Origin of the sequence: Actinophytocola xinjiangensis (assembly GCF_001921215.1) — a bacterium.
GTDB classification, from domain to species: Bacteria; Actinomycetota; Actinomycetes; order Mycobacteriales; family Pseudonocardiaceae; genus Actinophytocola; species Actinophytocola xinjiangensis.
This window is the reverse complement of sequence record NZ_MSIF01000022.1, coordinates 113,778-156,648: the sequence shown is the minus strand read 5'-3', so window position 1 is coordinate 156,648 and position 42,871 is coordinate 113,778. Positions and strand designations below refer to the sequence as shown.

Below are 42,871 nucleotides of genomic sequence, written 5' to 3'. Positions count from 1 at the left end.
GGCGATCAGCTCGGCGGCCGAGGTGAGCAGGGTGAGGCTGCCGGTGGCCAGCGTCCGGCGGCCCCGCGCCATGGCCGCGCCGGCGCGGCGGTCCAGCGCGAGCGCGACGGCCGGTGCACCCAGTCCGGCCGCCGCGGCCGCGATGACGAGCGTGATCGCCGCCGCCGGCAGGATCGCCAGCTGGACGAGCACGGCCGCCACGATCACCAGCCCCGCCGTCAGCGGCGGGGTGAGCACGCGGGGGGTGAGGTCGCGCACGGTGTCCACGTCGTGGGCCAGGCCGTCGGCGCGCTGGGCCGGACGCAGCCGGCGCCACAGCCGCACCCGGTGCTCACCGGCCGCGCGGAACGCGGCGTCATGGGTGACCAGGCGTTCGGCGTAGCGCAGGACCGCCCGGCCGAGGCCGAACGCGCGGACGCCGACGACCGCGACCGACAGCGTGAGGATCGGCGGCTGCTGGGAGGCCTTGGCGATCAGCCAGGCCGAGGTGACGGTCAGCGCCACCCCGGCGATCAGCGCCGCCGCGCCCAGTGCCGCGCCGGCCAGCAGCCGGGGCGTGAGCAGGGTCCGCAGGCGGGCCCGGCCGGTGCCGGCGGGAACCTCGACCGTCTCCCTGACCGCCCGCCCCACGACGTCCACCGCGGGCTCCGCGGTGTGGTGGCTGGCGACCACCACCGCCGCGCCGGCCCGCGCCGCGCGCTCCACGGCGGCCATCACCCGGCCGGCGGTCACCGGATCCAGGTGCGCGGTCGGCTCGTCGAGCAGCAGTAGCGTCGCGCCACGGCGAACCCGCAGCAGCGCGCGGGCCACCGCGACCCGCTGCCGCTCGCCCGCCGACAGGCCGCCCGCCGGGCGGTCCGCCAGATGCTCGGCGGCCACCTCGGCCAGCACCGCCCGCGCCTGCCCGGGATCGGCGTCGGCGGCCTGGCGCAGCTCGGCCAGCACCGTCGGCGCGGTGAGCGTCGGATGCTGCGGGACCCAGGCGACGGTCGCCAGCCAGGCCCGAGGGTCGAGGGTGTGCAGCGGGACACCGGCGACCTCGACCGTGCCGGCCGTGGGCGTCACATAGCCCAGCAGGACCGCCAGCGCCGTCGACTTCCCCGTGCCGCTGGGCGAGCGCAGGTACGTGACCTGCCCTGGGCGGGCGGTGAACGACAGCCCGGCCGGCGCGTCGACCTCGCGGCGGCGCACCCGCAGGCCGCTGACCACGACCTCGCCCCGGGGCGGCGGCGTGGTCGGCACCGGGGCGGGCACCGGAAGTTCGGCGACCCGGCGGGCCGCCTCCAGCCCGTCCTGCGCGGCGTGGTGCGCGGCGCCCGCGGCCCGCAGCGGCGCATAGCACTCCGGGGCGAGCAGCAGCACGAACAGGCCGACCCACAGCCCGAGATCCCCGGACACCAGACGCACGCCGATGATCACGGCGACCAGCGCCACCGACAGCGTCGCGATCAGCTCCAGCACCAGCGCCGAGGCGAACGCCACCCGCAGGGTGTCCATCGTGGACCGCCGGTGGGCGTCGGAGACCGCGCGGACCACCCCCGCCTGCGCGGGCGCCCGACCGAACGCGGTGAGCACCGGCAGCGCCCTGACCAGCTCCAGGAACCGGCCGGACAGCCGCGCCGTCGAGTCGGCGGCCGCCGCCACCCGGTCGCGGGTGTGCAGACCGACCAGCGCGGCGAACACCGGCACCAGCGGCAACGTCAACGCCACGACCACCGCCGATGGCCAGTCGGCCACCAGCAGCGCCGCGCCCACCCCCAACGGCAGCACCGCCACGTTGACCAGCGCCGGCAGATAGCCGGTGAAGTACTCGTCCAGCGCGTCCAGGCCCCGGGTCGCCACGGTCGTCAACCGCGCCGGACCGGCCGCGACGATCCACTCCGGACCGGCGGCCAACGCCCGGTCGGTCAGCGTGGACCGCAGCTCCTCCTTCGCGCCGGCCGCCGCGCGGGCCGCCACCACCTGGGTCGCCCAGCCCAGCACCGCCCGGGCAACCACCGCGCCGGCCAGCAGCGCCAGCCGACCGGCGACCGGCTCCCCCGTGCCGCCCACCACCCCCGCCAGCAGCGTCGCCACCGCGAAGGCCTGCACGACCAGGGCCACCGCGTGCCCGGCCGCCAGCACCGCGCAGCCGGCCAGCGCCCGGCGGGTCACCCCCGACACCACCAGCCTCACGGCGCGTGCACCTCCGGGATGTGCCGGGTGCCGATGCGGCGGCGGAACACCCAGTACGTCCAGCCCTGGTAGACCAGCACCGCCGGCGTGCCGAACGCGGCCACCCAGGTCATCACCGTCAGCGTGTACGGGCTCGACGCGGTGTCGGCGATCGTCAGCGAGAACGCCGGGTCCACTGTGGAGGGAAGGACGTTCGGGTACAGCGCGCCGAACCAGGTCGCGACGGTGCCCGCGATCACCACCCCCAGCGCGGCGAACGCCTGCCCCTCCCGGCCGGCGGCCAACCGCAGCCAGCCCAGGACCGCGGCCAGCGCCGCCAACCCCAGCGGCACCAGCGTCCAGCCAGACCCCTCGCGCACCTGCACCACCGCCAGCGTCGCCGCCAGCGGGGCCAGCGCCACCGGCGCGACCCGCAGCGCCAGCCGCCGCGCCCGCTCCCGCACCTCGCCCTCGGTCTTGAGCGCGAGGAACACCGCGCCGTGCAGCAACGCGAACCCGGCCACGCCCAGCGCCCCGACCAGCGTCTCCCACCGCAGCGCGGCGAACGCCGAGCCGACCCGGTCGCCCCGGGCGTCCAGCGGCAGCCCCAGCACGTTCCACGACAGCAGCAGCCCCACACCCAGCGCCGCCACCGCCGAGCCGCCGGTGATCACCGTGTCCCACAGCGCCCGCCAGCGCGCCGAGTCGATCTTCCCCCGGTACTCGAAGGCCACGCCGCGCCCGATCAACGCCAGCAGCACCAGCAACAGCGGCAGGTAGGCGGCGCTGAACAGGCCCGCGTACCAGCCGGGGAACGCCGCGAACGTCGCCCCGGCGGCGACGATCAGCCACACCTCGTTGCCGTCCCACACCGGGCCGATGGTGTTCACCAGCACCCGCCTGGTCCGCTCGTCGCGGCCGAGCACACGCAGCAGCATGCCGACCCCGAAGTCGAACCCCTCCAGGAACAGGTAACCCAGCCACAGCACGGCGATCAGCACGAACCACAGCGTCGCGAGATCCATCACGAACTCCCGGCTCAGTAGGCGAACGACAGCACGTCGTCGTCCTTGTCGTCCTTTGTGGATTCATCCTCGGGCGGCAGCACGGCGTCGACCCCGCCGCGCACGTAACGCCGGATCAGCACCACCTCGACCACCGCCAGCAGCCCGTAGACCAGCGTCAACGCGATCAGCGAACCGAGGACCTCGCCGACGGTCAGCCCCGACACCGCCTGCGCGGTGAACATCCACACACCGTCCACACCGGTCGGATTGGGTGCCACCACGAACGGCTGGCGGCCCATCTCGGTGAAGATCCAGCCGAAGCTGTTGCCCAGGAACGGGGTGGCGATCGCGGCCAGCGCCAGCCGGGGGAACCACCGCGTTCGCGGCACCCGCCCGCGTCGGGTCACCCACCACGCCAGCACCCCCACGGCGGCCCCGATCGCCCCGAAGCCGATCATCAGCCGGAAACCCCAGTAGGTGACCGGCAGGTTCGGCACGTAGTCGATCGGCTGGCCCGACAGCTCACCGAGCCGCTCGTCGACCGGGTAGAACTCGCCGTAGCGCTCGCGGTACTGCTCGACCAGGTCGTTGACGCCGAGCACCTCCGAGTCGAGATCCCCGTTGGCCAGGAACGACAACAGCGCCGGCACGGTGATCGACTTGACGTTCTCGCAGTCCGGGCTGGACACGTCACCCACGGCGAACACCGAGAACCCGGCCGGCTGCTCGGTGTGGCACAACGCCTCCGCCGACGCCATCTTCATCGGCTGCTGCTCGAACATCAACCGCGACTGCAGATCCCCGCTGACCGCCAGCCCCGCGAAGGCCACCACCCCGACCAGCGTCCCCAGCCGCAGCGAGGCGCGCCACACGTCACTGTCTTTCGTGGAGCCGTCCTTCGCGGAGCCGTCCTTCGTTGACCTCCACAGGTGCCAGGCGGCGATACCCACCAGGAACGCGCCGGCCACCGCGAACGCCCCCGCGACGGCGTGCGGGAACGCGGCCAGCACCGTCGAGTTCCCCAACACCTCCCAGATCGAGGTCAGCCGGGGCCGCCCGTCCACCATCTCCACCCCGACCGGGTGCTGCATCCACGAGTTCGCCGCCAGGATGAAGTACGCCGACACCACGGTGGCCAGCGAGAACGCCCACACACAGGCCAGATGAACCCGCTTCGACAACCGATCCCACCCGAAGATCCACAACCCGAGGAAGGTCGACTCGACGAAGAACGCGATCAGCCCCTCCATCGCCAGCGGCGCCCCGAACACGTCCCCGACGAAGCGGGAGTACTCACTCCACGCCATCCCGAACTGGAACTCCTGGACGATCCCGGTGACCACCCCCATCGCGAAGTTGATCAGCAGCAGCTTGCCCCAGAACTTCGTCATCGCCAGATAACGCCGGTTGCCGGTGCGCACCCAGGCCGTCTGCATGCAGGCGACCAACACCGACAGGCCGATCGTCAACGGCACCATCAGGAAGTGGTAGACGGTCGTGATGCCGAACTGCCACCGCGCGAGGTCGAGTACGTCCACAACCACCACCCTGGTGCGCCCCCGGCAGGGCCGCCAGCGCTGGCGGTCCCGGTAACGGCGGGACCAAGGTCCCGCCGAACCTGGCAGCCCGGGCACCGCCGGGAGGACACTGGAGTGGTGAGCACGCTGACCGAGACCCGTCGGCCGATCCAGCCCGGCACCCGGCTGTGGGAGGAAACCGGCCTGATCACGTTCTCGCTGACCACCGGCGCCGCGTTCGCCCTGCAGGTCATGCACCCGTCGGTCGGCGCCGTCGTCGGCGAACACTCGGTGTTCCGCACCGACGCCGTCGGCCGCGCCCGACGCAGCATCGCCTCCGTCATGACCTGGGTGTACGGCGGCCAGGACGCACTGAGCGAGGCCGACCGGTTACGCACCATGCACGCCCCCCTGACCACCACCGCCCCCGACGGCGTCCGGCACCGGGCGCTCGCGTCCGGCCCGTGGGCGTGGATCCTGCTGACCGCGCCCTACGCGTACAGCACCGGCGCGCGCTACTTCTCCCGCCACCCCCTGACCCCGGCCGACGCCGAGGCGTTCTACGCCGAACTACGCCAACTCATGCGCAACCTGCACGTGGCGGAGAAGGAGATCCCGCCGACCTACACCGCCTACCAGGCAAAATTCGACGACATGCTGGCCAACACGCTGGTCGCCCACCCCACGGTCTACGAGTTCCTCCACGCCAGCCGCCGAATCCCACCGCCGCCGGCCCTGCCGGCAGCGCTGCGCCCACTGTGGCGAGCGGCCACGGCCCTGCCCGGGCGGGTCCAGCACTTCGTCACCGTCGGCACCCTGCCCGAACCGGCCCGACAGATCCTGGGCCTGACCTGGACCGACCGGGACGAGCGACGCCTGCGGCGGCTGGGCAGGGTGGTCGCGACCGTGGTCCCGCTGCTGCCCGAACGCCTGCGCTACTTCCCGATCGCCTACGAGGCCCGGCGGGTGGAACGCGCCAAGGGCGCCCTACGCCGCGCCCTCGACCGCCGCCCCCGCTGACACCCGCCCCTTCCACTCGCTCCCCCAGTTGTCCACAGCCCCACCGACAACCGCCGTACCCGCCCCTCCCCCGAATAGAATGGCCTTGAGGGGTGCCCCCGGGAGGGTGGGGGTTTGTGTACGGGGTCTGTCGACGGCGGTTTGATGGCGGGGTTGATGGCGGGGTTGATGGCGGGGTTGATGGCGTGTCCGGCCTCTGTGCTGGGCGAACTGTGGTGCCGGGTCAGCGGGCCGCGCCGCACGGACCGGCGACGCCCGCCCCAGCACGCCAGGGCTGTGTCGCGGGCGCGGCCGCTTCGGTCACCATGACGCCTTCTTGGCTTCTGCTGCCAGTGGTATCCGACCGTCCGGAAGTCCGGGCACCGTTCGTTCGACGACCGTGCTGACGAAGCCGGGCCTCGTCAGCCGTTGACGGTGGCGAGGTCCCAGAACAGGAGGCGGCCGGTGTGGTCGCCGGCGGCGACCGTGGTGCCGTCGGGGCTGATGGCGAGGCTGGTGATCTCGCCGTCGGCGAAGCCGGTGAGGTGGGCGAGGAGTTCGACGCCGGAGTCGGTGACCCGCAGGAGGTTGACCCGCTGGCGTTCTGGCACGGCGACCAGGTCGCCGTCCTCGTGGATCACCGGGGAGACGTAGCTGGCGGCGGGGGTGTCCAGGGACATCGTGGCCAGGCGTTCGCGGCGGGGCAGGTTCCAGAACTCCAGTTCGCGGGGGATGCCGGCGCTGTCGCGGGCGGCGCCGCCGACCAGCAGGGTCGCGTCGGCGCTCAACGCCACCGGGGTGTTGAGCTCGTCGAACCGGTCGACGGCGCGGACGGTCGTGGCGTTCCAGACGATCACGTGGCTGTCGCCGTCGAGGCCCACCTGCAGGACGGCGGCGACCAGGTCGCCCGCGGCGTTGCTGCCGATGGCCTCGATCGGGCCGGGCGCGCGGACGGAGCGGCGCAGGCTCGGGGTGGTGGAATTCCATTGCTGGAGCCGCCCGGAACTGCTTCCGCCGACCGCCGCGTCCGTTCCCGGGCGCCAGAACATCGAGGTCAGGTCACCGGCGAAGAACGTGCCGAACTCGTGATAGTCGGTCATGTTCCAGAACCGGACCTCGGAATCGTAGGTGCCGGTGACGAGAGTTTTCCCGTCGGGGCTGAACATTGCCGGGTAGCCGGCATCCGGCAATACCTTGATCGACGCCAGACTGTTCGCGTCCCAGATTCTGGTGGTGGAGTCGAACACCTCGTTCCCGGAGGTCACCACAAACCGTCCGTCGGGGCTGTAATCTATTTCTGCCACCCCAAGGGAACCGAAGTGACCGGTATCGAGAACGACCGGTTCGCCCAGTACCGGGGTTTTCGTCACGGATTCCACGGCGGGGACCTCGGTGATTCCGGCGAGCGGCGCCGACGCCGGGGTGAACACCGCCACGCAGGCCGCGACGACCGCCGCCCGCAGCACCGTCTTGCGCCACCGGGCCGGCCCGGCGCCGACCACATCGTGGCGTCGGCGGGGACGCGCGGGGCGCGCGGCGATGTCGGTGCGGCGCAACTGGTTGAGCAGTTCGAAGGCGAACGCCGCCGCGTGCGCGGCGGCCACCGGCTGCCAGTACCGGTCGGCATCGGCGTTCTTGTCGGTGAGCAGGTCGGAGATCCCCCGGACGATCAGCGGCTCGACCCCGGCATTGACATACGCGCCGTACAGAAAACCGTGCCCCTCCATCTCCACGGCGACCGCGTCGTCGCAAAACCGGTCGACGAGTTCGGCCACCGGGGAACCCTCGTGCGCGATGACCTTGGCCCCGGCCACCACCGGTTTGACGATCGCCACCGGCGTGACATCGCCGCGGTGGCGAATACGCCGCGACCACTCCCCCTGCCGGACAATCGCGTTCGACCGCTGCACCAGCCGGTGCGACGACGCGTAGGACCTCGTCCGGGGAATGTAGCCGTATTCGGTGTCCTTCCCGGACTCGTAGTCGTACACCCAGTTCGCGATGACGACATCACCGAGGCCGACGTCCTTGCGGCCACCGGCCACCCCGACGAAGAACACCACCTGCGGCGCGAACACCGAAATGGCCCGTTCCAGCTCGACACCGGCCGAGGTGTTTCCGGCGCCGGTCTCCACCAGCACGATTTTCCAGGTGTCCAGTTCGCCGACAAACGTGCCGGCCTCGTACAGCGTGCCGCGTTCTTCGTGTTCGACCAGCGTGCCGTCGAGATGTTCGCGAACGGCCCGGTATTCCATCGGAAGAGCAGTGCAGATCACCACGACAGGGTTATCACGCCGGAACCCGCGGGACACGACACAAAGATACCGGAATGCCTCCGCGACACCACCGGCGGGGAAATTCAGCGCAGCGCGTCGGCCACCGAGGCGGCCGCGGCGACCACCTTCGGACCCACCGTCGGCCCGTCCAACTCGTGGAAGGTGATCACCCCGACGCTGGCCCGCAGCCCCGGGATCCCGCGCACCGGCGCCGCGATCCCGGACGCGCCCGACTGCAGCTCACCGGCGGTGGCGATCCAGCCGGGGTCCTCGTCGCGCAGCCCGATGGCCTTGCCGGCAGCGCCCCGGCGCAGCGAATGCCGGGTGCCCACCCGGTAGGCCACGTGGTAGGTCGTCCACGACGGCTCGGTCACCGCGATGGCCTGCGCCTCGTCCCCGTCGGCCACCGTCAGGTGGGCGGTGGCGCCGACCGCCTCGGCCAGCTCCCGCAGCGCCGGCATGGCCGCCAGCCGCAGCTGCGGGGTGACCCGCGCGGCCAGCCGCAGCAACCCCAGGCCGAGCCGGACCTTCGACCCGTCCCGGCGCACCAGCCCGCGTTCGGCCAGCGGCACCAGCAGCCGGTACACCGCCGCGCGGCTCGCGCCGATGGCCGTCGCCAGTTCGCTGATCGTCGGCGCCTCCGACTCCGCGTCGGCCACCGCCTGCAGCAGCGCCAGACCCCGGTCCAGGGTCAGCGACGACTCCCGCCCGGCGGCGGCCGGCGGACGCTGGCCGCCGGCGCGCTGGGACGGCGTGATCGGTCGGATCGGTCGGGACACCGTCAGTCCTCGGCCGCCGGGAGGACCGTGCCGGCGACCTCCGCGAGGCCCACGACCGATCCGTCCTCGCCGGGCGCCGACGCGCTGATCACCACCGTGTCACCGTCCTCCAGGAAGGTCCTGGTCACGCCGTCGGCCAGGGTGATCTGGTCACGCCCGCCCCAGGACAGCTCCAGGAAGCAGCCGCGCTGGTCGCGTTCGGCGCCGGAGACCGTGCCGGAGGCGAACAGGTCACCCGGACGCACGGTGGCGCCGTTGACGGTCATGTGGGCCAGCTGCTGGGCGCACGAGTAGGCCATGTCGGCGAACTGCGGGCGGGCGACGACCGTGCCGTTCCAGGACACCGACAGCCGCAGGTCCAGGCCCCACGGGGAGTCCTCGACCAGGTAGGGCAGGCGGGGGTGGCCGGGGTCGGGCACCGCGACCCTGGCGACGGCCAGCGCGTCCAGCGGCGTCACCCAGGCCGAGACCGAGGTGGCGAACGACTTGCCGAGGAACGGGCCGAGCGGCTGGTACTCCCAGCCCTGGATGTCGCGCGCGGACCAGTCGTTGACCAGCACGACACCGAAGATGTGGTCGGCGACGTCGGAGGTCTTCACCCGCCGGGACACCGGGCCGCCGCAGACGAAGCCGACCTCGGCCTCGACGTCGAGCCGCCCGGTCGGCCCGAAGTGCGGCAGCGGGTTGCCGCGCCGCTGCCCGTGCGGGCGGACCACGTCGGTGCCGGAGACCACGACCGTGCCGGAGCGGCCGTGGTAGCCGACCGGCAGGTGGGTCCAGTTCGGCAGCAGCGGCTCGCCGTCGGGGCGCATGATCCGGCCGACGTTCTCCGCGTGGTGGCGCGAGCAGTAGAAGTCGACGTAGTCGCCGACGGTGAACGGCAGCGGGGTGCGCACCTGCGTCAGCGGCACCAGCCGCGCGTTCCCGGGCGTGGCCGACGCGCCGACCAGGTCCATCAGCCGTGACCGCAGCTCGCTCCACTCGGTGCGGGTCGCGGCCAGCAGCGGGTCCAGCGAAGCGCCGGTGACCAGCTCGGCCACGTCCCCGAGGTGGTCGGCGACCGTGTGCAGCGGCAGCGCGTGGTCCCCCACCCGCACCGCGACCCGAGGCCCGGACCCGTCGTCGACGACCCCATAGGGAAGCGTTTGCGGCCCGAAGGGCTGGTCAGCCGCGAAAGCCGGATCGTGAACCCAACTCACAGCAAACCCAACTCCTCGAGGTCGTTGACCGGGTCGGTCAGCGAGCAGGAGCCGTAGGAGGCGAACATGCTGCGCACGGCCAGCTGCTCGTCCTCGCTCAGGTGCTGGGCCTCGGTGGCCAGCGCCTTGCCGTCGGTGGTCTCCAGGGCCTCGTGGACCCCGGGGCCGACGCCGCCGGCGATCAGCCGCGCGGTGGCGATCAGCAGGTTGAGGAAGCCGTGGTGGGTGAACCCGGTCTCCTCGTCGACGTGCCGCACGGCGTTGTGCAGGCCGGCGGTGGCCTTGAACGACGCGTTGCCCTCGTTGATCACCCCGAGGAAGTCGGCCACCTCGGTCACGCTCGGGAAGTTCTGCTGGGAGACGCCGCCGCAGCGGATCTTGGGCCAGCTGCCGTGCTCGATCACCCGGCGCAGGCCGTCCAGCCAGCCGGCACCGCCGCGCCGGGGTTCGATCACCCGGATCACGTCCTCCGGCACGAACTCGGAGACCCGCTCCAGCCACACCTCGTCCACATCGGACGGTGCGGGCATCTCGACCATGCGCAGCGCCAGCAGCTCCGCGCGCGATTCGACGATCGACAGCGCCTTGGGCACACCTCCCAGCCCGGTGTCGATGACCAGCGACAACTCCACCGGTCTGGGCGGTTTCACCTTGATCAGGTCGGTGATCAGCTCCGGCAGCCGGGAAGCTGGGCAGAGGAACAGACCGACCAGATCAGACCGGTTGTTCGTTCTGCCGTCCAGATGCAGGCGGATCGCGTCCGGCATCGGGGCGTTGCCGGGCGGGAACAGTGCGGCGTCGTCGACGAGTCGCGCGAGTAGGGGAGGAACATCGCGTTGACCTTGCGGGGGCACGGGTGCGGCGCTTGACACGGCTGACACGCTAGTAGCGTACCGGCAACTGAACAAAGACGTTCGACATGCGGACACTCCGGAGGGGGCAATGCCTTACTACCGCAGCGTCGGGGAGATCCCCCGAAAGAGGCACACGCAGTTCCGCTCCCCGGCGGGCAGCCTGTACGCGGAGGAGCTGATGGGCGTCGAGGGTTTCTCCTCGGACTCGGCCCTGCTCTACCACCGGTACCTGCCGACGGCGATCGTCAACGCCGAGGCCGTCGCCGACCACCGTGGCCCGCTCACCCCCAACCACCCGCTCAAACCCCGGCACTTCCGCACCCAGGACCTCACGGCGGACCGCCAGCCGGCCGCCGACGCGGTGACCGGCCGGCGGACCCTGTTCGGCAACAGCGACGTGACCATCTGCTTCGCCGTCGCCACCGAGCCCAGCCCGCTCTACCGCAACGCCGTCGGTGACGAACTGATCTACGTCCAACACGGTTCAGCGACCGTCGAAACGGTGTACGGCGCCCTGGACATCGCAGAAGGCGACTACCTCGTCCTGCCGACCTCCACCACCTACCGCGTCCTGCCCCAGGGCGAGGCGCGGCTCTACATCCTGGAGGCCAGCGGCCACATCGGCCCGCCCAAGCGCTACCTGTCGGCCAAGGGCCAGTTCCTCGAACACGCCCCCTACTGCGAACGCGACCTGCGCGGCCCGGCGGAGCCGCTGACCACCGAGGGCACCGACGTGCCCGTCCTGGTCCGCCACCGCGCCGGCCTGACCAGGCTGACCTACGCCAACCACCCGTTCGACGTCGTCGGCTGGGACGGCTGCCTCTACCCGTGGGTGTTCAACATCCGCGACTTCGAGCCGATCACCGGCCGGGTCCACCAGCCACCGCCGGTGCACCAGACCTTCGAGGGCCCGAACTTCGTCGTGTGCTCGTTCTGCCCCCGCAAGGTCGACTACCACCCGCTGGCCGTCCCGGTGCCCTACAACCACGCCAACGTCGACTCCGACGAGCTGATGTTCTACGTCGGCGGCGACTACGAGGCCCGCAAGGGCTCGGGCATCGGACTGGGCTCGCTGTCGCTGCACCCCTCCGGCTTCACCCACGGCCCGCAGCCGGGCGCGGCCGAGGCCTCGCTGGGCGCCGACCGGTTCGACGAGACCGCGGTCATGGTCGACACCTTCCGCCCGCTGGAGATGGGCGAGGGCGCCGTCGACTGCGAGGACCCGGGCTACGCGTGGTCCTGGTCGGGACGAGGTCCAGGCTCCTGACCTCTGGATATCACCTCCGCCGGTGAAACGGGGCGCTGCCGGTCGCCGATGAGCCTGACATGCTGTCCCCCTGAATGGGACGGTGTCGCGTCAGGATGGGGGAGCTCCGTTGCACACGAAGCCAGAGTCGGTGCGCCCGAGAACCGCCAGGACGGCCGGCCTGCTGGCGGTCTGTCTGGTCGCCGGGCTGGTCACCACGACGGTGTCCTCCACGCCCAGCGCGGCGGCCGCGCTGCCGTCGGGGTTCACCGACTCGCTGGTCGTCGGCGGCCTGGACAGCCCCACCAACGTGGCGTTCGCGCCCGACGGGCGGGTGTTCATCACCGAGAAGCGCGGGCTGCTCAAGACCTACGACACGCTCACCGACACCTCCCCCACGGTCACCGCCGACCTCCAGCCGCAGGTCCAGGACTTCTGGGACCGGGGTCTGCTGGGCGTGACCGTCGACCCGGCCTACCCCACCCGGCCCTACGTGTACGTCGCCTACACCCACGACGCCGAGCCCGGCGGTGCCGCGCCGCGCTGGGGTGACGAGTGCCCGACCCCGCCCGGCGCGACCGAGGACGGCTGTGTGGTCACCGGGCGGCTGTCGCGGCTGACGGTCAACCCGGCGACCGGGGTGGCCACCGGGTCCGAGCACGTACTGGTGACCGACTGGTGCCAGCAGTTCCCGTCGCACTCGATCGGCACGATCACCTTCGGCCCGGACGGCGCGCTGTACGCCGGGGCCGGGGACGGCGCGAACTTCAACTCCGCCGACTGGGGCCAGCAGGGCAACCCGTGCGCCGACCCGCCGTCGGCGGCCGGCGTGAACCTCAGCCCGCCCAACGCCCGGGGCGGCGCGCTGCGCACCCAGTCGCCGCGCCGGCCGGCCGGCGAGCCGGTCTCGCTGGACGGCACGATCATCCGGATCAACCCGGACACCGGCGCCGGGATGGCCGGCAACCCGTTCGCCGGCAGCGCCGACGCCAACGCCAAGCGGGTCATCGCCTACGGCATGCGCAACCCGTTCCGGTTCGCCTTCCGGCCCGGCACGAACGAGATCTGGGCCGGTGACGTCGGCTGGGTGCGCTGGGAGGAGATCAACCGGATCCCCAACGCCACCGACGCGGTCGCGGAGAACTTCGGCTGGCCCTGCTACGAGGGCACACCCACGGTGTCGGCCTACGACGACGCCAACCTGACCGCGTGCGAGTCGCTCTACACCGGCGGCGGGCACGCCGTGCCGTACCACTCGTACTTCCACCCCGACCCGGTCGCGCCGAACGACGGCTGCCCGACCGGCGGCTCGTCGATCAGCGGCGTGGCGTTCGAGTCGGGCAGCGGCTACCCGGACACCTACCGGCGGGCGCTGTTCTTCGCCGACAGCTCGCGGGGCTGTGTGTGGGTGATGCGCGCGGGCGCGAACGGCCTGCCGGACCCGACGCGGATCGAGCCGTTCGTGACCGGCGTGAACGTGCCGGTGCAGCTGCTCACCGGCCCCGGCGGCGACCTGTTCTACCTGGCGCTCGGCTCGGGCCAGCTGCGTCGGGTCAGCTACCCCGGTGGGCGCAACCTGGAGCCGACGGCGGTGGCCACGGCCAATCCGACCGGTGGCCCGGTGCCGCTGACCGTCGAGTTCAGCGGCCTCGGCTCGTCGGACCCGAACCCGGACACCACGCTGACCTACGCCTGGGACCTCGACGGCGACGGCCAGTACGACGACTCCACCGCCGACCGCCCCCAGTGGACGTACACCACGCCGCAGGCGGTCGACGTCGGCCTGAAGGTCACCGACGACGGCGGGCTGACCGGGACGACGACCGTGCGGGTGACCGCCGGTGTGCCCGGCGAGAACCCGGTCGTCACCATCGCCGACCCGACGGCCGCGCTGCGCTGGTCGGTCGGCCAGACCGTGCCCTTCGCCGGCACCGCCACCGACGCCCAGGACGGCCCGCTGCCCGCCTCGGCCATGGACTGGCAGCTGACCCTGCAGCACTGCACCAGCTCCACCAGCTGCCACGCCCACAACCTGCAGTCCTTCCGCGGCGTGGAGTCCGGCAGCTTCGTGGCCCCCGACCACGAGTACCCGTCGTTCCTCGACCTGAGGCTGACCGCCACCGACTCCGACGGCAACACCGGGACGACCACCATCCGGCTCGACCCCGCGACGGTGAACCTCGAGTTCACCTCGTACCCGCCAGGAGCCCAGCTGACCGTCGGCACGGTCACCCAGGCCGCGCCGTTCACCAGGACGTTCATCGCCGGCTCGAACAACACGATCAGCGCGCCCAGCCCGCAGACCCTGGCCCAGGGGCTGCGTCACCAGTTCACCGGCTGGTCCGACGGCGGCGAGCAGAGCCACAACTTCATCGCCCCGGCGGCCCCCGCGACCTACCGCGCGAACTACCAGTTGTGCCTGTACAACTGCTGACGCGCCGGCCACGGACTACCGAACTCCGACCAGGTTAGGTTAGCCTTACCCCGTGACGGACCGACCGCCGATCCCGGGACCGGGCGAGCGCGCCAGGACGATCGCCGCGCGTGGCCCGGCGACCCTGCTGCCGCCGCTGCCCAGCGCGGTGCCGGCCGGGCCGGACCGTCAGCTCGACCGGGTCACGCCCACGCTGCACCACGTGCACCCGGACGCCTCGGTCACCGTGCTGCTGCCCGAGGACCACACGCTGGTCGCCGACGCCCCGGTGACCACGATGATCGAGCTGGTCGACGTGTCCCCGGTGTCGCTGCGCGAGCCGGTGCGCGGCCTGCTGTGGATCACCGGCCGGCTCTGCCCGCTGCCGACCGACCAGGCCCGCGAGGCCGCCGTCGCCCTGGCCGGGCAGCGGCCGGACCCGCGCCTGCTCGACCTCGGCCACGGCGCGGTCATGCTGACCCTCGAACCCGTGTCGATGGTGGTCGCCGACGCCGACGGCACCCACCCGGTCACCCCGGCGGAGTTCGCCGACGCCGAACCCGACCCGTTCTGCCACGAGGAGGCCGGCTGGCTGCGCCACCTCGAACTGTCCCACCACGAGGTGCTGCACACCCTGCGCCGCCACCTGCCCCACCAGCTGCGCGGCGGTCACCTGCGCCCGCTGGGCCTGGACCGGTTCGGCCTGCGGCTGCGGGTCGAGGCGGTCGAGGTCGACCACGACGTGCGGCTGGCGTTCGACCGGCCGATCACCACCCTGACCGACCTGTCGACCGAGCTGCGGCGGCTGGTCGGCTGCCCCTTCCTGGCCTCCCAGACCGGCGGTTAGGCCAGCTCCGGCGGGAAACCCCCGGTGGCGATCGGCCCCCACCGGGTGATGGTGACCCGGATCAGGCACTTGCCCTGGCGGCGCATCGCCTCGCGGTACTCGTCCCAGTCGGGGTGTTCGCCGGAGATCACCCGGAAGTACTCGACCAGCGGCTCGACCGCGTCGGGCAGGTCGAGGACCTCGGCGGTGCCGTCGAGCTGGACCCAGGCGCCGTCGAAGTCGTCGGACAGCACCAGGGCCGACACCGACGGGTTCCGGCGGGCGTTGACCGCCTTGGCGCGCCGGGGATAGCTGGCGATGACCAGCCGGCCGGCGGTGTCCAGCCCGCAGGTCACCGGCGAGAGCTGCTGGCCGCCGCCAGCCCGGTGGGTGGTGAGTACGGCGTGGTGGCGCGGGCGGACGAAGTCCTCGAGGGCGGCCCGGTCGACCCGCTCGGTGGTTGCGATTCGTGGCACCCGGCCACTGTACGACTGGCGGTAGCGTGCGGCCGTGATCTCCTTGCGCGGCTGGCTGACGCCCCCACGGCCGACCCGGCCGGTGACCGACCCGGGCGAACGGCGGGCGATCGTCGTCGAGCTGGTGATCGTGTTCACCGTGACGCTGGGCCTGTCCGGTGTGCGCAGCCTGCTCTCGCTGCTCGACGCGCTGCTGCGGCCAGAGCGCCTGTCCGACCAGCAGGTCGCGCTGAACGTGCGGCAGGCCCAGGTCGAGCTGATCGACCTGCTGCGCCAGCTGCTCAGCGCCACCCAGCTGTTCGCCTGGGGCGCGCTGGGCCTGTACCTGTTGTGGCGCGCCGGGATCCGGCTGCGGGAGGTCGGGCTGGACCGCGACCGGCCCGGCCGCGACGCCCTCGGCGGCGCCGGGCTGGCCGCGCTGATCGGCCTGCCGGGCCTGGCGCTGTACTTCGTCGCCCGCGCGCTGGGGATGAACCTGACCGTGCTGCCCTCGACCCTGGACGACACCTGGTGGCGCCCGATCGTGCTGACGATCGCGGCGGCGGCCAACGCGTGGGCCGAGGAGGTCCTGGTCGTCGGGTACCTGATCACCCGGTTGCGTCAGCTCGGGCTCGGCGAGAACGGTTCGCTGGTCGTCTCGTCGGTGCTGCGCGGCTCGTACCACCTGTACCAGGGCTTCGGCGGGTTCGTCGGGAACGTGGTGATGGGCCTGGTGTTCGGCCGGGTGTGGCAGCGCACGAACCGGCTGTGGCCGCTGGTGGTGGCGCACACCCTGCTGGACGTGGTGGCGTTCGTCGGCTACGCGTTACTGCGCGGAAAGGTGTCGTGGCTGCCCTGACGGGTGAGAATGGAGCGCGATGGGTGACCTTGAGGAGTACCGCAACAAGCGCGACCCCGGCCGTACGCCCGAGCCGGTGCCCGCGCCCGGCGCGCTGCCGACCGGGGACGACGACACCTTCGTCATCCAGGAACACCACGCCTCCAGCCTGCACTGGGACGTCCGCCTGGAGCGCGGCGGCGTCCTGGTGTCCTGGGCGGTGCCCAAGGGCCTGCCGGACGTGCCGGGTGACATCCGCCTCGCGGTACACACCGAAGATCACCCGATGGAGTACGCGACCTTCTCCGGGGTGATTCCGAAGGGTGAGTACGGCGCCGGCCGGATGGTCCTCTGGGACCGCGGCCGCTACGAGACGCTGAAGTGGTCGGACCGCGAGGTCGCGGTGGTGTTCGACGGCGAGCGGACCAAGGGTCACTACACGTTCTTCCGCAGCGGCCGGGACGGCAAGAACTGGATGGTCCGCCGGTCGCAGCCGCCCACCGACCCCGACTTCGTGCGCCTGCCGGAGCTGGTGGAGCCGATGCTGGCCCAGCCGGGCACCCTGCCCACCGGCGGCGACCCCGACGAGTGGGCCTACGAGTTCAAGTGGGACGGGGTGCGCGCGCTGGCGCGGGTCGAGGGTGGCCGCCTGGAGCTGCGTTCCCGCAAGGGCAACGACATCAGCGTCACCTACCCGGAGCTGCGGGCGCTGGGCGAGGAGCTTGGCTCGACCCAGGTGTGGCTCGACGGGGAGATCGTCGCGCTGGTCGACGGGCGGCCGAGCTTCGCCGCGCTCGGCCAGCGGATGCACGTGCACAACGACCGGCAGGCGCGGAGCCTGGCGAACTCGGTGCCGGTGACCTACCTGGTGTTCGACGTGCTGCACCTGGACGGGCGGTCGTGCCTTGACCTGCCCTACGCCCAGCGGCGCGAGCTGCTGGAGGGCCTTGAGCTGCGCGGGCCGTCGTGGAACACGTCCCCGAGCTTCGTCGGCGACGGCCAGGCGGTGGTGGGGACCGCGCACGAGCAGCGGCTGGAGGGCGTCATCGCCAAGCGCCGGTCCTCCCGCTACTACCCCGGTCGAAGGACAGCCGACTGGGTGAAGATCACCGAAGTGCTGACGCTGGAGGTCCTGGTCGGCGGCTGGCGCCCCGGCGAGGGCAGACGCACCGGCATGATCGGCTCCCTGATGGTCGGCATCCCCACCGACGACGGCGTGCGCTACGTCGGCCAGGTCGGCACCGGCTTCACCGACGAGGCCCTCGCGCTGTTGCGGGAGAAGCTGACCCCGTTGGTGGACAAGGACTCCCCGTTCGTCGACGAGGTGCCAAGAGAGCGGGCCAAGGGCGCGACGTGGGTGCGCCCCGAGGTCGTCGGCGAGGTCGTGTTCCGCAACTGGACGCCCGACGGGCGGCTGCGCGCCCCGTCCTGGCGGGGCCTGCGCGCCGACAAGGACGCCGCCGACCTGGAACCCGAGGCCAACACCGCCGCGCCCACCCCACCGGCCATCGACGACGACGACGAGCCGCGTCCACAGAACGTGATGGTGGAGGTGGCGGGCAGGCGCCTGCGACTGTCCAACCTGGACAAGGTGCTCTACCCCGACGCGGCGTTCACCAAGGCCCAGGTGATCGACTACTACAGCCGGGTCGCGCCGGTGCTGCTGCCCCACCTGCGGGACCGTCCGGTGACCCTGCGCCGCTGGCCCGACGGCGTGACCGCACAACCGTTCTACGAGAAGAACGCCGCCCGCGGCGCGCCGGACTGGCTGCGGACCGTGCGCCTGGAAACCCCCGGCAGCACCAAGGGCAACGACACCCTGGACTTCGTGCTGCTCAACGACCTGCCGTCCCTGGTCTGGTCGGCCAACATGGCCGCCCTGGAACTCCACGTTCCACAGTGGACAGTGGATGGCGCCGGCTCGCGCAATACTCCCGACCTGCTGGTCTTCGACCTCGACCCCGGCCCACCCGCCACCATCGTCGAATGCTGCCAGGTGGCCCTGCTCCTGCGCGACGCCCTGGCCACCCACGGCCTCACCGCCCTGGCGAAAACCAGCGGCTCCAAAGGGATGCAGCTCTACGCCGCCATCACCACCACCGCCGTGGAACGCACCTCCGAGTACGCGAAGGCCGTCGCCGAACACCTCGCCCGCGAACACCCCGACCTGATCGTCGCCCGCATGGCCAAGGACCTGCGCCCCCGCAAGGTCTTCATCGACTGGAGCCAGAACAACCGCTACAAAACCACCATCGCCCCCTACTCGCTGCGCGGCCGCCCGTCCCCCACCGTCTCCACCCCCCTCACCTGGACCGAGGTGCAACGCTGCCGCCACCCCAACGACCTCGTCTTCACCGCCCCCCAGGTCCTCACCCGCCTCGACCACCACGGCGACCTGCTCACCGGCCTGCTCACCCCCGACCGCCCCGCCCTCCCCGAACTCCCCTGACGTTGTCCCCCGGCCAGAACGACCCCTGACGATCACCAGGTCTTGCTACCGTCAGCGTGATGACCCGATCACGGTCAGCACCTGGGGGTGTGACATGGCAGAGGGTTTCACCGTCGGACTCACCGCGTTCAGCGGCGCGACGGCCGCCGTCGAGCAGGCCGTTGGCCACTACCGTTCCCTGGCCGACGCACTGGAGGGCGACCTCACGTCGGTGCGCGACACGACATCACTCACCGGCGGCTTCGGGGCCACCGGCCATTTCCAGGGCCTGCTCGCGGAGTTCTCCCACGAATGGCTCGCCACGATGGCGGAGTTCGTCAAGGAGGAACGCGCCTTCGTGACGTTTCTCGAAGGGTTCGCCAAACGCCTGGAACAGACCCGCGGCGAGTACCAGTCGACCGAGGCGCGGCACGCGGAGGTCTTCGAGAACATCTCACGATCCATCGGCGAGCGGTGAGCACCATGGCCTCGTCGAACGAGCCACAGCCAGACCACGCCCTGGTGACGAACCTGGACCCGGCCTTCGCCGGCCCCGGCGGCAACGCGCCGGCACTGGCGGGATGGCTGGAGTACCTCGCCCATCCCGAGGAGAACACCGGCCCCCGGGTGCTGGAGTTCTCGGACGGTTCGGGAATCGAGTCGAACGGCAAACCGGATCCGGACGTCGCCGGCCACCTACTGGAACGGACCGTGCTGCGCGACCTCACCGTCGACCGGTTCTTCGCCCACGCGGACGTGCTGTCCGGCCAACGCGTGGGGACCCTGTCCCCGGACGGCGAGATCTCCAACACGGTCGAACTCGGCCGAACCTACGACCTCATCGAGGAGACCTTCCGCAAGAAGGCCACCGACTCCACCCGACCGGAACACAGCGTCGACATGTGGATGCGACTCACCTCCAACGTCGATGCCGTGGTGTCCCGGGAGAACTGGGACAGCGGCGCGGCCGACCGCGCCCGGGATCGCTTCATCCAACTGAAGCAGTGGTACGAGAATCATCGCAATCCCGGGCTGAACTCCATGAACGAGTACCTGGTGAAGTACGCCGCCATCATTCTCAAGGCACGACAGGACGTCAACGAACTGATGGGAAAGCTGGTCGCGACCCTCGACAGCGTGACCGCGAGATCCGCTCAGGAGGGGCTCTCCTTCGCCGTCTCCACGCTGGACAGGATCCTCAATTTCGCGCTCAATCCGCCGGATACGGCCAAGGATGCCGTCCTCTTCGTTTCCGACGCCATCAGTTCGGCGATGGAACCCGCGACCAAATCGACAGAGGACTCCGGTTTCGGATTCGACACCACGGACATCCACCTCGGTTACTACCGAATGTTCGAGTCGTTCATCAGGGCCGGCGACCTGGTCTGCTGGGAGGCCGCCGATGCCGTGGCGAAGCTGATCACCGATGCCGAGCACGGCATGCTGTTCGTCCGGCGGAACTGGATGTCCGCGCCGGCCTGGCCGGCGCGATGAACCGGGAGTCGCTCGGCGCGGTTCTGCTGACCGTGGCCATCGTCGGATCCGCGTGCACCGACGAACCGCCGCCACCACCACCGCGACGTCCGTCGGTCGCGCCGCTCACCGCGACGGCGGAGGCGCTGTGGCGGGGCAGCACCGGACGACGCAACACCCCACCGGACATCGAGATCCGGGGGGACTCGGTGCTGGTGTTCGGGAACACCGCCGACGAACTCGAGCGCCAACTGCTCGTCGCGGACGCCGAAACCGGGCGGACCCGCTGGCGGGTGGACCGACTGCGGGCCATGTCCGGCCGGGAGGACCGCCGCCTGGGCCATACGCCGGGCACCATTCCCATCGTGGGCACCGAGGACGACTGGACGGCCTTCCTTCCCTATGTCGCGCCGGACGACACGTCCGGTGTCGCGGCGGTCTCCGGGGCCGATGGAGAGTTCTTGTGGGAGACGCCGGTCGCCGTCAGGACACCTCACAGCCCCATCCAGCTCCAGTCGGTGGCCGCCGGTGACCGGGTCGTCGCCAACGGCGTCCGGCAGTCGGGCGGCGCGACACCCACCCAGGTCGTGGCGCACGACTCGGCGACGGGGCGACGCCTGTGGGAGGCCACGGGGATCTGGCCGCAGTTCGTCGTGGGCGACACCCTGCTGGCGCAGGCGGGCGAGGTCGGTGAGGTCGGCGCGGAGCCACGGGAAATCGAGCCGAGGCGGGGCGCGACCGTCGTCGGAATCGACGCGCTGACCGGGAAACGGACGTGGGATCTCGGGCAGCGGTATCCCGACTCCAAGGTGTTCCTGACACTGGCGGGCTTCGCCGTCCTCGCCCAGGTGTCGCCGCGGGAGTACCCGTCCCTGGTCGTGATCGACGCGGGGACCGGGGCCACGGTCGCCGAACTCGGCGCGGGTCGGCAGTGCGTCAGCGACCAGGAACGGCTGATCGTCTGCGCCGGCGCCACGACGGGCCAGTTCGCCGTGTTCGACGTCGAGGAGCGGAGTGTGCGCCGTTTCACCGTGTCCGGCGCGCCCCAGCTGGACACGGCCTGGCACGGCTATGTCACCTTCCGGGACGGCCGGGTGGTCGACGGGTCGGGCACGCTGGTGACCGACGACCTGCCGGGAGCGGTGATCGCCCTGTCCGACCGCTACCTCGTCCTCTACGACGTGGAGACCAACCAGTGGAACGTGCACCGCCGGTGACTCGACCGGACCCCGGCTCGACAAGCCGGAACAGCCGCTGGCCGGCGTCGGAATCACCGGTCGAACCGACCATCCCTGATCGCGCGGGTCAGGGCGCGAACATTTCCCCGGAGGATGGGACCGGCCGCGTTCTTGGAGTCACGCAGCTGGTCGAGGGTGCTGCGCAGCTCAACACAGTTGGCGTCATTCTGACTGCGACGGGACTTGCGCCACTCATTGTTCAGGTTCACTGTGCATTCTCCATTCTGTTTCGCAGGGAATCAAGATATTTGAAGGATTCATCGCACGACAATGCGACCTTGACAATTTTCTCCACTGCCCGCGCATAGGCACCTACATCGTCATCCTGATGCAGCATGAGCACCGACCGGCGCGTCCCAACAAATACAATCGATGCCCGATCAGCCTGGTTTCGCCGCACAGCGGTGGTCGTCGAACTTGACTCGATCAGCGCAAACGCGCCCTCCAAGCCCGGATGCCAACCACGATGATCAGGAACGATGCGCAACTCGACATTGGGTCGCGCAGCCATCTCAATGAGATGTCGCACCTGACCGAGGGCAACCGAGGCCCCACCGACCCCTTGGTTCAAGGCGCCACACCCGAGCAGCACCACCAGGTCGGCCGGGGCCGGCTTCATGATCACCTCCCGACGCCCGATCCGTGATGTGATTCGGGAGGCGATTTCACCGGTCGGAACGCCGCCAGCTGTCATGATGGCCCGAATATAGTCGCTCGTCTGCAACAGTCCAGGAACGAGAAGGGGCGCGACCTCGACGATACGGTCGGCGTTCTGCTCCCAGTCGATGTAAGCAGACATTTGCTGACGCTGTTCCGGCAGCGTGGTGGCCACCCATTGCGGTTCGCCGGTGCCGTAGGCCAACGTCATGATCTCGTCGTAGCGGTCACCATCCACGTCCAGCTTGGCTGATGAACTGTTGAAAGACACCCCGTCCGAGTCGACACCCCAGGCTGACGCCGCCTCCTGAGGCGGTTGCCAACGCCGGAGGCCAGCGGCGGAAGTACGACCCATGCCGGGCGGCTTCCACCGCTGGCCTCGGGCAGGGACCGGCGGCTGGCTCGGTGACGGTGAAGGTCGTAGCCGGGCGTCGACTCGGCGAGGCACGGGACTCGGGAGTTGATTACGCTCGGTCGGGTGACTGCTCAACCAGCACCTGACCTGGCCGTGCACGACCTGCCGGCCCCGAGGGTGGACAGCGAGGTCGGGCCGCTGCGTGCGGTCCTGCTGCACCGCCCCGGTGACGAGCTTCGGCGGCTCACCCCGCGCAACAACGACCAGTTGCTGTTCGACAGCATCCCGTGGGTCGACCGCGCGCAGGAGGAGCATGACGCGTTCGCGCGGATCCTGGAGTCGCGGGAGGCCGACGTCCTTCTTCTCGGTGACGCGTTGGTGACCGCGTTGGCCGACGAGCGGGCGCACGCGGCGGCCGCGGACACCGCGGTGGACCGGCGGCGGGTGGGGCACGAGCTCGCCGACGCGCTCAGCTCCCATCTGTCCACACTGGACAACCAGGCGTTGGCCGACGTGCTGATGGCGGGGATGACGTTCGAGGAACTGCCGGCGGCCGAGGGGGCCTCGCTGGTGCGCAAGATGCACCACCCGCACGACTTCGTCGTCGATCCGCTGCCCAACCTGTTGTTCACCCGGGACTCGTCGGTGTGGATCGGGAACCGGGTGGCGATCGCCTCGCTCGCGTTGCCGGCGCGCAAGCGCGAGACCGCGCTGATGGACCTCATCTACGCCTACCACCCCCGGTTCCGGGCGGCCGGGCGCGCGTACGGGGCGCACTCGGCGCCCGTCGAGGGCGGGGACGTGCTTCTCCTGGCCCCCGGGGTGCTGGCCATCGGGGTCGGCGACCGGACCACGCCGGCCGGGGCCGAGTCCCTTGCCCGGTCGGCGTTCGCGGACGGGTTGGTGCACACCGTGCTCGCCGTGCCGATCGCGCAGGACCGGGCCACGATGCACCTGGACACCGTGTGCACGATGGTCGACCAGGACGCCGTGGTCATGTACCCGGCCGTGCGGGACACGCTGGTCGCCTACCCGCTGCGGCCGGACGAGGACAGCGGCGGCGTGCGGGTCAGCGGGCCCGTGCCGTTCCTCGACGCCGCCGCGCAGGCCATGGGCATCGACCGGTTGCGGGTCATCGACACCGGGCTCGACGCGGTCACCGCCGAACGCGAGCAGTGGGACGACGGCAACAACACCCTCGCCGTCGCCCCCGGGGTCGTGGTGGCCTACGAGCGCAACGTGGAGACCAACGCGCGGCTGGAGGAGGCCGGCATCGAGGTGCTGCGCATCGGCGGCTCGGAGCTGGGCACCGGCCGGGGCGGGCCCCGGTGCATGTCCTGCCCGATCACGCGGGATCGGCTCTGACCCAGTTCGGGTTCTGCCGCTGGTAGACCACCAGGTCGTCGAAGTCCGAGTCGCCGATGGTGAACGCCGCCGGCTCCGTCGCCACGTGCGCGTAGCCGGCGCGTTCGGCGCCGCGCCGCGACGCCGTGTTGCTGGCCGCCGTGCGCAGGGACAGCAGGCGCAGGCCGAGGTCGTCGAAGGCGTGGTCGGTGAGGGCGGTGAGGACCTCGGCCAGGTAGCCCTTGCCCCGGGAGTCGGCGTGCAGGGTGTAGCCGAGTTTGCCGGCCGTCTCGTCCAGGCCGTCCAGCTCGAACACCTGGACGTAGCCGATGATCCGGTCGTCGCCGCGTTCGGTGACCGCCCAGTGGTACCGCTTGCCCTCGGCCTCGCCCTCCCTGGCGCGCAGCAGCACCTGCTCGCCGGTGTGCTGCTCGCGGACGCTGCGGGTCCGGCCGCCGTAGTGCCGGGCCCGTTCGTCGTTGAGCATCTCGAACAGCCGTTCGGCGTCCTCGTCGGCCAGCGGGCGCAGCCGCAGCCGCTCGGTCTCCAGCACCGCCGGCGACAGCCAGCGGGTGACCGGTTCGCGGGGCTCGCCGGCGCGCAGCGAGCCGACCCAGGCGTCCTTGCGTTCGCCGCGCTGGCGCAGCAGCCGGGCGACCGTGCCGTCGTGGCTGAAGCCCAGCGCCCACGCCACCCGCCGCGACCGCCAGTTGCCGACCTCGGCGTACCAGACCACCACGTCCAGGCCCAGCTCGGTGAACCCCCAGTCCAGCAGCAGCGACACCGCGCGCCTGGCGATCCCCCGGCCCCGGGCTGCCGGGTGCAGGCCGTAGGCGACCTCGGCGACGTTCTCGCCCATCCACCGCAGGCTCACCGTGCCGCAGAAGCGGTGCACGCCATCCGGGTGCGGGGCCTCGATCGCGAACCCGAACTCGGTGCCGTCGGCCCAGCCGCCGGCCATCACCTTCGTGGCGTAGAAGGTGGCGTCCTGCCTGGTGAACGGGACCGGGACGGTCGTCCACCGGATGTTGAGCGGGTCGGTGCACTGCACCACCATCTCGTCCAGGTCGGTCGGCCGGTGGGCGCGCAGGCTCACCTCCCGGTCGACCAGCACGGGGACGTCGTCGGGGAACACGCGGGGTTCGGCCATCGGCCCATGGTCGACCGGCCGGTCGCGTCGCGCAACGGAGTTGTCACCGCCGATTCGTTAGGAATGCCTTACCTGAATCGTATTTCAGCTAGGCTTGCCTAAATACAACGGAATTGGCGATCACTACTATTTCAGCGTATTCTCACTGACATGGCGAACACCAGCAACCTGTCCAAGTTCCATTCCGCGCTCCAGGAGCAGGTGCGGTACGAGTTCACGGCATCGCAGCAGTACGTGGCCCTGGCGGCGTGGTTCGACGGGCAGGATCTCCCCCAGCTCGCCAAGCACTTCTACCGCCAGTCACTCGAAGAGCGCAACCACGCGATGATGATCGTGCAGTATCTGCTCGACAACGACATCCAGCCGTTGATTTCCGGTGTGGACGCCATCCGAAACGATTTCTCCGAGGTAACCGAACTGATCGAACTCGCGCTGCGTCAGGAGAAGGAGTACACCGAGCACATCATCAACCTGGCCAAGATCGCCCGCGACGAGGACGACTACCGGGGCGAGCAGTTCATGCAGTGGTTCCTCAAGGAGCAGGTCGAGGAGGTCGCGCAGATGACCACCCTGCTCAACGTGGTCGGCCGGGCCAACGGCAACCTGTTCGACATCGAGAACTACCTGGCGCGCGAGACCGTCGGGGACGCCGGCGGCGACCCGCTCGCCCCGCGCGCGGCCGGCGGCGCGCTCTAGTCGGTCCAGCTGTCGGCCAGCGCGCACAGCATCTCCAGCGCCGCGCCGGTGCGTTGCTGGTCGCCGGTGGTCAGCCGGTCGGCCTGGAGGCCGGCGTAGGCGTTGTTGAGCAGCGTGGCCCTGGTCAGCGCGTCGTCGGGGTCCAGGCCCCGGCGTACCAGCGCGTCGGCGACGAACCGTGCCCGGCCGGCGACGAACGCCGGCACGTGCCCGGCGAGCCGGCCGGCGGCGGCCAGGCCCTCGATCTCCTGCACGAGCCGGGTTCTCGCCAGTTCCGCCGGGTCCAGGTGCCGGTCCCACGCGGCCGCCACGATCGAGCCGATGCCCACGGCCGGGTCGTCCCAGCCGGGCGTGGCGGCCAGCGCCTGGTGCTGGCGCTCGTCGAGGCGTTCCAGCACGGCCAGCAGCAGCGCTTCCTTGTCGGCGAAGTGGTGGGTGAGGACCCGGGTCGAGCGGCCGAGGGCGGCGGCCAGCGTACGCAGGGAGAACGACGCCAGGCCTGACTCGGCGAGCCGGTCGATGATCTCGTCGACCAGTTCGACCCTGCGGGCCGGGTCCGCGGTGCGTGCCATACCCGGCACCCTAATAAAGGTAACGACTGTTACCTTTATGGCCATGTGGTTGTTCTCCCTGGTCCTCACCGGCTTCGCCGTCCAGACCGACGACTTCGTGATCATCGGCGTACTGCCGGCCATCGCCGCCGGCCTGGACGTCCCCCAGGCCGCCGCCGGCGCACTGGTCACCGTGTTCACGCTGGTCTACGCGCTCGGCGCGCCCCTCTCGGCGACCCTGTTCGCCCGGCTGCCCCGCAAACGTGTGCTGCTCGCCGCACTGACCCTGTTCGTCGCCGCCAACCTCGCCGTGCCGGCCGTCGACGGCTACCCGGCGCTGATGGCGCTGCGGGTGCTCGCCGCGCTCGGCACCGCCACCGCGCTGCCCGTCGCCCTCGCCGTCGCCGCCCAGCGCGCCCCCGAGCACGCCCGCGGCCGGTCCCTCGCCGCCGTCATGGCCGGGCTCACCGGCGCGTTCGTCCTCGGCGTCCCCGCCGGCACCTGGGTCGGCGCCGCCTGGGGCTGGCCCGCCACGTTCGTCCTCGGCGGGCTGCTCGGGCTCGCCGCGCTGGTCGCCGTCGCGGTGTGGCTGCCCGCCGACGGCGACGAACGCGGCGCGCCCGTGCGGGTGGTGAGCCGGGAACTGCTGACCGGACCGGTCGCCGGCGTGCTCGGCGTGACCGTGCTCGCCGTCGCCGGCAACATCGCCTTCCAGACCTACCTGGCCACCTTCCTCGACGGCCTGGCCGGGGTCGCGCCGACCGCGCTGGGAGTGCTGCTGGCCGCCGCCGGGATCGCCGGCATCGGCGGCACGCACGCCGCCGGCTGGGCCGTCGACCGGTGGGGCGCCGGCCCCACGTTCACCGGCGCCGGCCTGGCCTTCACCGCCGGGATGGCCGGGTTCGCGGTGTGCTGGGCCGCGCGGCCCGCGCCGCTGGCGGTGGTCGTGCCGCTGCTGCTGGTCTGGTCGGCCACCGCGTGGGCGGTGCCGCCGGCCATCCAGTCGCTGATGCTCACCCGGGCCGGCCGGCACGCCGCCGCCCCGGCGATGGCGCTCACCAGCAGCACCGTCTACCTCGGCGCGGCGGCCGGATCGGCCGCCGGTGGCCTGCTGGCCGGCGGGCCGGGCGCGATCCCGCTGCTGGCCGCCGGCTGCGCGCTCGCGGCGGTCGCGCTCGCGCGGCTGGTGCCTGCCCGGTAGCGGGTCAGCCCCGCTCGGCGAGCACGGCCGGCAGGTGGAAGGTGCCGTCCGGCGCCGGCGGGAAGGCGTGCGTGGCGACGACCGCCTCCGGGTTGATCTCGCCGTAGACGTGCGGGAAGCGGATGCCGGCCGGGTCGGGCGGATCACCCTCCTCCCAGCGCAGCGGCGAGGTCAGCTTCTCCGGGTCGATGCACAGCAGCACCAAGTCGGTGCGCCCGGCGAACAGGCGGTTGGCCGGCAGGTGCGCGGTGCCCAGGTCCGAGCAGTGCACGAAACCCTGACTGTCAAGCGACGCCGGCCGGTAGGCGGCACCCGGCCGCCAGTCGCCGTCGACACAGATGTGCAGGATCACCGCAGCGTGACCTGACGGCCGACCAGACCGTCGCGGGCGCGGCGCTCCTCACCGGTGAGTGGCTGGTCCTCCAGCGAGGCCAGCGCGTCCTCCAGACGCTTGCCCAGGTCGGCGGCCTGGTCGGTCCACTCGCGGGCGTGCGACTCGTGGTCGAGGTCCCACACCGGGACCAGCAGGCCGTGCGCGCGGAACGAGCCGGCGTAGCGCGACCCCTCGCCCAGGCCCAGTTCGCCGCGGGCGGCGAGCCTGGCCAGCGCGAGCAGCAGCGCGCCCTCCGGCTCCGGACGCACCCAGCGCAGGTGCGCGCGGTCCCCGGCGTCCACCCAGTACGCGGCCGGGCCGATCCGCTCGGTCGGCATGATCGCCTGGTTGGCGCGCTCCAGCGACAGCGCGACCTCGCCGGTCGGCTCCTCGCCCTCGGGCATCCACCAGCCGAAGTCGGTGTGCAGCGTCGGCTCCAGCGGCGCGGCCAGGTCCACCAGGTCCTGCAAACGTTCGCGCTCGGTCGACTCGTCGGTCTCCGGGCCCACGACCGCAAGCACCGCGCCTGGCTCGGCGGCCAACGCCCAGTTCAGCGCCCGGGCCAGGTCGCGGCTGATGTCGCTGGACCGGGTCTGGACCTGGAGTCCCAGGAAGGCCGTGCCGTCCGCGCGGACCAGCGCGGCGGAGGCCATCGGCAGCACGGTGGCCAGCGTGACCGCGCGCTCGCCCGGCTTGGCCAGCGTCAACGGCGCGGTGGCCGACGGCACGAACTCGCGCAGCGCGATCAGCTCGCACTCGCCGGCCAGGCCCTCGAACGGCCGGGCGACGGGCAGTTCGACCGGCCCGCCGGAGGATCCGTGGCACGCCTTGTAGCGCTTGCCCGAGCCGCAGGGGCAGGGCTGGCGCGGGTTGATCCCGTCGGTGTTACGCGGTTTTCCGGCGGTTCGCTTGGCCATGTCGCCAGACGCTACCGGGTCAGGCGCGCCGCCGTGGCGGCCGGGGAGTTGGTCGCGAGCCAGCGCACGCCCAGGCGCCGGCACAGGTCGATGTCGGCGTCGTCGTCGACGGTCCAGGTGTAGGTGTGGTGGCCGAACGCGGCCGCGCGGGCGACGTAGTCCGGGTCGGTGCGCAGCAGGTGCACGCCGGGGCCGGTGTGGTCGGCCGAGCGGGGCAGCGTGCCGTCCCAGCGCAGCGTGCCGAGCTGGCTGAGCAGCAGCACGGTCGGCAGGGTCGCCGAGAGCTGACGTACCCGGCGCAGTGCCATGGTGGAGAAGGACATCACCACCACCGGGGAGTCCTCTTTGGACTTCGGGCTGGCCAGGCCGTAGCGGCCGAGCAGCTCGATCAGCGCGGTCTCCACCAGGCCGCCGTAGCGGACCGGGTGCTTGGTCTCGACGAACAGCCGGGTGCCCGGCGAGTCGGCGACCAGGTCCAGCAGCGACTCCAGGGTCAGCAGACCCCGGTCGTGCCGGCCGGGGGTGGCGACCGGCTCGCGGACCAGGTCGTCGGCGTGCTCGGGCATCGTGGCGTCCCAGCGGCCGTAGTCCAGCTCGGCCATGCTGGCCAGGGTCAGCGTGGACACCGCGCCGCTGCCGCTGGAGGTGCGGTCGACCCGGCGGTCGTGCACGCACACCAGGTGCCCGTCGCGGGTGAGCCGGACGTCGCACTCCAGCCCGTCGGCGCCCTGCTCGATGGCCAGTGCGTAGGCGGCGACCGTGTGCTCGGCACGGTATGCCGATGCCCCACGGTGCGCGACGACTGCGGTCTGCACGGCGGGATCCTCGCATGCCCCGGCGTCCGGCGGGGTTACCGTCGGCAGGTGTTCGACACCCAGGACCCCACGTTCATCGCCGACCCGTACCCGGCCTTCGCGCGGCTGCGCGAGCGGGGCGAGGTGCACGACCATCCCGGACTCGGCCTGCCGGTCGCGGTCTCGCACGCCGCGTGCTCGGCCGTGCTGCGCGACCGGTCGGCCGGCCGGCTGTGGACCGACCGCACGCCCGAGTCGGACTTCGCCGCGTTCAACCTGCTGCACCGCAACTCGCTGCTGGAGAACGAGCCGCCCCGGCACACCCGGCTGCGGCGGCTGATCTCCTCGGCGTTCGCCCGCGGCCACGTGGCTCGCCTGTCGCCGTGGGTGGCCGAGCTGGCGTCGTCGCTGGTGGCCGGCCTGGCGCGGGACATCGCCGAACACGGGTCGGCCGACCTGCTCGGCCACCTCGCCGCGCCGCTGCCGGTCGAGGTGATCGCCGAACTGCTCGGCGTGCCGGCCGAGGACCGGCCGCTGCTGCAACCGTGGTCCAACGCCATCGTGAAGATGTACGAGTACGGCCTGCCGGCGCCGCTGGCCGCCGCCGCCGAGACCGCGTCCGCCGAGTTCGTCGACTACCTGCGGTCACTGGCCGCCCGCCGCGTCACAGACCCGGGCGACGACCTGATCAGCGACCTGGTGTCGGTCCGCGACGGCACCGACCGTCTCAGCGAGGACGAACTGGTCGGCACCGCCGTCCTGCTCCTGATGGCCGGCCACGAGGCGACCGTGAACGTCATCGGCAACGGGGTGCACGCCCTGCTGCGCGAGCGGAGCCAGTGGGACCGCCTGGTCGCCGACCCCGGCCCGGAGCTGCTGGCCACCGCCGTGGAGGAACTGATCCGGTTCGACTCGCCGTTGCAGCTGTTCGAACGCACGGCCGTGGCGGACGTGACCGTCGCCGGCCACCCCGTGCCCGCCGGGACGAAGGTGGCGGCGCTGCTGGGGGCCGCGGCCAGGGACCCGGCGGTGTTCGCGTCCCCCGACCGGCTCGACATCGGGCGGACACCGAACCCGCACCTCGGCTTCGGCGCCGGCATCCACTACTGCGTCGGCGCGCCGCTGGCCAGGGTGGAGGTCGCGGCCGCGCTCAAGGCCCTGGTGACCCGGCTGCCCGGGCTGCGCCTGGCCGGCGAACCGACCCGCCGGGGCGAGTTCGTCATCCGCGGCTTCGCCGACCTCCCGGTCACCGCCCAGTGACCAGGGTCAGCGGCGGGACGGGACCGTGCGGGTCGCGCGCAGCGCGGGCTCCGGGGCGCCGGACACGCTGACCACGCGCAGGTGACGGACCCGGTCCGGGTCCATCGGGCTGAGCAGAGCCGTGAGGCGGCGCACGGCCAGCGCCGTGAGCACCGCGACGGCGACCGCCGCCAGGTCGGTCACGGCCGTCAGGACGATGCCGTCGGCCTGGGCCTGGGCACCGCCCCGGAAACGCCAGACCACCGTCGCGCCGAACAGCAGACCGCTGAGGACCCACGCCGCCCACCACACGACGGTGGCGCGGCTGGGTCGAGGCCGCCCGCCGGCCGGACGGCGCAGCACCTGGTGCTCCAACTCGGCCAGCACGACACCGGCCATGACCAGGTTGACGCCGGGAACGGCCAGGTAGACCAGCACCTGCCAGTCCGGGCGGGCCGGGGTCCGGTGCACGATGTCGGCGGCCACCCGGCGGGCCAGCAGCAGCCACCACACCACGACCACCACGGCCAGCACCGCGAACGCCAGGGCCAGCACCGCCGCCGTGGTGACCACCGCGTCGGAGGTGGCGACCAGCCGGCTGGACAGCGCGCCGTCCAGGCTGCGCACCATCAGCACGTAGCGCCACACCTCGCCGCCGGCGGCCAGCAACGCCAGGGCCGCGACCGCCCACATCATCGCCGAGGCGTTCCCGGCGACCAGCCGGACCCGGTCGACGGTCACCGGACGGTCGACCTCCGAACTGGTGCCCGGGACGGTCGTCGGCCAGCGCCAGGCCAGGGCCGGGAAGCCCCAGCGGGGAGTCGAACCGTAGGCGGGCGGGCCAAGGTAGGGCAGCCGCCGGCGCCGTTGACGCCGGCGAACGCCCCCCGGGACGGTCGCCACCCACCTGGTCAGCACGTCAGATGACCTCGGGGGTACCGGTGTCGGCGGCCAGCGGGCGGCCGGCGGACTGCCAGGACCGCATGCCGCCGTCGACGTTGCGCGCGTCCCAGCCGTTGGCGTTGAGGTACTCGGTCACCCGCGCCGACCGTCCGCCGGAACGGCAGATGACCAGCACGTCCCGGTCCTCGGGCAGCTCGCCGAGGCGGCCGGCCAGCTCGCCCATCGGGATGTGCAGCGCCTGGGGCGCGTGGCCGGCGTCCCACTCGTCCTGCTCGCGGACGTCGAGCAGGGTGGTCTCGGCCGGCAGCTCGGCCGGCAGCTCGGGCACGGACACGGAAGGCACCTGCGATGGCATCACGCTCCCGATGCTGCCACGCCGGCCCGTAGGACGCCCGTGAACTTGCCAGGAACACCGACGAGCCCCCACTCCCGGGGGTGAACGGGAGTGGGGGCTCAGGGGACCGGTCTAGTGGTTGACCGCCTTCTCGGCGTGGGCGCCGGTGAGCGAGCGGACCTCCATCTCGGCGTACTTCGCGTCGTCGCGGTCCTTGGACAGGATCGTGCCGAGGTAGCCGAGCAGGAAGGCCGCCGGGATCGACACGATGCCGGGGTTGGACAGCGGGAACCAGTGGAAGTCCACGCCGCTGATCATCGGGGTCTTGCCGCCGGAGACCGCCGGTGAGAAGACGATCAGCACGATGCAGATGATCAGGCCGCCGTAGATGCTCCACAGCGCGCCCTGGGTGTTGAACCGCTTCCAGAACAGCGAGTAGAGGATCGTCGGCAGGTTCGCCGACGCGGCCACGGCGAAGGCCAGGGCCACCAGGAACGCGATGTTCTGGCCGTTGGCCACGATGCCGCCGACGATCGCCACCGCGCCGATGACCAGCGCGGTGATCCGGGCGACCCGGACCTCCGCCGCCTTGTCGTCTGCCGCGCCCTTCTTGATCACGTTGGCGTAGATGTCGTGGGCGAAGGAGGCCGACGCGGTGATCGTCAGGCCGGCGACCACCGCCAGGATCGTCGCGAACGCCACCGCGGCGATGATGCCCAGCAGCACCGTCCCGCCCAGGGCGTAGGCCAGCAGCGGGGCGGCGGAGTTCGGGCCGCCGGGGGCGTTGGCGATCGTCTCCGGGCCGACCAGCGCGCCGGCGCCGTAGCCAAGGACCAGGGTGAACAGGTAGAAGATGCCGATCAGCCAGATCGCCCAGACGACCGACTTGCGGGCCTCCTTGGCCGTGGGCACCGTGTAGAAGCGCATCAGGATGTGCGGCAGGCCGGCGGTGCCGAGCACCAGGGCCAGCGCCAGCGACACGAAGTCCAGCTTGGTCGTGCCGGTCAGGCCGTACTGGCCGCCGGGGTCGAGCAGCCGCTGGCCGCCCTCGCCGACCTTGGCGACCGCGTCGCCGAGCAGGCTGGACAGGTTGAAGCCGTACTTGCCCAGCACCCAGACGGTCATCGCGAACGCGCCGATGATCAGCAGCGTGGCCTTGATGATCTGCACCCAGGTGGTGCCGCGCATGCCGCCGATGATCACATAGACGATCATGATGGCGCCGACGACGGCGATCACCAGTGCCTGGCCGGCGGTGCTGTCGATGCCCAGCAGCAGCGCGACCAGACCGCCCGCGCCGGCCATCTGCGCCAGCAGGTAGAAGAACGACACGACCAGCGTCGAGGTCGCGGCGGCCGCGCGGACCGGGCGCTGGCGCATCCGGAACGCCAGCACGTCGCCCATCGTGTACTTGCCGGTGTTGCGCAGCAGTTCGGCGACCAGCAGCAGGGCGATCAGCCAGGCCACCAGGAAGCCGATGGAGTAGAGGAACCCGTCGTAGCCGTTGAGCGCGATGGCCCCGGCGATGCCGAGGAACGACGCGGCCGACAGGTAGTCACCGGAGATCGCGATGCCGTTCTGCGCGCCGGTGAACGAGTGGCCGGCGGCGTAGTAGTCGACGGCGGTCTTGGACGTGCGGCTGGCGCGGAAGACGATGAACAGGGTCACCACGACGAACAGGGCGAAGATGCCCATGTTCAGCCACGGGTTGCTGCCCTCGACGCTCTGGGCGAGGACCATGGTGTCGCTCACTGCTGGTCCCCCTCGATGTCCTCACGGATCTTCTCGGCCACCGGGTCGAGCTTCCGGTTGGCGTGGCGCACGTACAGGCTGGTGATCAGGAACGTGGAGACGAACTGCAGCAGGCCGAAGATCAGGCCGATGTTGATGTTCCCGACGACCTTCGTCGACATGAAGTCGTGCGCGTAGTCGGACAGCAACACGTACAGCAGGTACCAGACGAGGAAGGCGACGGTCATCGGGAAAACGAAGCCCCGCAACCGTTTCCGCAGCTCGACGAACTCCGCGCTGTCCTGGATCGTCGCCCAATCGGGACCCGACGTCGGCGGCGGCTCCTGGTCCGGACTACTCACTGTGCCTCCTGCGGCCGGGTGAACGAGAAAAACGTTCATTCGACCCTATGGAGGTGATCTTGTTAGCTGAATCGCCGACAGATCAACCGCTCGCAGCCACGACGAACGGTCGACGAACGGCATGTTTGGCGCGTCGAGTGGCGCACGTCACGTTCTGATCAACCCCAGGTGACTGTCGGAAGTCTACTCCGTCCGGGTGATTACACGGCGGCCAACCGGGTAAACGGGCCGCTGATCAGCCTCGACCGTCGCGCAACTCGCGAAACCGGTCCGCCTCGGTGACCGGACGGTCCTCGTTCAGGTGCAGCCGCAGCATCGCCGTCCGTGCCCACGACGGCGGCCGGCCGCGCAGCGACACCACGACCATCGTCAGGAACGCCAGCGGCACCGACCACGGCGCCGGCTGGGCCACCAGGATCGCCAGCCACCCGTGCACCGGCAGCCCGAACAACGTGCCGGCGATCGCCCCCGACGAGGCGAACAGTCCCACCAGCACCCCGGACATCGCCCCCGCCACGGTCAGCCTCGGCCACCAGATCCCCAGCACCAGCAACGGGCAGAACGTCGACGCCGCCACGGTGAAACCCCAGGTCACCAGGACGCCCGCGTCCAGGCGGATCGCCGAGAGCGCCAACAGGACCACCGCAGCCGACACGATCAGCACGGTCACCCGCAGCCGGCTCAGGCCGCCGGGCAGCAGATCGTGCGAGATCGCCCCGGACACCACCAGCACCAGCCCGAGCGAGGTCGCCAGGAACGCCGCGAACGCGCCGCCGGTCAACAACGCGGTGAACAGGCCGCCCTGCCAACCGGCGTCGACCTGCGCCGGCAGCGCGACCACGGCCGTGTCGGTCGCGCCCGACAGGTAGAGCTGGGGCACCAGCACGTGGCCGAGCACCCCGTAGATCCCCGGGAACAGGTAGAAGACGCTGAGCAGCCCCACCGTGATGGCCGCCGTGCGCCGCGCGGCCCGGCCGTCGGGGCTGGTGTGGAAACGCATGATCACGTGCGGCAGCCCCATCGTCCCCAGGGCCAGCGCCACCACCAGCGCCCAGGTCGACAGCAGCGGGTGACCGGCGTCGGAGATGTCCAGCAGCGGCCGTTCCCACTCGGTGCCGCCCGGGCGGGCCTCGCCGGCCACCTCGGGCACCGTCGCGCCGCGCGGGAAGACGACCTTCGCGCCCTGCGGGACGTCCCAGGTGCCGTCGACGACCCGGGTTTCCTGTCCGACGTGGACGGTCGTCGGCTCGGTGAAGTCCAGCGTCGTGCCCACCCGGAAGACCACCCGGGTGTCCCGCTCGAACTCGGTGAACTCCGCCGGGTGCACCGCGTCGTGGCGCACCGACGGACCCACCTGGACCAGCAACCACACCGCCGGCACGATGAACAACACCAGCTTCAACACGAACTGGAACGCCTGCACATAGGTCGCCGCACGCATCCCGCCCAACGCCAACGTGATCGCCACCCCGGTACCGGCGACCACCACCCCCACCCAGTACGGCGTCTCGCTGACCGCGCTGAGCACCAGCCCGGCCGTGCGGAACTGCGGCACCAGGTACAACCCGCCGATCACCAGGATGACCACCGCCGTCATCCGCCGCAGCGCCGGCGAGGCCAACCGGGCCTCGGCGAAGTCCGGCACGGTCAACGCCCCCGAGCGGCGCATCGGCGCGGCCACCAGCACCAGCATCGCGATGTAGCCCGCGGTGAAACCCACCGGATACCACAGCGCGCCGATGCCGTCCTTGACGATCAGCCCGGCGACCCCCAGGAAACTGGCCGCCGACAGGTACTCCCCGGACACCGCCGCCGAGTTCAGCAGCGGCGAGACCCGCCGCGAGGCCACCAGGAAGTCCGACGTCGTCCGCATGGCGGCCACCCCACGCAGACCGATCAGCAACGTCACCAGCACCACCGGCGCCACCGCGAAGGCCAGGATCACGGGGTGTCCTCGGCGCGTTCCGCGCGCCGCAACTGCCAGCGGGCCAACAGGGTCAGCGCCGGGTACGGCAACACCGCCAGCGTCAGCCAGGACACCGGGACACCCAGCAGCCGCACCTGGTCCAGCCCCGGGAACAGGGCGAACACCAACGGCAGGCCGAGGATCCCGGCGAACAGCAGGGCCAGCGGGGCGATCGCCAGCGCGCGCTGGCGGCGGTACAACTCGGCCGCCCGCGCCGCCCCCGCCGGGTCGAGCTTGGGCACCCGCCACCGGCCGCGCGCGCGGCGACGGGAGTGCGCGAGCCTGGTCTGCGGACTCATCACCGCCACCCGCCGGTGACCGGGCACTACGGCCGCCGTTCCAGCTGCCCGCGCTTGGCCGCCGCGAGTAAGCGCTCCCGCAGCTCGCGGGCGTGCCGGCGGCTCACCGGCACATCGCCCAGGTCGGTGTGGGCCAGCAGCCCGCCGACCGAGTCGCTGCGCAGCTCGCGCACGGCGTCCAGCGACACCAGGTAGCCCCGGTGCACCCGGACGAACCCCGCCGGACCCCAGTACTCCTCCAGCCGCGAGATCGGCATCCGCACCAGGTGCACGCCCGACACCGCGTGCAGCCGCACGTAGTCGCCGTGCGCGGCGACGAACCGGACCTCGCCGCGCCGCACGTACCGCGTGCGCCCCGCCGACTCGACCGGCAACGCCGCCATCGCGTCCGGGGTCGCCGGGTACTCCTCGGCCGGCCGCGCGCGCGAGGGCAGCACCCGCCTGATCCTGGCCAGCGCGTCCGCCAGCCGCTCCGCGCGCACCGGCTTGAGCAGGTAGTCCACCGCGCCGATGCCGAACGCGGCCACCGCGTGCTGCTCGTAGGCGGTGACGAACACGATCGCCGGCGGCTCGTTGAGCCTGGCCAGTAAGGACGCCAGCTCCAGGCCGTCCAGGCCGGGCATCGAGATGTCCAGGAACACCGCGTCGAAGCGGCCCGACTGGATCATCCGCAGCGCGGCCGTCGAGTCGCCGGCGCCGGCGACGTCGGCGACCTCCGGTGCCTCGCGCAGCAGCCGGCACAGCTCGTCGAGCGCGGGCGGGACGTCGTCCACCGCCAGCACGGTCAGACCGCTCATCCCGGCATCACCCCCGGCTGGAACCTCGGGATCCGCACCACCACGCGGGTGCCCTCGCCGGGCGCGGTCTCCACCACCAGGCCGTACCAGGGGCCGTAGACGTTGCGCAGCCGCCGGTCCACGTTGGCCAACCCGACGCTGTGCGAGCCGCCCCGGCCGGCCAGGATGTCCTCGGCCAGCGCCGGGTCCATGCCGAGGCCGTCGTCCTCGACGCTGATCACGCAGTCGTTGCCCTGCGCCTCGCCGCGCACGGTGACCTGCCCGGTGCCCGCCCTCGGCTCGATGCCGTGCCGGATCGCGTTCTCCACCAACGGTTGCAGCACCAGGTAGGGCACGGCGACGGCCAGCACCTCCGGCGCGACCCGCACCTGCACCGCCAGCCGCTCGCCGAGCACCGCGCGCTGCAACGCCAGGTAGGTCTCGATGGCGTGGAACTCGTCGGCGACCGTGGTGTACTCGCCGTGGCGGGCCAGGCTGTAGCGGATGTAGTCGGCGAAGTCGATCATCAGCTCGCGGGAGCGGTCCGGCTCGGAGCTGACCAGCGCCGAGATCACGGTCAGCGCGTTGTACACGAAGTGCGGCGAGATCTCCGCGCGCAGCGCCCGCAGCTCGGCCTGCGCGGCCTGCTCGGCGGAGGCCTCCAGCCGGGCGCGCTCCAGCGACTCGACGACCCACCGGGCCGCCTCGCGAACCGCCGAGCGGCGGGCGTTGCCGAACACCACCAGCACGCCCGCCAGCTCGTGGTGCACGTGCAGCGGCAGCGCCAGCAGCGGCGGGCGGCCGCCCTTGGCCTCGGTGTGCAGGACCTGTTCGACCAGCTCGTCGGCTGCCGCCGAGCCCTCGCCGGGCGGGGCGGCCGGGGCCCAGATCGGCCGGCCGGACAGGTCGGCGATGCCGACGCAGTCCACGTCGAGCAGCCGGCGCACCCCCCGGGCGGCGGCCCGCGCGCCGGAGCCGCCCAGACCGTCGCGCAGCTCGTCGGCGATGTGCCGGGCGGCACTGAGCACCGCCACCGGGTCGGTCCTGGCCCAGGGACGCCGCGTCCTCGCCGGCTGGCGGACCGCGTCAGACGCTCGGTCGGCGGACACCGCCATCAGCGCTCCCATCGTCGGCGGCTGGGGCTGGGGTGCATGGTAATGCCACGGCTTCACACCGATCTCACTTGCGGTGCCGGCCGTCGGACAACCCCGCGCGCTCCTCCGGGGTGCCGAAGCGGGCCACGGCCCGGTCGCGGATGAACCCGAGCCCGTCCGGCGCGTGCATCCGCAGCCGGATCTGCGCCACGTCGCCCGGCAGGTGGTTCTGCGTCGCCTTGCTCACCAGCACCACCGTCAGGAACGCGACCGGCACGGTGATCAGCGCCGGCTGGCCGAAGATCATCGGCGCCCAGTCGCCGGTGAACGTGCTCACCGTGTCCAGCAGCAGCGAGGTCAGCACCAGCCCACCGCCGACCACCATGCCCGCCGCCGCGCCCACCCAGGTCAGCTTCCGCCACCACACGCCCAGCATCAGCACCGGACAGAACGTCGAGGCCGCCAGCGCGAACGACATCCCCACCGACATCGTGATGTCCTGGGGCCGCAGCACGATCGCCAGCGCCAGCGGCGCCCCGCCGGCCAGCGCGGTCGCGAACCGGAAGTCGCGCACCCGCCCGCGCAGCACGTCGGTCGACAGCACCCCGGACACGCTCACCACCAGGCCCGAGGAGGTCGACAGGAACGCCGCGAACGCGCCGGCCATGGTGATCGCGCCCAGGATCTCCCCCCACACCCCCGACGCGATCTTCATCGGCAGCTCCAGCACCGCCGCGTCGGTGCGGCCGGTCACCAGCAACTCCGGGACGTAGAGCCGCGACAGCGCCCCGAGCATGATCGGGAACAGGTAGAACAGGCCCAGCAGCATCAGCACGTGCAGCGTCGTGCGGCGCGCCGCCCGCCCGTCCGGGTTGGTGTAGAAGCGAACCAGCACGTGCGGCAGGCCCATCGTGCCCAGGAACAGCGCGAACATCAGCGAATACGTGCCGAACAGGTCGTCCGGTTCGCCGCCGGGCACCAGCCACAGGTCGTTGGTCGGCGGCGCCCCGACCACCACCGGAACCGCCGAGCCCTGGAAGAAGGTCAGCTCGGTGCCGGCGTCCACCTCGTAGGGGCTGCCCAGCGGCGTCCAGTACGCCGAACCGCCGACCCGCTCCCCGTCCACCACGCCACCGGCCACCAGCTTGACCGTGTCCTGCACCTCCAGCAGCACCGGCGTCTCCACGTGCAGCGTGGTGTTCTCGGTGAACGCCGGCGGCAGCGGCTCGCTCAGCCCGGCGATCTCCCCGCCCCTCGGGCCGCCGCTGCCGATGAACAACACACACATGATGAACGTCGGCGCGGCGATCGCGAACAGCTTGAGCCAGTACTGGAACGCCTGCACCACGGTGATCGCCCGCATGCCGCCACCGAAGACGTTGACGATCACGATCACCGTCACCAGCAGCGCGCCGACCCAGTTCGGCAGGGTCGTGATGCTGGTGAACGCCAGCCCCGCCGCCTGCAACTGCGGGACGACGTAGAGGATCCCGATGAACACCACGAACGCCGCCGCCAGGTTGCGCAGCGTGCGCGAACCCAGCCGCGCCTCGCAGAAGTCGGGCAGCGTGTAGGCGCCCGAGCGGCGCAGCGGCGCCGCCACGAACAGCATCAACGCCAGGTAGCCCGCGGTGAACCCGACCGGGTACCACAGGGCGTCCGCACCGTCCTTGAGCACCAGCCCCGCCACGCCGAGGAACGAGGCGGCCGACAGGTACTCGCCGGACACCGCGGCCGCGTTGCGCCGGGACCGGACCGTGCGCCGGGCGACCAGGAAGTCCTGGGTGGTCGAGGCCGACCGGGACGACACGTAGCCGAGGTAGAAGGTCGCGGCGCTGACCAGCACGACCCCGGCAAGCGCCCAGATCCTTGCGTCCACCGCGGGTGTCCCTACCGAGAGCGGCTACTTCTCCACCATCGCGACGAAGTCTCGTTCGTGTCGCTCGGCCACCGAGTTGTACCAGTAGGCCACGCCGAACAACAACGGGAACGGGACGATGCCGATCAACAGCCACGGCAGCCGCACCCCGGCCAGCGCCACCTCCGCCAGGTCCGGCACCGCGAAGAACAGCAACGGCAGAACCAGCAGCGGCACCATCGCCACCGCGCCCAGCACCAGCGCCGTGCGCCACTGGGTGCGGACGAACTGGTTGACCAGCGCCTCGCCGTAGCTGGTCTGCTCCTCCAGCTCGACCACCGTGCGCAGCACGGTCACCGGGGCGCGGGAGTCGGCGAGCACGACACGCTTGCGCCGCGGGCGACCGGTCTGGTCGTCCGCGCCGCCGCCGCTCCTGCCGGGTTCGCGGCCCGGTCCGGTGGCGTGCCGGCTCACTCACACGCCCCCGCGCCGGGTGATGCGGTCCTTGAGCTCTCTGGTGCGCCGGCGGCTGACCGGCAGCTTGCGCTCCTCGTCGCCGATGACGACGTGGTAGCCGTTGCCGCCCAGCTGCAGCTCGGTGATCAGGTTGATCGGCACCAGGTACGACCGGTGGATGCGCACGAAACCCGCCTTCTCCCAGCGTTCCTCGAGCTGCGCGAGCGGGATGCGCACCAGGTGCGAGCCCTCGCTGGTGAACAGCCGCGCGTAGTCGCCCTGGGCCTCGACCCAGCGCACCGACGAGCGCGGGATCAGCTTGGTGTTGCCGGCCAGCTCGACCGGGATCACCTCGTCGTCGCCGGGCTCCGGGCCGGCGGCCGTCGGCGCCTGGCCGACCAGGCCGTCGCCGCGCAGCTTGGAGATCACCCGCTGGACCGCGCGGTCCATCCGGTTCTGGTCGCACGGCTTGGGGATGAAGTCGACCGCCCCCAGCTCGAACGCCTCGACCGCGTCGTTGCCCTCGCCGTGGCCGGTGATGAACACCAGCACCGGGGAGGGCTTGAAGCCCGCGAGCACCTTGGCCATCTCCATGCCGGTCAGGCCGGGCATCTTCAGGTCGGAGAACACGGCGTCGACGATCGGCAGGCCGGAGTTGCGGCGCGCGTTGAGCTCCGGGTCGTCGCCGCCGAGCTGACGCAGGGCCTCGGTGGCGTCGAAGGCCGGCAGGACGCGGCGCACGTAGCGGTTGGCGTCCAACCGTTCCAGCAGGAGGTCCATGCCGTCCTTCTCGTCGTCGACGGCCAGGACGACGAGGCCAGGGGTGTTCGATGAAGTACTCACGGTGAGCTGCATCTTGCCGATGGGGATAACCCGTTGTCCATGGTCCCCGTCACGCTTACCTCCACCGGGTGATGGTAAGCCCCGTCACAGGCCGAATCGTGACCATGTGGCACGAACTTCGACCGCCTCGACGGCCGCCAGCGCCCGCTCGGCCGGACCGGTGAGCCCCCCGAACAGGCCCGCGCCGGGACCACCGAGACCCAGCCTGGCCAGCAGCGGACGCTTGGGCTCGGCCACGCTCAGCTCGGCGTCCGGGTAGCGCTGCTCGATCACCTCGCGCAGGTTGCCCACCCCGTCGACCAGACCAAGATCCTTCGCCTTCGCACCGGTCCAGACCTCGCCGGAGAACAGGTCCTCGTCGGCCAGCCGCGCGCCGCGCCGGGTACGCACCCAGTCGACGAACTGGTCGTGCAGCTGGCTCTGCAGGCTCTTGAGCCACTCGACGTCCTCGTCCTTCTCCGGACGGAACGGGTCGAGCCGGACCTTGTGCGCGCCGGCGGTGTACACCCGGCGCTCCACGCCGACCCGCTCCAGCAGGCCGGACAGGCCGAAGCCGGCGCTGACCACACCGATCGAGCCGACCAGCGACGAGCGGTGGGCGAAGATCTCGTCGCCGGCACAGGCCAGCCAGTAACCGCCGGAGGCCGCGACGTCCTCGCAGAACGCGAGCACCGGAACCTTCTTGCGGTCGGCCAGCTCCCGGATCCGCTCGGCGACCAGCGCGGACTGGGTCGGCGCCCCGCCCGGCGAGTTGATCACGACGGCGACCGCGCGCAGCCGGTCGTGCTCGAAGGCGCGGGTGAGCGCGGACTCCACGGTGTTGATGTTGATGGTGCCGCGTGCGAGCGGGGACGGCGTCGGGGTGATCACGCCGTGCAGCTTGACCACGGCCACCACGGGCTTGCCGCTGCCCCGGTCACCGAACAGGGGCAGGCGCGCGGTCAGCTTCTCGGATACGAGCTCCCTCATATTTCCCACCGTATCCCGTTCGGTGCTGACGCCTCCTGTTTGTACAAGGGGGTCCGCAGATGGTCAGAAGTGAGTGTTCGGGCCGGCGCACCTGGCGTGCCTGGCTGGGAACGGGTGACGGGTCGTCGATGACCCAGCTCGACGTCGCCGAGTTCGCGTCCGCGTCATCGGCCAAGGCATGGGTGGAGGGCCGGTTGGCCTCGACCACGGCGTGTCCCGGCAGCTCGGTCTTCGGGTCGATCGACCTCGGCCGGTACCGGGGGTCCACCTGGGAGCTGGACCCGGCACCGGGTCTGGACGC

Annotated in this window: 41 protein-coding genes (1 of these 41 running past the window's edge); 14 read left to right on the top strand and 27 right to left on the bottom strand. The window is 71.8% G+C overall.

All coding sequences use genetic code 11. The features are described from left to right. The 3 genes from cydD to BLA60_RS32675 form a co-directional block, all read right to left on the bottom strand. Window positions 1-2,175: thiol reductant ABC exporter subunit CydD (gene cydD, locus BLA60_RS32685; protein WP_075136885.1), on the bottom strand; the 2,175-nt coding region annotated here is incomplete at its 3' end. After that, window positions 2,172-3,179 carry a cytochrome d ubiquinol oxidase subunit II gene (cydB, locus tag BLA60_RS32680; protein WP_075136884.1) on the bottom strand — a complete coding sequence of 336 codons (1,008 nt, stop codon included), beginning with the start codon at window positions 3,177-3,179 and terminating at the stop codon, window positions 2,172-2,174. The genes cydD and cydB, both read right to left, overlap by 4 nt. Window positions 3,180-3,193: 14 nt before the next feature. Beyond that, a complete protein-coding gene (locus BLA60_RS32675; RefSeq protein ID WP_075136883.1) occupies window positions 3,194-4,699 on the bottom strand; it encodes a cytochrome ubiquinol oxidase subunit I in 1,506 nt (501 codons plus the stop codon). A gap of 117 nt (window positions 4,700-4,816) precedes the next feature. Here BLA60_RS32675 and BLA60_RS32670 point away from each other — a divergent pair, with 117 nt between their 5' ends. Continuing rightward, window positions 4,817-5,698 (top strand): oxygenase MpaB family protein, encoded by an 882-nt coding sequence (locus BLA60_RS32670; RefSeq protein WP_211288921.1) that lies wholly within the window; start codon window positions 4,817-4,819, stop codon window positions 5,696-5,698. Between the two features lie 401 nt (window positions 5,699-6,099). Here BLA60_RS32670 and BLA60_RS32665 read toward each other — a convergent pair whose 3' ends face one another. Genes BLA60_RS32665 through BLA60_RS32650 form a run of 4 tightly spaced genes read right to left on the bottom strand, consistent with a single transcriptional unit; the run spans window position 6,100 to window position 10,803 of the window. Continuing rightward, complete coding sequence (locus BLA60_RS32665; RefSeq protein WP_154814772.1) at window positions 6,100-7,989, bottom strand: phosphorylase family protein; 1,890 nt, start codon at window positions 7,987-7,989, stop codon at window positions 6,100-6,102. Window positions 7,990-8,036: 47 nt separating this feature from the next. Next, window positions 8,037-8,711 (bottom strand): helix-turn-helix domain-containing protein, encoded by a 675-nt coding sequence (locus BLA60_RS32660; RefSeq protein WP_075136909.1) that lies wholly within the window; start codon window positions 8,709-8,711, stop codon window positions 8,037-8,039. 23 nt (window positions 8,712-8,734) lie between these two features. Continuing rightward, window positions 8,735-9,931, bottom strand: coding sequence for a fumarylacetoacetase (gene fahA / locus BLA60_RS32655; protein WP_075136880.1), 1,197 nt, complete (start codon window positions 9,929-9,931; stop codon window positions 8,735-8,737). Further along, window positions 9,928-10,803, bottom strand: coding sequence for a hypothetical protein (locus BLA60_RS32650; protein ID WP_281257495.1), 876 nt, complete (start codon window positions 10,801-10,803; stop codon window positions 9,928-9,930). The genes fahA and BLA60_RS32650 overlap by 4 nt, the downstream gene beginning before the upstream one ends. Before the next feature lie 70 nt (window positions 10,804-10,873). Here BLA60_RS32650 and BLA60_RS32645 point away from each other — a divergent pair, with 70 nt between their 5' ends. The 3 genes from BLA60_RS32645 to BLA60_RS32635 all read left to right on the top strand — a co-directional run bounded on the left by BLA60_RS32645 (window position 10,874) and on the right by BLA60_RS32635 (window position 15,291). Next, on the top strand, window positions 10,874-12,052 hold the full coding sequence (locus BLA60_RS32645) for a homogentisate 1,2-dioxygenase (protein ID WP_075136878.1): 1,179 nt from the start codon (window positions 10,874-10,876) through the stop codon (window positions 12,050-12,052). Between the two features lie 109 nt (window positions 12,053-12,161). After that, on the top strand, window positions 12,162-14,465 hold the full coding sequence (locus tag BLA60_RS32640; RefSeq protein ID WP_245812292.1) for a PQQ-dependent sugar dehydrogenase: 2,304 nt from the start codon (window positions 12,162-12,164) through the stop codon (window positions 14,463-14,465). Window positions 14,466-14,517: 52 nt separating this feature from the next. Beyond that, entirely contained in the window at window positions 14,518-15,291 is a 774-nt protein-coding gene (locus BLA60_RS32635; RefSeq protein ID WP_075136877.1) for a DUF2470 domain-containing protein, read from the top strand. Here BLA60_RS32635 and BLA60_RS32630 read toward each other — a convergent pair. Continuing rightward, window positions 15,288-15,746: a PPOX class F420-dependent oxidoreductase gene (locus tag BLA60_RS32630; protein ID WP_075136907.1), complete on the bottom strand. Its 459-nt coding sequence runs from the start codon at window positions 15,744-15,746 to the stop codon at window positions 15,288-15,290. The genes BLA60_RS32635 and BLA60_RS32630 overlap by 4 nt on opposite strands. Window positions 15,747-15,780: 34 nt before the next feature. Between BLA60_RS32630 and BLA60_RS32625 the strand changes: the two genes are divergently transcribed. The 5 genes from BLA60_RS32625 (at window position 15,781) to BLA60_RS43825 (ending at window position 21,681) form a co-directional block, all read left to right on the top strand. Next, window positions 15,781-16,584, top strand: a complete 804-nt coding sequence (locus BLA60_RS32625) for a CPBP family intramembrane glutamic endopeptidase (protein WP_075136876.1) — start codon at window positions 15,781-15,783, stop codon at window positions 16,582-16,584. A 19-nt stretch (window positions 16,585-16,603) separates the two neighbouring features. Next, window positions 16,604-19,012 carry a DNA ligase D gene (gene ligD / locus BLA60_RS32620; protein ID WP_075136875.1) on the top strand — a complete coding sequence of 803 codons (2,409 nt, stop codon included), beginning with the start codon at window positions 16,604-16,606 and terminating at the stop codon, window positions 19,010-19,012. A 94-nt stretch (window positions 19,013-19,106) separates the two neighbouring features. Further along, window positions 19,107-19,469 (top strand): hypothetical protein, encoded by a 363-nt coding sequence (locus BLA60_RS32615; protein ID WP_075136874.1) that lies wholly within the window; start codon window positions 19,107-19,109, stop codon window positions 19,467-19,469. A 149-nt stretch (window positions 19,470-19,618) separates the two neighbouring features. After that, window positions 19,619-20,485 carry a hypothetical protein gene (locus BLA60_RS43830; protein WP_154814771.1) on the top strand — a complete coding sequence of 289 codons (867 nt, stop codon included), beginning with the start codon at window positions 19,619-19,621 and terminating at the stop codon, window positions 20,483-20,485. Then, window positions 20,482-21,681 carry an outer membrane protein assembly factor BamB family protein gene (locus BLA60_RS43825; protein ID WP_075136872.1) on the top strand — a complete coding sequence of 400 codons (1,200 nt, stop codon included), beginning with the start codon at window positions 20,482-20,484 and terminating at the stop codon, window positions 21,679-21,681. The genes BLA60_RS43830 and BLA60_RS43825 overlap by 4 nt, the downstream gene beginning before the upstream one ends. A gap of 53 nt (window positions 21,682-21,734) precedes the next feature. On the opposite strand, the gene BLA60_RS32600 is transcribed toward BLA60_RS43825, so the two are convergent. After that, entirely contained in the window at window positions 21,735-21,911 is a 177-nt protein-coding gene (locus BLA60_RS32600; protein WP_342744794.1) for a DUF397 domain-containing protein, read from the bottom strand. Beyond that, window positions 21,908-22,630, bottom strand: a complete 723-nt coding sequence (locus BLA60_RS32595) for a DUF5753 domain-containing protein (protein ID WP_154814770.1) — start codon at window positions 22,628-22,630, stop codon at window positions 21,908-21,910. The genes BLA60_RS32600 and BLA60_RS32595 overlap by 4 nt, the downstream gene beginning before the upstream one ends. A gap of 207 nt (window positions 22,631-22,837) precedes the next feature. Between BLA60_RS32595 and BLA60_RS32590 the strand changes: the two genes are divergently transcribed. Next, window positions 22,838-24,079, top strand: coding sequence for an arginine deiminase (locus BLA60_RS32590; RefSeq protein WP_075136870.1), 1,242 nt, complete (start codon window positions 22,838-22,840; stop codon window positions 24,077-24,079). Here BLA60_RS32590 and BLA60_RS32585 read toward each other — a convergent pair. Then, window positions 24,060-25,208: a GNAT family N-acetyltransferase gene (locus BLA60_RS32585; RefSeq protein WP_075136869.1), complete on the bottom strand. Its 1,149-nt coding sequence runs from the start codon at window positions 25,206-25,208 to the stop codon at window positions 24,060-24,062. The genes BLA60_RS32590 and BLA60_RS32585 overlap by 20 nt on opposite strands. A 150-nt stretch (window positions 25,209-25,358) precedes the next feature. Between BLA60_RS32585 and BLA60_RS32580 the strand changes: the two genes are divergently transcribed. Further along, window positions 25,359-25,904: a ferritin gene (locus BLA60_RS32580; RefSeq protein ID WP_075136868.1), complete on the top strand. Its 546-nt coding sequence runs from the start codon at window positions 25,359-25,361 to the stop codon at window positions 25,902-25,904. Here BLA60_RS32580 and BLA60_RS32575 read toward each other — a convergent pair. Next, a complete protein-coding gene (locus BLA60_RS32575; protein WP_075136867.1) occupies window positions 25,901-26,476 on the bottom strand; it encodes a TetR/AcrR family transcriptional regulator in 576 nt (191 codons plus the stop codon). The genes BLA60_RS32580 and BLA60_RS32575 overlap by 4 nt on opposite strands. Window positions 26,477-26,519: 43 nt before the next feature. On the opposite strand from BLA60_RS32575, the gene BLA60_RS32570 reads away from it, so the two are divergent. Continuing rightward, the gene (locus BLA60_RS32570) at window positions 26,520-27,656 is read left to right on the top strand and encodes an MFS transporter (RefSeq protein WP_211288920.1); all 1,137 of its coding nucleotides are present in this window, start codon (window positions 26,520-26,522) and stop codon (window positions 27,654-27,656) included. Between the two features lie 4 nt (window positions 27,657-27,660). On the opposite strand, the gene BLA60_RS32565 is transcribed toward BLA60_RS32570, so the two are convergent. Genes BLA60_RS32565 through BLA60_RS32555 form a run of 3 tightly spaced genes read right to left on the bottom strand, consistent with a single transcriptional unit; the run spans window position 27,661 to window position 29,761 of the window. Beyond that, a complete protein-coding gene (locus BLA60_RS32565) occupies window positions 27,661-28,008 on the bottom strand; it encodes a DUF952 domain-containing protein (protein ID WP_075136865.1) in 348 nt (115 codons plus the stop codon). Further along, window positions 28,005-28,946, bottom strand: coding sequence for a DUF5926 family protein (locus BLA60_RS32560; RefSeq protein WP_075136864.1), 942 nt, complete (start codon window positions 28,944-28,946; stop codon window positions 28,005-28,007). The genes BLA60_RS32565 and BLA60_RS32560 overlap by 4 nt, the downstream gene beginning before the upstream one ends. Window positions 28,947-28,957: 11 nt before the next feature. Further along, window positions 28,958-29,761 carry a glycerophosphodiester phosphodiesterase family protein gene (locus BLA60_RS32555; RefSeq protein WP_075136863.1) on the bottom strand — a complete coding sequence of 268 codons (804 nt, stop codon included), beginning with the start codon at window positions 29,759-29,761 and terminating at the stop codon, window positions 28,958-28,960. A 48-nt stretch (window positions 29,762-29,809) separates the two neighbouring features. On the opposite strand from BLA60_RS32555, the gene BLA60_RS32550 reads away from it, so the two are divergent. Beyond that, window positions 29,810-31,000, top strand: coding sequence for a cytochrome P450 (locus tag BLA60_RS32550; RefSeq protein WP_075136905.1), 1,191 nt, complete (start codon window positions 29,810-29,812; stop codon window positions 30,998-31,000). A gap of 6 nt (window positions 31,001-31,006) precedes the next feature. Here the strand turns inward: BLA60_RS32550 and BLA60_RS32545 are convergent, their stop codons facing one another. From BLA60_RS32545 to BLA60_RS32490, 12 genes are all read right to left on the bottom strand, one after another. Then, window positions 31,007-31,897 (bottom strand): DUF4328 domain-containing protein, encoded by an 891-nt coding sequence (locus tag BLA60_RS32545; RefSeq protein ID WP_154814768.1) that lies wholly within the window; start codon window positions 31,895-31,897, stop codon window positions 31,007-31,009. Window position 31,898: 1 nt separating this feature from the next. Next, on the bottom strand, window positions 31,899-32,237 hold the full coding sequence (locus BLA60_RS32540; RefSeq protein ID WP_075136862.1) for a rhodanese-like domain-containing protein: 339 nt from the start codon (window positions 32,235-32,237) through the stop codon (window positions 31,899-31,901). Between the two features lie 111 nt (window positions 32,238-32,348). Further along, a complete protein-coding gene (locus BLA60_RS32535) occupies window positions 32,349-33,956 on the bottom strand; it encodes a solute symporter family protein (protein WP_075136903.1) in 1,608 nt (535 codons plus the stop codon). A gap of 8 nt (window positions 33,957-33,964) precedes the next feature. Further along, entirely contained in the window at window positions 33,965-34,348 is a 384-nt protein-coding gene (locus BLA60_RS32530; protein ID WP_084735558.1) for a DUF485 domain-containing protein, read from the bottom strand. 196 nt (window positions 34,349-34,544) lie between these two features. Next, window positions 34,545-36,254 carry a sodium/solute symporter gene (locus BLA60_RS32525; RefSeq protein WP_075136860.1) on the bottom strand — a complete coding sequence of 570 codons (1,710 nt, stop codon included), beginning with the start codon at window positions 36,252-36,254 and terminating at the stop codon, window positions 34,545-34,547. Continuing rightward, a complete protein-coding gene (locus tag BLA60_RS32520; RefSeq protein ID WP_075136902.1) occupies window positions 36,251-36,574 on the bottom strand; it encodes a hypothetical protein in 324 nt (107 codons plus the stop codon). The genes BLA60_RS32525 and BLA60_RS32520 overlap by 4 nt, the downstream gene beginning before the upstream one ends. 26 nt (window positions 36,575-36,600) lie before the next feature. Further along, entirely contained in the window at window positions 36,601-37,371 is a 771-nt protein-coding gene (locus BLA60_RS32515) for a LytR/AlgR family response regulator transcription factor (RefSeq protein ID WP_075136859.1), read from the bottom strand. Then, window positions 37,368-38,465 carry a sensor histidine kinase gene (locus tag BLA60_RS32510; RefSeq protein WP_075136858.1) on the bottom strand — a complete coding sequence of 366 codons (1,098 nt, stop codon included), beginning with the start codon at window positions 38,463-38,465 and terminating at the stop codon, window positions 37,368-37,370. The genes BLA60_RS32515 and BLA60_RS32510 overlap by 4 nt, the downstream gene beginning before the upstream one ends. 64 nt (window positions 38,466-38,529) lie before the next feature. Beyond that, window positions 38,530-40,323 carry a sodium/solute symporter gene (locus tag BLA60_RS32505; protein ID WP_075136857.1) on the bottom strand — a complete coding sequence of 598 codons (1,794 nt, stop codon included), beginning with the start codon at window positions 40,321-40,323 and terminating at the stop codon, window positions 38,530-38,532. 24 nt (window positions 40,324-40,347) lie between these two features. Continuing rightward, entirely contained in the window at window positions 40,348-40,776 is a 429-nt protein-coding gene (locus BLA60_RS32500) for a hypothetical protein (RefSeq protein WP_075136856.1), read from the bottom strand. Then, complete coding sequence (locus BLA60_RS32495) at window positions 40,777-41,613, bottom strand: LytR/AlgR family response regulator transcription factor (protein ID WP_075136855.1); 837 nt, start codon at window positions 41,611-41,613, stop codon at window positions 40,777-40,779. A gap of 72 nt (window positions 41,614-41,685) precedes the next feature. Next, entirely contained in the window at window positions 41,686-42,570 is an 885-nt protein-coding gene (locus tag BLA60_RS32490; protein WP_075136854.1) for a S49 family peptidase, read from the bottom strand. A gap of 59 nt (window positions 42,571-42,629) precedes the next feature. Between BLA60_RS32490 and BLA60_RS32485 the strand changes: the two genes are divergently transcribed. Next, window positions 42,630-42,871 carry the 5' portion of a hypothetical protein gene (locus BLA60_RS32485; RefSeq protein WP_154814766.1) on the top strand. It continues 46 nt past the right edge of the window, so 242 of the gene's 288 nt are visible here — the first part of the coding sequence; it begins with the start codon at window positions 42,630-42,632; the stop codon falls past the right edge of the window.

What these genes read in the sequence shown, in the direction of transcription:
- cydB (WP_075136884.1), bottom strand. Translation starts at nt 3,179, where the DNA reads ATGGATCTCGCGACGCTGTGGTTCGTGCTGATCGCCGTGCTGTGGCTG.
- BLA60_RS32645 (WP_075136878.1), top strand. Translation starts at nt 10,874, where the DNA reads ATGCCTTACTACCGCAGCGTCGGGGAGATCCCCCGAAAGAGGCACACG.
- ligD (WP_075136875.1), top strand. Translation starts at nt 16,604, where the DNA reads ATGGGTGACCTTGAGGAGTACCGCAACAAGCGCGACCCCGGCCGTACG.
- BLA60_RS32615 (WP_075136874.1), top strand. Translation starts at nt 19,107, where the DNA reads ATGGCAGAGGGTTTCACCGTCGGACTCACCGCGTTCAGCGGCGCGACG.
- BLA60_RS43825 (WP_075136872.1), top strand. Translation starts at nt 20,482, where the DNA reads ATGAACCGGGAGTCGCTCGGCGCGGTTCTGCTGACCGTGGCCATCGTC.
- BLA60_RS32585 (WP_075136869.1), bottom strand. Translation starts at nt 25,208, where the DNA reads ATGGCCGAACCCCGCGTGTTCCCCGACGACGTCCCCGTGCTGGTCGAC.
- BLA60_RS32580 (WP_075136868.1), top strand. Translation starts at nt 25,359, where the DNA reads ATGGCGAACACCAGCAACCTGTCCAAGTTCCATTCCGCGCTCCAGGAG.
- BLA60_RS32575 (WP_075136867.1), bottom strand. Translation starts at nt 26,476, where the DNA reads ATGGCACGCACCGCGGACCCGGCCCGCAGGGTCGAACTGGTCGACGAG.
- BLA60_RS32570 (WP_211288920.1), top strand. Translation starts at nt 26,520, where the DNA reads ATGTGGTTGTTCTCCCTGGTCCTCACCGGCTTCGCCGTCCAGACCGAC.
- BLA60_RS32560 (WP_075136864.1), bottom strand. Translation starts at nt 28,946, where the DNA reads ATGGCCAAGCGAACCGCCGGAAAACCGCGTAACACCGACGGGATCAAC.
- BLA60_RS32540 (WP_075136862.1), bottom strand. Translation starts at nt 32,237, where the DNA reads ATGCCATCGCAGGTGCCTTCCGTGTCCGTGCCCGAGCTGCCGGCCGAG.
- BLA60_RS32535 (WP_075136903.1), bottom strand. Translation starts at nt 33,956, where the DNA reads ATGGTCCTCGCCCAGAGCGTCGAGGGCAGCAACCCGTGGCTGAACATG.
- BLA60_RS32530 (WP_084735558.1), bottom strand. Translation starts at nt 34,348, where the DNA reads ATGAACGTTTTTCTCGTTCACCCGGCCGCAGGAGGCACAGTGAGTAGT.
- BLA60_RS32520 (WP_075136902.1), bottom strand. Translation starts at nt 36,574, where the DNA reads ATGAGTCCGCAGACCAGGCTCGCGCACTCCCGTCGCCGCGCGCGCGGC.
- BLA60_RS32515 (WP_075136859.1), bottom strand. Translation starts at nt 37,371, where the DNA reads ATGAGCGGTCTGACCGTGCTGGCGGTGGACGACGTCCCGCCCGCGCTC.
- BLA60_RS32510 (WP_075136858.1), bottom strand. Translation starts at nt 38,465, where the DNA reads ATGGCGGTGTCCGCCGACCGAGCGTCTGACGCGGTCCGCCAGCCGGCG.
- BLA60_RS32495 (WP_075136855.1), bottom strand. Translation starts at nt 41,613, where the DNA reads ATGCAGCTCACCGTGAGTACTTCATCGAACACCCCTGGCCTCGTCGTC.
- BLA60_RS32490 (WP_075136854.1), bottom strand. Translation starts at nt 42,570, where the DNA reads ATGAGGGAGCTCGTATCCGAGAAGCTGACCGCGCGCCTGCCCCTGTTC.